The organism is Sphingomonas sp., assembly GCF_017744835.1.
Lineage (GTDB): Bacteria > Pseudomonadota > Alphaproteobacteria > Sphingomonadales > Sphingomonadaceae > Sphingomonas.
This window is the reverse complement of record NZ_JAGIAM010000005.1, coordinates 108,504-162,055: the sequence shown is the minus strand read 5'-3', so window position 1 is coordinate 162,055 and position 53,552 is coordinate 108,504. Positions and strand designations below refer to the sequence as shown.

The following is a 53,552-nucleotide window of genomic DNA, read 5'->3' as shown; positions in this document are numbered from 1 at the left end:
GCCCGCGGCGGCGTTGCGCGGATTGGCGAACTGGCGCGCTTCCTTGCCGCTCTCCTCGGCCTCGGCCAGCAACCGCGCGTTGAGCGCGGCGAAATCGCCCTTGGCCATATAGACTTCGCCGCGGACCTCGAAGATTTCGGGCGCGCCGGCGATCTCGGCGGGGATGTCCGCGATCGTGCGGACGTTCGCCGTCACGTCCTCGCCGATCTGGCCGTCGCCGCGGGTGAGCGCCTGCACCAGCCGGCCCTTCTCGTAGCGCAGCGAGCAGGAAAGGCCGTCGATCTTGGGCTCGGCGGTCAGCGCCACCGCTGCATCCTCGCCGAGCGCGAGGAAGCGCCGCACGCGGCCGAGGAAGTCGGCCACATCCTCGTCGCTGAACGCATTGTCGAGGCTGAACATCGGCCGCGCATGCGCCACCTTCGCCAGGCGGCCGGCAGGCGCAGCGCCGACCTGGCGGGAAGGCGAGTCCGCGCGCACCAGCTCGGGGAAGGCGGCTTCGATCGCGGTGTTGCGCCGCATCAGCGCGTCATAGTCCGCATCGCTGATCTCGGGCGCGTCCTCGGCGTGATAGAGCCGGTTGTGGTGCGCGATTTCGGCGGCGAGCCGCTCGAGCTCGGCGGCGGCTTCTTCCTGGGTGCGGGGCAGCTCGGCTGTCATTGCGACGGACTAGGAGAGGGCAGGGGCAGCGATCAAGCTTGATCACGCGCGTGCGGCTCCCCAACAAGGGATCATGCGCTTCGCCAAACGGGCGGCCCGGGGGGCCGCGGCCCTATTGCTCTGGACCGTGGTCGCGCTCTGCCTGGCGGCGGTGACGGTGCCTCGCTTCCTCGACCGCATCTATTATCGCGGGCCAGTGAGCGGCCATTTCGACGGCGAGCGCTTCTTCAATCCGGATGGCGAGGACACATTCGCACCGCCCGCGGGTCGGCCGCGCAGCAATTTCCTGCTGCGCCAGCTGCGGAGCGATCCCGACAAGCCGGGATGGCCGCAGCATGTCGCGGTGCGCCTCGACAATCCCCCCGCCCGCGTCGAGGGGCAGGCGATGCGCGCGACCTGGATCGGGCATGCGACGATGCTGGTGCAGACCGAGGGGCTCAACATCCTCACCGATCCGGTGTGGAGCGATCGGACCGGCCCATTCGGCTTCGGTCCGGCGCGGGTGGCGGAACCCGGCGTGCGCGTCGAGGATCTGCCGAAGATCGACCTGATTCTCGTCAGCCACAATCACTATGACCATCTCGACCTCGCGACGCTGGGGAAGCTCTGGGCGCGCGACTGGCCGGTGATCGTCACCAGCCTGGGCAATGACGCGATTTTGCGCTCGGCGGGAATCGAGGCGCATGGGCTCGATTGGGGCGGCTCGTTGGCGCTCCGGCCGGGCGTGACGGTGGCGGTGACGCGCAACCATCACTGGGGCAGCCGCTGGTTCGCCGACCGCAACCGCGCGCTCTGGTCGAGCTTCGTCGTGCGGCTTCCCCACGGCAATTTCTTCTTCGCCGGGGATACCGGACTCGGCGACGGCAAATGGCCGGAGGAGGCCGCCGCGCTCGGCCCGATCCGCCTCGCCGCCATCCCGATCGGCGCCTTCCGCTTCGAGCCCGGCCAGATGGCGAGCGGCAGCCACATCGGGCCGCGCGATGCGCTCCGCGTGTGGAGCGGGCTCGGCCGGCCGTTCGCGCTGCCGATCCACTGGGGCACCTTCCGGCTCTCGTGGGAAGGCTATCGCACCCCGCCCGACATGCTGCAGGCGATGCTGCGCTGCGCCGGCAGCGATACTGCGCGCTTCTCGGCGGTGGCGATCGGCCAGCCGGTGATGGTGCCGCCGCTCGGCCCCGCGCCGCCCGCGCCCGACATGGCGGCGGTGGAAGCCTGCGAACGCGCCGGACGGTTTGCGGGGATGCGGTAAGCCAGTCTCAAAACGGCGCGCCTTCGCCGCAGCCCGCTTGCCGCCGGCCCCCGCGCGCCGCTATCCATTCCGCCAGGGAGAGGGCCGGGGAATGGGCGATCGCGCGCGGGCACCGCAGCGCTATGACACGAGTATCGACCGCGCCGGGCTCGCGCTCGGCGTGGGCAGCATGCTCGCGGGCGGAATCATTCTGGGGTTGCTGCTGCTCGGTGGCCAGCGCGACCCGCTGGCGCTGGCCTGGGGCTGGGTGATCGGCTGCGTCGTCTCGGCCTGCGCGATCACTGCGGTCGCGGGCCCGCTGTGGCTGGTGATGCACGTGGCCGGCTTGCGCAGCGCGCGCTACGCCGCGCTGGTCGGCGCGGTCACGGTGATGGCGGTCTTCGTCGGGGCGCAGACCTATGGCTTCGGGCTGTTCGCGATGCCGGCGATGGACAATCAGACGTGGCTCTATCGTATCGCGAGCGCAGTCGGATCGAGCGCGTTGCTGGCGGCGCTTGCCGCGCTGATCGGCGTGGCGATGTGGCGGGTCGCCTACCGGCCGGTCGGCGAGGACTGAGCCGCTAGTCCTCCAGCGGAAATTCGGCGTCGATCCGCCGCTTGAGCGGCGAGAGCATCCAGAGCGTGATCACGGTCACCACCGACAGGATCAGCGCGACGTCGTAGCTGCCGAGACCGACGGCGGTGCCCATCGCGCCGGTCGCCCACAGGCTCGCGGCCGTGGCGGTGCCCTTGACCGATTCCTTCATGCGCAGGATCGCCCCGCCGCCGATGAATCCCATGCCGGTGATGATCCCCTCAACGATCCGCGCCATCGCCTCGGGATGGCCGGGGATCAGCGATTCGGCGGCCTGGACGATCCCGCAACTCGCCAGCGCGACGAGCGGGAAGGTGCGCAGCCCCGCGCTGCGCTCGGCGCGCTCGCGGTTCCAGCCGATCGGCAGCGCGAAGAAATAGGCGGTGAGCAGCGCCGCGAGGTGCGGCAGCGGGTCGAACGGGTTCGACTGGAAAATCGCGGGGAGAGTCATTGCGGCCCAGTCTGCACGATCGCGCCGGGGCTCGCCAGCCGAGGCTCAGTAGCGGCTGAGCTCGACGGGCATCTTCCGATAGCCGTGGACGAAGCAGGCGGAGACGCGCTCGGGCTCGCCGGTCACGTTCACGCGCAGGCGGCGCTTCGCCATTTCCTCGAGCAGCACGCTGATCTGCAGCTCGGCGAGCCGCGCGCCGACGCAGCGGTGGATGCCGTGGCCGAAGGCGAGGTGGCGCCGCGCGTTCTCGCGATCGACGATGATCCGGTCGGCATCGGGGAAGATGCTCTCGTCGCGGTTTGCGGAGAGATACCAGAGCACCAGCTTGTCGCCCTCGCGGATCTTCTGCCCCTCCAGCTCGGTGTCCTGCGTCGCGGTGCGGCGCATATGGGCGAGCGGCGTCTGCCAGCGGATGATCTCCTGCACGGCATTGGGGATCAGCGCCGGGTTGGCCTCGAGCCTGGCGCGCTCGTCGGGGAATTGCTCAAGGCCCCAGGCATAGGCGCTCATCGAGTTGCGCGTGGTGTCGTTGCCGCCGACGATCAGCAGGATGAGGTTCCCGAGGAACTCCATCTGGTCCATCTCCGACATGGCGTCCGAATGGATCATCATCGAGATCAGGTCGGGGGTCGGCTCCTTGCCGAGCTTGGCCTTCCACAGCTCGCCGAAATAGGCGGCGCATTCGAACAGGATCTTGCGGCGCTCATCCTTGCGCGCCGGGTCCTTGGCGACTTCGATGTCGCCCGCCCAGTCGGACCAGTAGGTGAGCAGCCGGCGGTCGGCCCAGGGGAAGTCGAACAGGATCGCGAGCATCTGGGTGGTGAGCTCGATCGAGACGCGGTCGACCCAGTCGAAGCTTTCGCCCACCGGTAGCGAGTCGAGGATCTCGGCGGTTCGCGTGCGGATGTTGTCGGTGAGGCGCACCATCTCGGACGGGGTGAAGGCAGGCGCGACGGTCCGGCGCTGGCCGGTATGCTTGGGCCGGTCCATCGCGATGAACATCGGCATCTTGATGTCACCGTCCTGCAGGTCGGCAATGGTGATGCCGCCGGCCTGGGACGAGAAGATCTCGGGCAGCGACTCGGCCTGGACGATCGGCTTGTAAGTGGAGAGCGACCAATAGGGGCCGAAGTCGCTGTGCTCGCAGCGATAGACCGGCGCCTCGGCGCGTAGCCGACGGAAGGGGGCGTGCCACAGGTCGTCCCGGTAGAGCTCGGGCCGGCTCACGTCGAGCGGATCGACGTGCTCCTGCGGGGCGGACTCGGTCGCCAGCGTAGCCATAGTGCCTCTCCTCCGATGCGGAGGAGAGCATAACTGACAATTATGTCAATAGAGGCTCAGCCCCCGAACAATGCCTTCAGCCGGAATTTGGGGCCGCCCGACTTGAGCACGCCGCGACGGAACAGTCGTGCGCCGATCGTGACGGTGATCGCCACCCACAGCACCTGCCAGCCGAGCGCGAGCAGATGGGGCCAGACCTCGGGCTGATTGGCGGCGCGGGCTCCCATCGCGAAGGGCGAGCTGAACGGGAAGATCTCGGCCGCGCGCGCGACCCAGCTTCCCGGCTGGCTCGCCGCCGCGATCGCGAAGCCGAGCATACCCATCTGGAAGATGGTGATCGGCAGCGACAGCATCTGGATCTCGCGCGGAGTCGCCGCCTGCGCGCCGACGCTGAGGAACACTGCGCCGAGCAGCATGTACGACATGGTGAAATAGGCGAAGAAGAGCAGCGGGAAGACCGCGCCGGTGGCGGGGGCCACGTCGGCGAGCTCGGTCGCGATGTTGCCGGGGAGCAGCCGGCCGATCTGGGTGAAGACGCTGCCCCAGAAGAGCAGGAACATCAGCGCCACGCCGAACATGCCGAGCAGCTTGCCGAGGAACACCGATTCGAGCGGTGTCGCGGCGGCGAGCACTTCGATCACCTTGTTCGACCGCTCCTCGGCCATCGTCCCCACCGCCTGGCTCGACAGCATCAGGCTGAGCATGAACAGGCCGAAGACCGTGAAGAAGGCCGCCTGGCCGTGGCCGCTGCTGGAAGTCACCTGGCGCGCGACGGGCTCGACGCGTGCCTGCACCAGTCGCGGCGATCCCAGCCGGGTGCTGCGCAGCGCCTGCTCCGCGAGCTGCGCGAGATAGCGCGCGTGGCGCTCGCTGGGCGGGGCAAAGAGGATCTGCGGCCGTTCGAGCGTGCCGTAGAGCGCAGCGGTCGCGTCGAAGTGCGGGTTCTGGAACAGCGCGCGCGCCTGGATGTCGGGATCGGCGCCGGGGCGCTCGAAGAACAGCGGCGGCGGCATCTCGTCGCCGCGGAACAGGCCACGCAGCTCGCGATCGGCGGCGATCAGCGCGTCGCGGTCCGCGTCGGGGACGACCGCGACGATGCGGACCTTGCCTTCCGCGGACTTGGCCATGCTCGCGGCGCCCAGGCCGCCCACCGCGCCGAAACCTAGCATGAAGACCGGGGCGAGCAGGAAGAGGAGGAAGGTCGGCGTGAACACCGTCGCGATGAAGTCGCGCCGGGCGATCGTCAGCGTCTGGCGCAGCGTGCGTGCGAAATTGCTCATGCGGCCTGCTCCTGCTCCAGCGCCTGCGCGCCGACGATCTTGACGAAGGCGTCGTGCAGGCCCGGCCGCTCGATCGACAGGCCCGAGATGCCGTGCCCCGCCTCGATCAGCCGGACGAGCAGCGCCTCGATTCCCTCGGGCGGCACAGTGAAGCGCCAGCCGCCATTCTCGCGCTCGGCGTCGGCTGGCAGCAGCGCCTTGGCGGCCTCGGGTTGATGGTGCGGCGTGTAATGCGCGCGTAGCGGCAGCGTGGCGCGCGCGTCGTCGACGCTGCCCTCGAAGCGGACCTTGCCGCCCGCGATGATCGATAGCCGATCGCACAGCCGCTCGGCATGCGCCATGACATGGGTGGAGAAGAGGATGGTGGCGCCGCGGTCGCGCTGGGCGCGGATCAGCTTTTCGAGCCGCTCCTGGTTGACCGGGTCGAGCCCCGAAAAGGGCTCGTCGAGCACGAGCAGGTCGGGCTCGTGCACCACCGAACCGAGCAGCTGGACGAGCTGCGCCATGCCCTTGGAGAGCTTGCGGATCTTGTCGTCGGCGGCGTGGCCGAGCCCGGCCTGTTCGAGCAGCGCCACGGCGCGCTTGCGGCCGGTCTTCCACGGTAGCCCGCGCAGCGCGCCCATGAAGGCGATCGCCTCCTTCGCTTTCATGCCCGGATAGAGGCCGCGTTCCTCGGGGAGATAGCCGACGCGGTCGCTCGCGTCGCGCGGACGGTCGTACCCGAGCAGCATCCGCTCGCCCTCGTCGGGCTCGATGATGCCTAGCAGCATGCGCAGCGTGGTGGTCTTGCCCGCACCATTGGGGCCGAGCACGCCGTAGATCAGCCCCTTGGGCACGGCGATGTCGACTCCGTCGACTGCGCGACGGTCGCCGAAAAGCTTGACGAGACCCTTGGCGCTGACGGCCAGTTCGCTGCTCAAATCCATCCCCTCCCTGCGCTTGTTGTGGTAGCGGGCGGCGATGATCCAAGGCAAGCCATTGGAGGCGCAAATAAAGGCGCACGCAGCGGAGATCGGTTTCGCCGCCTGCGGGATCGCGCGCGCCGACGCGGCGCCGGCTGCCGGAGCGCGGCTGCGCCAGTGGCTGGAAGAGGGTCGTCACGGCTCGATGCTGTGGATGGAGGAGCGCGCGCACCACCGCGAGAGCCCCGCCGGGCTGTGGCCCGAGGTGCGGTCCGTGATCGCGCTGGGCATGAGCTATGCCCCCGCCGCCGATCCGCTGGCGCTGGCGGACGCGGGCGAGGTCGGCCGCATCTCGGTCTATGCCCAGGGCGCCGACTATCACGACCTGATCAAGCGCAAGCTCAAGGAGCTGGCGCGCTGGCTCGTGAGCGTTGCCCCCGACGCCGGCGTGAAGGTCTTCGTCGACACCGCACCGGTGATGGAGAAGCCGCTGTCGGAGGCGGCGGGGCTCGGCTGGCAGGGCAAGCACACCAATCTCGTCAGCCGCAGCCACGGCAGCTGGCTGTTCCTCGGCGCGATCTACACCACGCTCGATCTCGAGCCCGATGCGGCGCGTCGCTCGACCTGCGGAAGCTGCGAAGCATGCCAGACCGCGTGCCCGACCCAGGCTTTCCCCGCGCCCTATCGGCTCGATGCGCGACGGTGCATCTCGTACCTGACGATCGAGCACAAGGGCGCGATCCCGTCCGAGTTCCGCGCGGCGATGGGCAACCGCATCTACGGTTGCGACGATTGCCTGGCGGTCTGCCCATGGAACAAGTTCGCCGCCGCGGCCCAGGCCAACATGGCTTTCGCGCCGCGCGCCGAGCTCGCCGCGCCCGAGCTCGCGGATCTGCTCGCGCTCGACGACGCGAGCTTCCGCCAGGTATTCTCGGGCTCGCCGATCAAGCGCATCGGCCGCGACCGCATGGCGCGCAACTGCCTGATCGCGGCGGGCAACAGCGGTAGCGCGGCGCTGGTCGAGCCGGTGGCGGCACTGCTCGACGATCCCGCGCCCGAGGTGCGGGGAAGCGCCGCCTGGGCGCTGCGGCGGCTGGACCCCGCGCGCTGGCAGGCCGAACGCGAATCGCGAGTGGCGGGGGAGAGCGATCCCGAGGTGTTGGGGGAGTGGCGCTAGAGCCTAGGGCGCCGCGGCCCGCAGCGTGAGCGCCGCCAGGCAGCTCGCCGGGTCGATCGGCCGGCCGTCACGCTGGCGCGTGTCGATGTGCGTGACCACCGCTTCACCATGCTCGGGCGGATAGAGATAGGCGTCGAGCACGCAGATCGGCCCGCCGAACTGGAGCTTGCGCGCATTGCCTTCGGTGATGTCGAGCTGCGGCTTGCCGAACTGGGCGACGAGGTGCCGCGCCGTCTGGCCCTTCACTGCAGCGATCGAGGGCGGCACCGCGGTTGTCGCCGTCGGCACCGGGACATGCGCAGCAGGGCGCACTTCCGGCACGGTGGTGCCTCCGCAGCCGCCGATCAGCAGCGCCGCGCCCATGGCTGCGATGCTCTCCCGCTTCATGCCTGCCTCCCCCGATGGAATGCGTGCGTCGCCATGGCGGCGCCGAGCACCGGGGCGACGAGGTTGAGCAGCGGCACCAGGAACAATCCGGTGCCGACCGCGCCGAGCGCGAAGCGCCGTGGGCCGGTCTGCTTCCGCCATGCCGGCAGCTCGGCGTGGGGCAGGTGGCGCGCCGCGACCATGTCGCCCAGGTCCCGCCCGAGCAGCCAGGCGTTGACGAGGAAGAAGGCAAGCGCCGTGCCCACGCCGGTGACGAGCAGCACCAGATAGAGCGGCGACAGCAGCAGGTTCACGCCGATCAGCCGGCCTGCGGAGCGGAGCCCCATCGCCACCGACTGCCCCAGCGGCACGGCGCGTGCACGAGCGTGCGCCGCGGGATAGTGGCGCGCCTCGACCGCCGCGACGACTTCGTCGGCGAACAGCCCCACCACCGCCACTGCGATGGCGCGGAACAGCAGCCACCAGGCGAGCAGGAACAGCAGCAGCGTCGCCAGGCTCGCGAAGATGTTGCCCTCATCGTGCACGCCCAGCCAGGGCTCGACGATGTCCGCCGCCCAGTCGAGCGCGAACCACAACCCCACGCCCGCCGCGGCGAACAGAAGCACGGTGACCAGCAGCGATTTTAGCAAGACGATCGCGATCGGCCGATCGGTCAACTGGCCCAGCGAGAGGAAGAAAGCTTGAATCATTGCGCTATTCCATGCCTGTCCCTAGGGGGGCGGCGCAACCCATTGGAGCCTTTGACTTGACCAGCCCCACCTATGAAGTGGTCGCGATCGGCAATGCGATCGTCGACATCCTTGCCCAGGCCGATGACGCGTTCATCGAGGAGATCGGCGTCGCCAAGGGGTCGATGCAGCTGATGTTCTCGCCCGAGGAGGCCGATGCGCTCTATGCCAAGATGGGCCCTGGGCGCGAGGTTTCGGGCGGTTCGGCGGCGAACACCGTTGCGGGCATCGCTGCGCTCGGCGGCAAATGCGCCTTCATCGGCCAGGTCGCCGACGACCAGCTCGGGCAGGTCTTCGGGCATGACATCCGTGCCGCGGGCGTGCATTTCGACACCGCCGTCCGTCCCGGCCAGCCGACCACGGCGCGCTGCCTGATCTTCGTGACGCCCGACGGGCAGCGCACGATGAACACCTTCCTCGGCGCCTCGCAGTTCCTGCCGGCCAGCGCGCTCGATCTCGATCTGATCGCCAGCGGCGCGATCCTCTATCTCGAAGGCTATCTCTGGGACCCCGAAGAGCCCCGCGCCGCGATGCGCAAGGCGATCGACGTGGCGCGCGCCAACGGGCGCAAGGTGGCGTTCACGCTCTCCGACGTCTTCTGCATCTCGCGTCACGGCGACGACTTCCGCAAGCTGATCGCCGAGGGACTGATCGACATCCTCTTCGCCAACGAGAACGAGCTGCTGGCGCTGTGCGAGCATGAGTCGTTCGAGGACGCGGTGCAGCACATCCACGGCAAGGTGCCGCTGCTCGTCGTGACTCGCAGCGAGAAGGGCGCGATCGCGCTCCAGGGCGACGAGCGCGTCGAGGTCGGCGCCGAGCCGATCGAGAAGCTGGTCGACACTACCGGCGCGGGCGACATGTTCGCCGCCGGCTTCCTCCACGCTCAGGCGCAGGGCCGCAGCCTCGAGGAATCGCTCCGCCTGGGCGCGATCTGCGCGGCCGAGATCATCCAGCACTATGGCGCGCGCGCCGAAGTGGACCTGAAGAAGCTCGCCGCCCAGAAGCTGGGGTGAGGGCTGTGAAGCCCTTCCCCTGAAGGGGCGGGGCCTGAATAGAAAAAGGGCCGGAGGATCGCTCCTCCGGCCCCTTTTTTGTGCCTGCCCCGGATCAGTGCGTTCCGGGAACTTCGGGCTTCAGCTCTTCATAAGCCTCGTGCTCGGGCACGTCGACGATGCCGCGGCCGACATGGCTGCTCCGGCGGCTGTAGAGGAAATAGACGATCAGGCCGACCACTGCCCAGGCGAGGAACAGCGTCTTGGTCTTCATGTCCAGGCTGTAGAACAGATAGACGCAGCCCAGGATCGAGAGCGGCGCGATCAGGTAGATCGCCGGGGTGCGGAACGGCCGATGGCGCGTCGCATCGGTCCGGCGCAGCACCAGCACCGCGACCGACACCGCCGCGAAGGCGAACAGCGTGCCCGAGTTCGAGACGTCCGCGAGCAGGCCGACCGGGAAGAAGGCGGCGAACAGCGTCACGAAGATGCCGGTCAGGATGGTGATGACGTGCGGCGTGTGGAAGCGCGGGTGCACCTTGGAGAAGACTTCCGGCAGCAGGCCGTCGCGGCTCATCACGAAGAAGATGCGGGTCTGGCCGAACATCATCATCAGGATGACCGACGGCAGCGCGATGATCGCAGCCGCGCCGACCAGCCAGCCGACGAACGGATAGCCGACCTGGCGCAGCGTCCAGGCCAGCGCTTCCTTCGAGCAGACCACGGCCTGTTCCTGGATCGCGGTGCAGGCTTCAGCCAGCGCGGGCGTTCCGGGCGCGAGCACTTCGTTGCCCGGGCCGAACACCGGCTGCGCGCCAACCGTGCCGATCACGCCGGCGGCGACGAGCAGGTAGAAGATGGTGCAGATCGCGAGGCTGCCGATCAGGCCGATCGGCATGTTGCGCTGCGGGTTCTTGGTCTCCTCGGCCGCAGTCGAGACCGCGTCGAAGCCGACATAGGCGAAGAAGATCGATGCCGCCGCGCCCGAGATGCCGGCGAAGCCGAGCGGCGCGAAGGGGGTGAACTTGCCCGTCTGGATCACCGGAATGGTCAGGATGATGAACATCGTCAGCGCGATGATCTTCACCCCCACCAGCACCGCGTTGACCGTGGCGCTTTCCTTGGTGCCCTTGATGAGCAGCGCAGTCACCGCGGCGGCGATCAGCATCGCCGGCACGTTGATCATGCCGCCGTCGAACGGCCCGCGCACCAGCGCATAGGGTATCGATATGTGGAAGCTCGAGTTGAGCCAGCCGATGAAATAGCCCGACCAGCCGACCGACACGGCGCCGGCGGCGATCGCATATTCGAGGATCAGCGCCCAGCCGACCATCCAGGCGACCAGCTCGCCCATCACCGCATAGCTATAGGTATAGGCCGATCCCGCGACCGGGACCATCGAAGCCATCTCCGCATAGCAGAGCGCGGCGACGCCGCAGACGAAGCCGGCGATGACGAAGCTCAGCATCATGCCGGGACCGGCTTTCTGCGCGGCCTCGGCGGTGAGAACGAAGATGCCCGTGCCGATCACCGCGCCAATGCCGAGCATGGTGAGCTGGAACGCTCCCAGAGACCGGTGGAGCGACTTCTTTTCGGCTGTGGCGAGGATGGCATCGAGTGGCTTGATGCGCCCGAATATCATTTGGTTGTCCCCTATGCGGCGCAGATGCGCGCCGCCCCGATTGAAAGCGGCGAGCCTAACCGCAAAACCGGCATGCGCAATGCTTTAGTGGGCCGGGCAGAGTGGCGAGCCCCGCGTTGCGGGTGGAAAGCCGGGCCGACGAGGTATAGTCTGGCGGGCCGGGAGGTACTGCCATGGCCACCGTCAAGGAACAGCTCGCCGCAGCCAACCAGAGCGTCCCGCGCGTGGACGTCGCCGAAGCGCAGAGGCTGATCGCCGAGGAAGATGCGTTGCTCGTGGATGTGCGCGACGCGAACGAAGTCGCGCAGACCGGCAAGCTCGCGGGCGCGCGCAACATCTCGCGCGGGATGATCGAGTTCCGCGCCGATCCCGAGCTTTCCTACCACGATCCCGACTTCCGCCCGGATCGCCCTGTGGTGCTCTATTGCGCCTCGGGCGGGCGCTCGGTGCTCGCGGCCAAGGCGCTGCAGGACATGGGCTATCGGCGCGTCCACAATCTGGGCGGGTTCGGCGACGCGGCCGCGGCGGGCATGGCGACCGAGCCCGCCTGAGGGTTCACGAATTTACCAAAATTTACGCAGCGTTTCGTCTCGCCGGGCGTAGCCTCGCAAGGCTCGCATCCCCTCTTAGCGAGTCAATGGGTGGCCGGAAGGGCTCCATGGGCTCCTGCACCTTCCGGCCACTTCCCGCTCAGCGCGCGAGCATCGGCCCCAGCGGCTTGCCTGCGAAGATGTGGACATGGAGGTGCGGCACTTCCTGGTGCGCGTCCGTGCCGGTGTTGGCGAGCAGCCGATAGCCCGGCGCCACCAGTCCTGCCTCGCGGGCGACATGGCCGACGGCGCGGACGAAGCCGGCGATCTCCGCATCGCTCCCGCGCGCCGAGAAATCGTCCCAGCTCACATAGGGCCCCTTGGGAATCACCAGCACATGGTGCGGCGCCTGCGGGTTGATGTCGTGGAAGGCGAGCGCGAATTCGTCCTCATAGACCTTCTTCGACGGAATCTCGCCGCGCAGGATCTTCGCGAAGATATTCTGGTCGTCATAGGGCTGGGTGGCGTCGATCGGCATTTCAATTCTCCCGGCGGCTCGCCTTTTCCTCCAGCCCCGACACGCCCTCGCGGCGCGCGAGCTCGGCGCGGACATCGTCGAGGCTGAGGCCGGCGTCGGCGAGCAGCACGATCAGGTGGAAGATCAGGTCGGCGGATTCGCCGACGAGCCCCGCGCGATCGTCGGCGATCGCGGCGATCACGGTCTCGACCGCTTCCTCGCCGACCTTCTGCGCGATCTTGGCGCGGCCGCGGCTGGTGAGCTTGGCGACATAGGACGTCGCCGGATCGCTGCTGCGGCGTTCGCGGATCACCTGTTCGAGCGCGTCGAGGGAGTCGGCCATGGCGCCCGGCTGCGGGAGCGCGGGGCTTCTGTCAATCCTCGCCCTCGACCTCGCGACGCGCGCGGAAGCGGGCGCGGAGGCGGCTGCGCACGAACCACACCGCCGCCGCGGCACAGGCGAAGAGCGCGATGTCGGAAAGTTCGGGCATCGTCCGCGCGCCGGCAGTGCCGCTGTGCGGTGCGGCGAGGGCGGGAGCGGCGACCAGCAGGACGAACGCGACATAGGGCATGCCAGTGAGCGTAACGCCGGGGGATTGGAGAAGCGTTAAGCCGCTGCCTCAGGAGCGGACCGGAATCCCCTCGGCCGCGAGCGCGGCGTGCGCCTCGGCGATCGTCGCCTGGCCGAAGTGGAAGATCGAGGCGGCGAGCACGGCCGAGGCATGGCCGTCGCGGATGCCCTCGACCAGATGCTGGAGATTGCCCACGCCGCCCGATGCGACCACGGGAACGGTCACCTGGTCGGCGATTGCGCGGATCAACGCGAGGTCATAGCCGTCGCGCGTGCCGTCGCGGTCCATCGAAGTTACGAGCAGCTCGCCCGCACCCAGCTCGGCAAGGCGCAGCGCGTGCTCGATTGCGTCGATGCCCGTGGCGCGGCGGCCGCCATGGGTGAAGACTTCCCAGCGCTCGCCGACGCGGCGCGCATCGACCGAGGCGACGACGCACTGGCTCCCCATCACTTCGGCGATTTCGGACACGACTTCGGGCCGGGTCACGGCGGCCGAATTGACCGCCACTTTGTCGGCGCCGGCGAGCAGCAGCGCGCGCGCATCCTCGACGCTGCGCACGCCGCCGCCGACAGTGAGCGGCATGAAGCAGACCTCGGCGGTGCGGCGCACCACGTCGATCATCGTTCCGCGCGCCTCGTGGCTGGCGGTGATGTCGAGGAAGCAGAGTTCGTCGGCCCCCGCCGCGTCATAGGCACGCGCCTGCTCCACCGGATCGCCGGCGTCGACCAGGTCGACGAAGTTCACGCCCTTAACCACCCGGCCGCTGGCCACGTCGAGACAGGGGATCACGCGCGCACGGACGGTCACCGTGCCACCTCGATCGCCTGGGCCAGGTCGAGCCGGCCGTCGTAGAGCGCGCGGCCGGTGATCACGCCTTCGATGCCGTCGGCGACGTGCCGCCGCAGCGCGTGGATGTCGCCGATGTCGGTGACGCCACCGCTGGCGATCACGGGGATCGAGACGGCACGGGCGAGCGCGACGGTGGCGTCGACGTTGCAGCCCTTGAGCAGCCCGTCGCGGCCGACGTCGGTGAACAGCAGGGCGGCGACGCCCGCATCCTCGAAGCGCTTGGCCAGCTCGACCACGGAGACGTCGGACACATCAGCCCAGCCGCGCGTCGCCACCATGCCGTCGCGCGCGTCGACTGCGACGACGACGCGCCCCGGATGTGCACGCGCCGCCTCGCGCACCAGCTCGGGGTTCTCGAGCGCCGCGGTGCCGATCACCACGCGCTCGACGCCGAGGTCGAGCCAGCGCTCGACCGACTCGCGGTTGCGGATGCCGCCGCCGAGCTGGACCTTGCCCGGGAAGGCCTGGAGGATCGACGACACCGCCGCGCCATTGACCGACTCACCCGCGAAGGCGCCGTCGAGGTCGACCACATGCAGCCATTCGGCGCCCGCCGCCGCGAAGGCCTGGGACTGGGCGGCAGGATTGTCGCCATAGACCGTCGCGCGCTCCATGTCGCCCTCGGCGAGGCGGACGACCTGGCCGCCCTTGAGGTCGATGGCCGGGAAGACGATCAGGCCGGAACTTACGGCTGCCATTCTAGGAATCTCTCCAGCAGCGCGATGCCGTAGCGCTGGCTCTTTTCGGGGTGGAACTGCACGCCGATCATATTGTCCCGGCCAATCGCGGCCGTGACCGGACCGCCGTGATCGGTGGTGGCGAGCACATGATCGCCGGTGAAGGCGAAGCTGTGCAGGAAATAGGCCTCGCCCCGCTCGAGCAGCGGGTGGGGCAGGGTGGGGACGACGTCGTTCCAGCCCATGTGCGGCACATGGACGCCGGGTGCAGGCGGCATGGCGCGGACGGTGCCGGCAATCCATCCGAGTCCGGGATGCGTCCCCATCTCCTCGCCGGCGTCGGCCATCAGCTGCATGCCGACGCAGACGCCGAGGAAGGGCGCGCCCTGACGCAGCACGCGTTCCTCGAGCGCCTCGACCATGCCGGGAACCGCACGCAACCCGCCGGCGCAGGCACCGAACGCGCCCACGCCGGGAAGCACCACTCGATCGGCCTTCAGCACGGCATCCGGATCGGCGGTGATCAGCAGGTTCGATGCGCCGGCTGCCTTGAGCGCGTTGTGGACCGAGTGGAGGTTGCCCGCGCCATAGTCGATCAGCGCGACGCTCACTGGGCCAGCGCCTCCAGCCCGGGAGCGACCACGCCGGGCGCGACTTCGATGAACTCGAAGTCGGCGGCGCCGTTGGTGGCGAACGGGTCGGTCGCGGCCCAGGCCTTCACTTCGTCCAGCGAACCGCGGACCAGGAACATGCCCCCGGTCACTGGTACCTTGCGGCCCGCCATCAGCAGCCGGCCGTCGGCCGCCGCCTGTTTGAGCCATTCGACGTGCGCGGGGCGCAGTGCGTCGATCGTCTCGATCGGCACCTTGTAGGTGAGCAGCACCAGGATCATCACAGCACTCCCTTGGTCGAGGGGATGGCGTCAGCCTTGCGCGGGTCGATCTCCACTGCCTCGCGAAGCGAGCGGGCGAGCCCCTTGAACGCGGCTTCGGCGATGTGGTGGTTGTTGGTGCCGTAGAGCGTCTCGACATGGAGCGTCAGCCCCGCGGTCTGCGCGAACGAGTGGAACCAGTGTTCGAACATCTCGGTGTCCATCTCGCCGAGGCGCTTCTGGCTGAACTCGGTCTTCCAGACGAGGAAGGGCCGGCCCGAGATGTCGACCGCGACGCGCGTCAGCGTCTCGTCCATCGGCGACAGGGCGTCCGCGTATCGCCGGATGCCCTTCTTGTCGCCCAGCGCCTTGGCTACCGCCTCGCCGATCGCAAGCCCGGTGTCCTCCACCGTGTGGTGCTGGTCGATGTGCAGGTCGCCCACCGTCTTGACGTCGAGGTCGATCAGCGAATGGCGGCTGAGCTGCTCGAGCATGTGATCGAAGAAGCCGATGCCGGTGGAGATGGCATAGGCGCCGGTGCCGTCGAGGTTGACGGTGACGTCGACCGAGGTCTCGCTCGTCTTGCGGCTGATCGTGGCGGTGCGCATGTCCGCCCCACATAGCGATGGCGGCGCGTCATGCAATCTTGACCGGCGGTCGCAACCCGCTACCTCAGGTGCATGACCGGTAGCGTACCCGATAGCCTGATTCCCTACGATGAAATCGTGCAGGAGGCCCTGCGCGCAGTCGTCGGCCGCGTCCTCAATTCGGTCGCGGAGACGCAGGGGCTGCCCGGGGCGCACCATTTCTACATCACCTTCAAGACCGAAGCGCAGGGAGTCGACATCCCGCAGCGGCTGCGCGAGCGCTTCCCGGACGAGATGACGATCGTCCTCCAGCATCGCTTCTGGGACCTGAAGGTCGACGACGAGAAATTCTCGGTCGGGCTGAGCTTCAACCAGGTCCCTGCGATCCTGACGATCCCCTTCGCGGCGATCACCGGCTTCCATGACCCCGCCGTCAATTTCGAGCTGCGCTTCCAGGCAACCGAAGTCGCCGACGAGCCCGAGCCGCACGACGAGGCCGAGAACGACGCCGCCTCCGCCGCGGTGGTCAAGCCGGCCGAGGACGGCTCGAACGTCGTCTCGGTGGACTTCAAGCGCAAGAAATAAGGCGCAGACGCCGGACGCTCAGCCCTCCGGCGCGCGGGTGAGTCGCTCCCGTAGATCGAGCATCGGTACCGAACGCGCCGCCGCGATGCGGTCCTTGGCGCCGAGCACGGTGCCAAGATGCTCGAGCACCTGGCTCGCCCGGTCGAGGTTCTGCAGCGCCTGCATGTGCTGCTGGAGCACCGACGGATCGCTCACCAGCTCCTCGCCCAGTTCGTCGAGCAGGCGGCGGACGTGCAGGATCTCGTCGACAATGCGCGAGTCGAGCTCGCCTGCGGCGGGGGCTTGCGCAGGCGCGGGCGGCTCGGCCGGCAGCGCTGCGCCGCTGCGCACTGCCGCCTGGATCGCATCGACACGCGCCTGGCCGCGGTGCCCCTCGAAGGTGGCGACTCGCGTGCCCGACACCCATTCGTCCACGGTCACCGCGCAATGATCGAAGGCGACTCCGCAGCGGCCGCCGGCCTGCCAGGCGACCGTCGCGGCCATTTCGATCTCCGCGCGGCGCAGCACCAGCCGCGTGCCGGGGCGGGGGAGTGCGGCGCCGTCGATCATCGCGCCGCCCTCGGAAAGATTGCGGATGCGGACCGGCGCCTTGAGCCCGTCGACGTCGATCGTCGCGGACAGCAGCAGGTTCTTGCGCGCTGCGCGTGGCTTGGGCTCGAGGCCCGGGCTCGAAGGCGGCGTGCAGTCGGTCATGCCTAATTCTATGGCAAGCACGCTATCCATGGGTAGGTGCTCGCGAAAATTCTCGTGCACGGGGGTGCTGGAATCGGCGTCCGCCTGGGTCTAGAGCGCGCTCGACTCCCGCGGCCGCGGATGAAGGAGGACAGCTTGACCACCCGTACCGAAACCGACTCGATCGGCGCCATCGAAGTTCCCGCCGACGCCTATTGGGGCGCGCAGACCCAGCGCTCGATCGAGAATTTCCCCTTCGGCCCGCAGGAGCGGATGCCGATCGGCATCGTCCATGCCCAGGCGATCGTGAAGCAGGCCGCGGCGCGGGTGAACGTCAAGCACGGGCTCGACCCGGAGATCGCCAAGGTGATCGACCAGGTCGCGCAGGAGATCGTCGACGGCAAGCTCGACGACCAGTTCCCGCTGGTGATCTGGCAGACCGGGTCGGGCACCCAGACCAACATGAACGTCAACGAGGTGATCGCGGGCCGCGCCAACGAGATCCTGACCGGCAAGAAGGGCGGCAAGTCGCCCGTCCATCCGAACGATCACGTCAACATGGCGCAGTCGTCGAACGACTCGTTCCCCACCGCGCTGCACATCGCCGCGGCGCGCGCGGTGACGCAGAAGCTCTATCCGGCGCTCGACCGGCTCCACGCCTCGCTGGCGCAGAAGGTCAAGGACTGGGATCACATCGTCAAGATCGGCCGCACCCACCTGCAGGACGCGACGCCGCTGACCTTGGGCCAGGAATTCTCCGGCTATGCCGCGATGCTCGAATCGGCGAAGGCCCGCTTCGCCTCGGTGCTCGAGCTCGACATCTTCAAGCTCGCGCTCGGCGGCACCGCGGTCGGCACCGGGCTCAACTCGCCGCCCAACTATGCCGAGGACGTGGCGGCCGAGATCGCCAAGATCACCGGCCTGCCGTTCGTCACCGCGCCCAACAAGTTCGAGTCGCTGGCGACCAAGGACCAGCTGGTGAACCTCTCCGGCGTTTGCAACACGCTCGCGGTATCGCTCACCAAGATCGCCAACGACATCCGCCTGCTCGGCTCGGGCCCGCGCTCGGGTCTCGGCGAGCTCGATCTGCCGGCGAACGAGCCGGGCAGCTCGATCATGCCAGGCAAGGTCAACCCGACGCAGAGCGAATCGCTGACGATGGTCGCGGCGCAGGTGATCGGCAACCACATGGCCGTCACGGTCGGCGGCATGCAGGGGCATTTCGAACTCAACGTGTTCAAGCCGCTGATCGGCTCGAACGTGCTGCGCTCGATCGAATTGATGTCGGTCGGCATGGTGAGCTTCGCCGAGCGCGCGGTCGACGGGGCCAAGGCGAACGAGAAGCAGATCACCGAGCTGGTCAACCGCTCGCTGATGCTGGTGACCGCGCTCGCGCCCGCGATCGGCTATGACAATGCCGCCAAGATCGCCAAGAACGCGCACGAGAAGGGGCTGACGCTCAAGGAATCGGGCCTGCAGCTCGGGCTCGTCGACGAGGCGACCTTCGACAAATACGTCCGTCCGGAGACGATGGTCGGGCGGTAGAACTGGCCGCCGAACATGGCTGTACCCCGGCGAAGGCAGGGGGCGGGCAGCTCGATGCTGGGCCCCGGCCTTCGCCGGGGAACCAGTATCCTTCTCAGCCGCTTAGCCCTCGAACAGCAATTCGAGGGAGCAGCTATGATCGGCGACGCAATCGCAGGCTGGATCGGCAACCGGATCGACCGCAGCGACGGGGAAGGCGGCACGCTGGGCGCGGTCGTGGGCGTGCTCGCGTGGAAAGCCACCAAGCGGATCGTGCCTGCGGCGCTGGTGCTGGGCGCGGTCGCTTACGGCGTGCACAAGCTGACGCAAAGCTCGAACCCGCCGGTCTGACTTGACGCGGGGCGGCTCGGCACGCCAAAGGCGCCCATGCCCCACCGCACCGAGAACGACCCCCATAAATTCCGCCGCCGCGGCGTCCTCTTCGTCCTGTCCTCGCCGTCGGGGGCGGGAAAATCGACGATCGCCCGCAAGTTGCTGGCCGCTGATCCGTTCCTGGAAATGTCGGTCTCCTACACCACGCGGCCTATGCGCCCCGGCGAGGTGGACGGCGTCGACTATCATTTCGTCGATCTCGAGAAGTTCCGCGAAATGGTGTCGAACCACGAGTTCCTCGAATGGGCGCACGTGTTCGATCACCGCTACGGCACCCCCAAGGCGACCGTGGACCAGATCCTCGCCTCGGGTCGCGACGTGCTGTTCGACATCGACTGGCAGGGTGCGCAGCAGCTCTTCCAGCTCGCCGGCGGCGATGTGGTGCGCGTGTTCATCCTGCCGCCCTCGTTCACGGAGCTCCACGAGCGGCTCAAGCGCCGCAACACCGATTCGGAGGCAGTGATCGATGCCCGCATGGCGCGCGCTGCCAACGAAGTGAGCCACTGGGACGGCTATGACTATGTCCTCGTCAACGACGAGGTCGAGCAATGCTATGAGTCGGTGCACACGATCCTGAAGGCCGAGCGCCTACGCCGCTCGCGCCAGACCGGGCTGATCGGCTTCATCCGCGGGCTGATGAAGTAAGAGCGACCGATCCTCCCCCTTGCGAGGGAGGATCAGGACGCGCGCGGCCTATTTCGCCGCGCTGACTCGCCACACCTTGTTGCCGGCATCGTCGGCCACCAGCAGCGCGCCGGTGGCGTCGGTGATCACGCCGACCGGGCGGCCGCGCGCGGTCTTGCCGTCGGGGGCGAGGAAGCCGGTGAGCACGTCGATCGGCTTGGCGTCGCGGCCCGGGAAGCCCTCTGCCGTGAACGGCACGAAGACGACCTTGTAGCCCGAAGGTGGCTGGCGGTTCCACGAGCCGTGGAGGCCGATGAAGGCGCCGTTCGACCAATTGGGTCCGAGCTTGGCATCGGTCGCGAAGGTCAGGCCCAGCGGGGCGGTGTGCGGCCCGAGCGCGAAGTCGGGACGGCGGGTGTATTCGCGCAGGTCCGGCCGCTCGGGCGTGACGCGCTTGTCGACGTAACCGCCCCAGTAATTCCACGGCCAGCCATAGAAGGCGCCGAGATCGACGCGCGTCAGGAAATCGGGTGGCATGTCCGATCCGAGCATGTCGCGCTCGTTGACCACGGTCCACAGCGCGCCGCTGTTGGGCTCGAACGCCATGCCGTTGGGATTGCGCAGGCCCCAGGCATAGACGCGCGCGGTGCGGGTGTCCGGGAACACCTGGATGATCATCGCGCGGCCGCCGCGCGTGCCCTGGGCGGGCGAGCCGCCGGCGTAGATCGCGCCTTCGGCCTCGAGACCGTTCTCGGCGATGTTCGACGAGGAGCCGATGCTGACGAACAGGCTCTTGCCGTCGGGCGCGGCGACGACGTTGCGCGCCCAGTGGTTGCCGCCCCCGGCGAGCGCATAGATCTTCTCGGGCTGGGCGGTGATCTGCGTCTGGCCCTCGCGATAGGGGAAGCGCACCAGCGCGTCGGTGTTGGCGACGTAGAGCCACTCGCCGACCAGCGCCATGCCATGCGGCGAGTTGAGCCCGGTGAGGAAAGCCGAGCGCTGGTCCGCCACGCCGTCGCCATTGGTGTCGCGCAGCAGCGTGATGCGGTTGGGCGAGGGCACGCCGGCGCCGGCCTGGCCGAGCAGGAAGTTCATCACCCAGCCGGTAATGCCGCCGCCCTCGCGCGGGGGCGAATTGCTCTCGGCGACCAGCACGTCGCCATTGGGCAGGCGGTAGAGCCAGCGCGGATGCTCGAGCTTGTCGGCGAAGGCCGCGACCTGGAGCCCCGCCGCGGGCGTGGGCTTCTCGCCCGCCGCCCAGCCGACCGGCTTGGCGATGCCGACGGTGGGAATGTCCTGCGTCCGCGGCTCGGTGAGCTGGGGCACGCGGCCGGCGACGGCCTGCTCGCTCACGCGCGCATGGTCGGGCCGGCTCAGCCACCAGAAGACGCCGGCGGCCACGACGAGCAGCACCACGAGGGCGATCAGGAGACGCTTCAACATCGGGTCATTCCTCGACCGGGGTTAGCTGCTTGGGCGGGTGGAGGCGCAGGCGGTTGACCTTGCGCGCATCGGCATCGATCACTTCGAGCCTCCAGCCGCTGTCGTGCTCGAGGCACTCGCCCGCGGCGGGGACATGGCCCGCGAGCACGAAGGCGAGCCCGCCGATCGTATCGACGTCCTCCTCGACTTCTCCCAACCGCGGATCGACCGTCACCGCCACGTCCTCGAGCTCCGCGCGCGCATCGGCTTCCCAGCCGCCGCCGTCGATCGGCACGAGCAGCGCGGTCGGCGCCTCGTCATGCTCGTCCTCGATGTCGCCGACGATCTCCTCGATCAGGTCCTCGATCGTGATCAGCCCTTCGGTGCCTGAATATTCGTCGAGCACGATCGCCAGGTGGGTGCGCCGCACGCGCATCTGGGCGAGCAGGTCGAGTGCGCCCATGGATTGCGGGACGTAAAGCGGCTGGCGGATCAGCCCGGCGATGCTCGGCGGGTGCGGCGCGCCCTTCGCCAGTATCTCGAACACGTCCTTGATGTGGACCATGCCGACCACGGTATCGAGCGCCTCGCGATAGACGGGCAGGCGGCTGTGGCCGGCCTCGGCGAAGAGCCGGACCAGGTCGGCGAAGCTCGTGCCTTCCTCGACCGCGATGATGTCCGCCCGCGGCACGCCCATGTCGCCCGCGTCGCGCTCGCCGAAATGGAGCAGGTTCTTGAGCATCTGGCGCTCGATCGGCGCCAGGTCGCCGGCGGGGGCGCGGCCGCCCTCTTCCTCATGCTCGTCGATCGCCTCCTCGATGCGATCGCGGAGCGTCTCTTCATGTTCCTCGCCGAACAGCAGGGTGCGGATGCTCCGCCATATGCCGCCGGATTCGTTCTGGGTCTCGGGGGTGCCGGTACTTTGTCCGGTACTACTGGGGCCCTCGGGCATGTTCGTAGTCAGTCCTCGCGAACGGGATAGGGGTCGTGCAGGCCGAGCTTGGCGAGCGCGGCGCGCTCCATATCCTCCATCGCCTCGGCCTGGGCGTCCTCCATATGGTCATAGCCTAGCAGATGGAGCGTGCCATGGACAATCAGGTGGGTGGCATGATCCGCGACGCTGACGCCGCGCTCCTCCGCCTCGGCTAGGCAGACGCCGTGCGCGAGCACGATGTCGCCCAGGATCACTTCGCCGTCGTCGCTGTTCTGCGTCACCGCCTCGAGCAGGTCGGGCTGGATCATCGGGAAGGACAGCACGTTGGTCGGCTTGTCCTTGTCGCGATAGTCGCGGTTGAGCGTGCGCACTTCCTCGTCGGAGGTCAGCCGCACTGCGACTTCGATCGCCACGTCCCAGTCGAGCCATTCGGCATAGGGCGTCTCCCGGATCGCCGCCTCGGCGGCGCGCGCGGCGAGCTCCTCCCATTCGCCCTCGGGCCAGGGGGATTCGGGGAGGGCGGCGACGTCAAGCATTGGGGCCCTCATAGGCATCGACGATCCGGCCGACGATCGGGTGGCGGACCACGTCGGCGGCGGTGAAGCGGCACAGCGAGATGCCCTCGACGCCTTCGAGCCGCGTGACGGCATCGTTGAGGCCGGAGGCGCCGGGGCCACCGGGCAGGTCGACCTGCTTGGGATCGCCGCAGATCACCATGCGGCTGTTCTGGCCGAAGCGCGTGAGGAACATCTTCATCTGCGCCGGCGTGGTGTTCTGCGCCTCGTCGAGGATCACGAAGGCGTCGGAGAGCGTGCGGCCGCGCATGAAGGCGATCGGCGCGATCTCGATCTCGCCCGAGGCGATGCGCCGCTCGACCTGTTCGGGCGGCATGCAGTCGTAGAGCGCGTCGTAGATCGGGCGGAGATAGGGATCGACCTTCTCCTTCATGTCGCCGGGCAAAAAGCCCAGCCGCTCACCGGCCTCTACCGCGGGGCGCGACAGGATCAGCCGCTGCACCGATCCGGTCATCAGCTGCGCGACCGCCTGGGCGACGGCGAGATAGGTCTTGCCGGTGCCCGCGGGCCCGAGCGCGAAGATCATGTCGTTCGACACCAGCTCGCGCATGTAATGCGTCTGCGCGGCCGAGCGCGGGACGATCGTCTTGCGCCGGGTGCGGATCATGATCGGCGGATTGCCTTCGCCGTTCGGTTCGGCGCGGATGATGCCGGTGAGCGTCGGCTCGTTCGACATGGCGATCACCGCGTCGACCAGCCCGCCGTCGATCTCCTCGCCGCGGATCACCCGGCTGTGCAGCTCCTGCAGCACTTCGCGCGCATGCGCGACGGCCTCGGCGCTGCCCTCGATCACCACGCGCTGGCCGCGGGCGTGGATGTACACGCCGAGCCGCTCCTCGAGCATCAGCAGGTTCGAATCATATTCGCCGAAGAGCTGCGGCAGGAGCTGGGGCTTGTCGAAGGTCACCTCGACCCGGGAACGTTCGCCGGACTGGGCAGGGACAGGCTTGCGGCTCATGCGGCTCCTTGCGGAAAGGGGAAGGGAGGCGCGCTCCCTTTCATGCCTAGCGGGGGATTCACGCGCCCCGTCAGGGCGAAACCGGGGCGGAGGGCGGAGGTTCCGTTACGCATGAGTCGCGAGCGAGGATGGCAGAGGATGCCGCGTTTTGACAGGGGCGCACGAGCAGCCCCTGCGAATAATTCCGCGCGTGTGACTCTCAGGCCGCCGCCGGCAAGCGCTCCACGCCGGCGAGCGAGTTCGGCCCCGCCTCGACGATCTCCACCTCGACCAGATCGCCGATCTTGGCATCGGTGGTGAGGTGGACCGACTGGAGCCAGGGCGACTTGCCGAGCATCTGGCCGGGCTTGCGCCCGGGGCGCTCGATCAGCACCGTGCAGCGCTTGCCGACGGTCGCGGCATTGAACGCCGCCTGGTCGCGGTTGAGCGCGGCCTGGAGACGCTGGAGGCGGTCGTCCATGACTTCGGGAGCGATGAAGCCGTCGACCATCTCCGCCGCGGGGGTGCCGGGGCGGGGGCTGTATTTGAAGCTGAAGCACTGGGCATAGCCCACCGCGTCGACCAGGCTCAGCGTCTCGGCGAATTCGGCCTCGGTCTCGTGCGGGAAGCCGACGATGAAGTCGCCCGAGAGCGCGATGTCGGGCCGCGCGGCGCGGACGCGGTCGAGGATGCGCAGGTAGGAATCGCGGCTGTGCGACCGGTTCATCGCCTTGAGGATGCGGTCGCTGCCGGCCTGCACGGGCAAATGGAGATAGGGCATCAGCTTCTCCACCTCGGCATGCGCGCGGATCAGCCCTTCGCGCATGTCGTTGGGGTGGCTGGTCGTGTAGCGGATGCGCTTGAGCCCCTCGATCCTGTCGAGCGCGGCGATCAGCCCGTGGAGGCCGGTGCCGGCGTCATCGTCCCACGCATTGACGTTCTGCCCGAGCAAGGTGATCTCGCGCGCGCCGGCGTCGACCAGCGCCTTTGCCTCGTCCACGATCGCATCGAACGGTCGGCTGACCTCGGCACCACGAGTATAGGGCACCACGCAATAGGTGCAGAATTTGTCGCAGCCTTCCTGCACGGTGAGGAAGGCCGAGGGGTTCACCTTGCGCCGCGAGGGCAGCGCGCCGAACTTGCTCATCGCCGGCATGTCGGTGTCGAGCGCGGCCTTGCCCGCGGCGGCGTCGGCCACGAGCTGGGGCAGGTTGTGATAGGCTTGCGGGCCGACCACCACATCGACCTTGGCGCGGCGCACGATCTCCTCGCCCTCGGCCTGGGCGACGCACCCGGCAACGGCAATCATCGGCGCGGCCCGCTCGGCCTCGGCGGCGTTCTTCCGCAGCCGGCCGATGTCCGAATAGACCTTCTCGGTCGCCTTCTCGCGGATGTGGCAGGTGTTGAGCACGACGAGGTCGGCGGATTCGGCATCGGGCGCGGCGGTGAGGCCCTGCGCGGCCATCAGCTCGCCCATGCGCTCGCCGTCATAGACGTTCATCTGGCAGCCGAACGACTTGACGTGGAAGGTCTTGGGGGTCGGTTTCATGATCGCGGCGCTATAGCGTCTTGCTCCCCTCCCTGAAAGGGAGGGGTCGGGGGTGGGTGCGCGGCATCGGCCGCGCTGGTGTCGTTCGAAACGCCACCCGGGGCATCGAGCCCCGGCTGACGCTATACCCACCCCTTGATCCCCTCCCTTTCAGGGAGGGGAGATAGGCGGCGTGGGCCGGTAGCCGATCGCTTCCTCCGCATAGCGGAACGGCTGCAGCGGGTGGCCGAGCGCCCCCACCAGCGCCTCCTCGATCCGCCGCCGGCTTTCGGCGGCGATCGCCTTGCGGCCGGGGAAGTCGCGGGGGTGGAAGGGCTCGAGGAAATGGATGCGCAGCTCGAAGCTGCCCTTGCGCCCCAGCACGCGGCGCGCGTTGTTGAGTCCGCGCTCCTGGCCGATCCACCCAATCTCCTCGCCGACGCGGCCATAATCGAGCATCACCGGCTGGACGAGCACGCCTGGCGGCGGCGGCTCGAGCACGCGCAGCATCGGCGTCTTGAACGGCAGCAGCGACTTGCCGTCGGTCGTGGTGCCCTCGGGGAAGATCGCGATCGCCCAATTGTCCGCCAGCGCGTCGCGGAGCTGGTTGATCTGCTCGGCGACCCCCAGCCGGTTCTCCCGCTTCACATAGACAGTGCGGTTGAGCCCCGCGAGCCAGCCGACCACCGGCGCCTCGCCGATCTCGGCCTTGGCGACGAACGCCGTGCCGCTCGCGCCGCCGAGCGCCAGGATGTCGATCCAGCTGATATGGTTCGAGACGTAGAAGACGTCGCGCTTCAGGTGCGTGCCGACCCGTCGCACACGCGCCCCGCAAATCCGCGCCGCCGTGCCGAGGAACTGGCGCGGCCACGGCGAGGGGAGGCGGAACAGCCGGAAGAGATAGTGGAGCGGCACGAACACCAGCACCGCGCCCAGCAGCATCGCGATCCGCAGCCAGGCCCGCGCCTGCTCGGCCAGCGTGAATTGCGTAGGGATTCCCTCGGCGGCCGCGGCGCGCCTCGAGTCAGCGACGGCGGCCATGCGCGCGCTCAGCTCTTGCGTTCGAGGGCCACTCCATAGAGCTCCATGCGATGGTCGACCAGGCGGAAGCCCAGCCGTTCGGCGATCTGCTTCTGGAGGAGCTCGAGCTCGGGATCGACGAACTCGATCACTTTGCCGGTCTCGACGTCGATCAGATGATCGTGGTGCGCCTCGGGCGAAGGCTCGTAGCGCGCGCGCCCGTCGCCGAAATCGTGGCGATCGAGGATGCCCGCCTCTTCGAACAGGCGCACGGTACGATAGACGGTGGCGATCGAAATGCCCGGATCGATTGCCGATGCGCGCTCATAGACCTTCTCGACATCGGGATGGTCCTCGGCATCCGAAAGGACGCGCGCGATCACCTTGCGCTGTTCGGTGATGCGCAGCCCCTTTTCGTGGCACAGGGCTTCCAGATCGATCTTCCGCGGCATGCGCACGATGTAACGGCAATGCGGGTCAGGGGAAAGGCCCCCCGCTGCCCGGAAAAGCAAAACGCCGGCCGGGGAGGTCCCCGACCGGCGTCTTGCGTGCCCAAAGGGCGGCGGTAGGCTCAGCGCGTCTTGCGGCGCTTGGTGCCCAGGCCGATCTTCTTCGCGAGGCTGCGGCGCTGCTCGGCGTAATTCGGGGCGACCATCGGATAGTCGGCCGGCAGGTTCCACTTGGCGCGATACTGTTCCGGCGTCATCTGATAGTGAGTCATCAGATGCCGCTTCAACATCTTGAGCTTCTTACCATCTTCGAGGCAGACGATATAGTCCGGCTTCACCGAAGAACGGATCGAAACGGCCGGCTCCTGCTTGACTTCCGGCGCCGCAGCGGGGCGGCCGAGGCCGGAGAGCGCGCCATGCACGTTTTGGATGAGGACAGGGAGATCGGAAACGGCGACGCTATTGTTGCTTACATGTGCGGCGACAATATCCGCGGTCAGCGTTACCAACGTTTCCTGAATGTCCGACTGAGATTCCATGATTATCCTTTCGACCCGATTTTGGACGACTTCTGCGGTCGTCAACTGGTCTTATCGGACTATTGACAAACGAAGGCAAGCCCTGGAGCCGGTTAATGATCGCTTTTTTCGATCAATCGGCGAGCGAAAGTATGGGCATCAAACAGTTGACCACCTTTGCCACGATAGTAATTCGGCCGCTCGCCGACTTTGTCGAAACCTTCGCGACGGTATAGCCGAACGGCATCGTTTCCGGAGCGGACCTCGAGGTGGATTTCCTCGACTCCCCGGGCTTCCGCCTCTGCAACGACTGCTCTCAGCAGCGCCCCGCCTACGCCGCGCCGGCGCGCGGCGGGACTGGTCGCGAGCAGCAGCAACTCGGCCTCGGGCCCGACCGAGCGCGCGAGCGCGAAGCCCATGTCGGTGCCGTCGAGGCTGGCGAGCACCAGCCACACGCCCGGAAGCGCGAGCATTCCCATGCATTGCGCCGGGGTCCAGGCTTCGCCGTAGCGGGGGTCGAACGCCTCGATCATGATCCGCGCGACCGAGGGAAGATCCTGCGCCCCGCCTTCGCGGAGCTCGACGAGATTGAGCGTGGTGCTCAAGCCAGGCCTCGCTCGGCCAGCGTCTTGGCATCGGGTGCGCGGCCGTAGATGGGGCGCGCGGGCAGGTCGGCGAACTCGGGCAGCAGCAGCCGTGCGTCGGCGGCGTTGGGCAGCACTTCGTGCAGATCGAGCCCGTCGGCCAGCGGCGCGAGGAAGCGCACGCCGCTGCCGAATGCGGGGCGACCGCCCAGCGCGGCAAGCGCGGTTGCGGGAGGAAGCGAGCCGAACGGCCCGTCTTCGCGAAGCGGCGAGGATGCGAACGCCTGCATGAAGACTTCACCGTGCCCACCTTCGAGCACTGCGGCAAGGCCGGGCAATTCCGGATGCGCCGCGAAGCCGGACGCGGCGAGCAGCGCGAGCGACGAATAGCCGGCGAGCTCGCATTTCCAGCCGATCGCCAGCCCGCGCGCGGCGGCAAGCCCCACGCGCACCCCGGTGAAGCTGCCCGGCCCGACGTCGACCAGGATGCGGTCGGCGCGGCCCTGTCCGGGAAGTTCGGCGATCATCGGCACCAGCCGCTCGGCATGGCCGCGGCCGACCGTCTCGTGGCGCGCCGCCACCACCTCCCGCCCGCGCAGCAGCGCGACCGAGCAGGCGGCGGTGGCGGTTTCGATGACGAGCGTGGTCAAGGAGTCAGAGGACGCGGTTGAAGCGCTCGAACTCGGGTCGGGGGCTGCGGCCGAAGATGGTGGAAGGATCGCCATGTCCCAGCGTGGAAATGAAGTTGGACTTCACATGGGGCTGGTCCGGGAAGAAGGCCGCGTCAACCTTGGCGTCGTCGAATCCCGACATCGGGCCGGTATCAAGGCCCAGCGCGCGGGCCGCGATCAGGAAATAGGCGCCCTGGAGCGAGGAGTTGCGGAACGCGTGCTCCTTGCGCTTGTCGAGGTCGTCCTCGAACCAGCTCTTCGCGTCGGTGTGCGGGAAGAGGAAGGGCAGGTGCTCGTGGAAATCCCAGTCCATCGCGATGATCACGCTGGCGGGCGCCTTGCGGATCTTGTCGGGATTGGTGCCGGTGGCGAGATCGGCGAGCTTGTCCTTGGCTTCCTGGCTCAGGAGCCAGACGAAGCGCGCGGGCTGCTGGTTGGCCGAGGTCGGGCCCATCTTGAGCAGCTCGTAGATTCGGCGGATGTCGGCTTCGGTGACCGGCTCGTCGGTGTAGCCGTTGTAAGTGCGCGCGGTACGAAAGATCGTATCCAGCCCCGCATCGTCGAGGGGACGGCCCATGGGTTTGTCCTTTCTTCTTGGGCCCGGCGTTTGCCGGGCGCGACCCGTTCGGAAAGCTTAGATCGCCCGGACTTCGGTGACTTCGGGCACGTAATATTTGAGCAGTTGCTCGATGCCGTTCTTGAGCGTCGCGGTCGACGACGGGCATCCCGAGCAGGCGCCCTGCATCTGGAGATAGACCTTCCCCTGGTCGAAGCCGCGATAGACGATGTCGCCGCCGTCGTTGGCGACCGCGGGGCGGATGCGCGTGTCGATCAGCTCGCGGATCTGCGCGACCACGTCGGCGTCCTCGGGGTTGTCGCCGAATTCGGCGCCTTCGGGCGGCACTTCGATGCCCGCCGCGCTGCCGGCGCGGAACAGCGGCATGTTGGCCGAGAAATGGTCGAGCAGGATGCTGAGCACGTCGGGCTTGAGGTCGATCCAGTCGATCCCGGGCGCAGCAGTGACCGAGATGAAGTCGCGGCCGAAGAACACGCCGGTCACGTCGCCCAGGCCGAACAGCGCGTCGGCCAGCGGCGAGGCCTCGGCCTCTTCGGGGCTCGCGAAGTCGCGAGTGCCGGCCTCCATCACGACGCGACCGGGCAGGAACTTGAGCGTCGCGGGGTTGGGCGTGGGTTCGGTCTCGATCAGCATGGCGTGCATGTGGCGCGTGGCGGGCGGCGGATCAAGCGGTCCGGGCGAAACTCTGGGTTGCCGGCCGGGTCATTCGTCGGCGTGGCGCGTGGCGTCGGTCACGTTCTGGTCGTGCCCGCTCTTGTCGCTGAAGAAGGCGGCGGCGAACAGCCCGCAGCCGAGCAAGGTCGAGAGGAACACGCCGCCGATCGTCGCGAGGATCGCCGAGGGATAGAGTGCGTCGTAGAGCGCGAGATAGCCGAGCGCGCCGGCGACCATCAGCACGCCCGCGAACGCGATCCAGAGGATCATTCGCCGGAACTCGGTCCAGGCCTTGCCGTCGACGCTGCGCATGAGGGGTCCTTCACCTGTTGCGCGCGATGTAGGGACGCGCGCGCCCGATCTCAATTGTACAAATTGTCCAACCCCTTGGCCGTTTCGGCGCGTGCGCTACGGGAATCTACGGAGTGGGGCATGCGCAGGGGCGGAGGCAAGCTCGGGGTCCTGTTGAGGGGAGAAGCGCCGTGCAATGGTATCGCTTCTACTGTGTCGTGCAGGACAAGATCGTCAGCGGCGAGGATTTGAAGGCCGAGGACGATTCCGCCGCCATCGCCGCCGTGCGCGAGCGCATCACCGGACATGACTGCGAGCTTTGGAAGGGCGCGCAACGCATCGCGGCGATTCCCGCCGACGGCGGCGAGCCGATGCGCTTCTGAGGAGCCCCTCGTACATCGGACGGAAAGCTAGAAGCTGGCATGGCCGCCGCTTCGCCACTACACGAGACGCCATGCATCGCTTCCTGCGGCTTCCGCTCCTCGCCTCGCTTGCCCTCGCCAGCCTGAGCCCTGTCCTGCCGGCCGCGGCGCAGACCGCGCGCCCGGTCCAGACCGCCGACGACCCCTGGCTCTACAAGGGCAGCGACCTCGTCCATGACGACGCCTGGAAGTTCGGGCGGCTGCCCAACGGGCTGCGCTACGCGGTGCGGAAGAACGGCGTGCCCCCGGGCCAGGTCGCGATCCGCGTCCGGATCGACGCCGGTTCGCTCAACGAGAAGGACAGCGAGCGCGGCTTCGCCCATCTGCTCGAGCATCTTTCCTTCCGCGGATCGGTGCACGTGCCCGACGGCGAATCGAAGCGCATCTGGCAGCGCCTGGGCGTGACCTTCGGCTCGGACAGCAATGCCAGCACGACCTTCACCCAGACGGTCTACAAGCTCGACCTGCCGATGGCGACGCCGCAGGGGCTCGACGAGAGCTTCAAAATCCTGTCGGGCATGATGAGCGGCCCCAACATCAGCCAGCAGTCGCTCGACGCCGAGCGGCCGGTGGTGCTGGCCGAGGCGCGCGAGCAGCCGGGCCCGCAGGAGCGGCTGCAGGATTCGATGTTCGACCTGATGTTCGCCGGCCAGCCGGCGGCGAACCGCGAGCCGATCGGCACCACCGAGACGCTGACCGCCGCCACTCCGGCGACCGTCCAGGCGTTCCACGATCGCTGGTATCGCCCCGAGCGCGCGGTGGTGATCGTCTCGGGCGACGCCGACCCGGCGCTGCTCGAAGGGCTGGTGCAGAAATATTTCTCGGACTGGAAGGGCAATGGTCCGGCCACGCCGAGCCCCGACTTCGGCAAGCCTTCGCCCGATCACCCCGTCGCCGCCAGCCTGGCCGAGCCCGCGCTCCAGCCGTTGGTGATGATGGCGGTGGTGCGTCCCTGGACGGTCTTCGCCGACACGGTGATCTTCAACCAGAAGCGCATGGTCGATCTGGTCGCGATCCGCGTGATCAACCGCCGGCTCGAGACGCGCGCGCGCTCGGGCGGCAGCTTCCTCGCCGCCGGTGCCGACCTGAGCGACGTTGCGCGCTCGGCGAACGTCACCACGGTCAACGTGCTGCCGGTTGGCGACGATTGGGAGACTGCGCTCCGCGACGTCCGGGGCGTCATCGCCGACGCCCAGGCCGCGCCGCCGACCCAGGCCGAGATCGACCGCGAGCTTGCCGAGATAGACGTGCAGATGCGCCAGCGGATCAGCACCGCGCCGGTCGAGGCCGGGATGAAGCTGGCCGACGATCTGGTCGAGGCCGTCGACATCAACGAGACCGTGACCACGCCCGAGGCGAGCTACGACATCCTCAAGTCGGCGATCGCCGCGAAGATGTTCACCCCCGAGACCGTCCAGGCCGCCTCGCGCCGCGTGTTCGAGGGCACGGCGCTGCGCGCGCTGGTCAACACCCGCACCGCCGATCCGGAGGCAGTGACCAAGCTCACCGCCGCGATCAAGGCCGAGGTCAAGTCCAGCGGCGCGCGCAAGGTGCTTGGCAACGTCAGCTTCGACCAGCTCCCCAAGCTCGGCAAGCCGGGCAAGGTGGCGAGCCGGACCCCGGCGATCCCGGGGCTGCAGATCGAGAAGGTCACCTTCGCCAACGGCGTCAACCTGCTCATGCGCCAGGACGCGTCCGAAGTCGGCAAGGTCTATGTCGTCGTCCGCTTCGGCCGCGGCCTCAGTGCGATCCCCGCGCGCGAGACGCCGGCCTGGGCAGGCGAGATGGCGCTTCTCGCGGGCGGCATCGGCAAGCTGGGGCAGGAGGAGCTCGACGCACTCGTCGGCAAGCGCCAGATGGGCTTCGACTTCGACATCGCCGAGGATGCCTTCCGCTTCAGCGGCCAGACCAACAAGGAGGATCTGGCCGACCAGCTCCGCCTGTTCGCCGCCAAGCTCGCCGCGCCCGCCTGGGATCCCAATCCCGTGCTGCGCGCCAAGGCTGCGGTGCTTTCGAGCTACGCCGGGCTCTCGGCCTCGCCCGACGCCGTGATCGGCCGCGACCTCGAGCGGCTCACCCATGCCGGCGATCCGCGCTGGGGCATCCCGCCCCGCGAAGTCGTCGAGGCGACCACGCCCGAAAGCTTCCGCAAGTTCTGGGAGCCGTTGCTCGCCACCGGCCCGATCGAAGTCGAAGTATTCGGCGACATGGACTCGGAAGCGACGGTGCAGGCGGTCGCGGCGACCTTCGGCGCGCTCAAGCCGCGTCCGGCCGGCGCCGCACCCTCGGCGGCGGTCCGCTTCCCCGATCATGTCGCTAGCCCCGTCACGCGCACCCACACCGGCAAGCCCGATCAGGCCGCGGCCGTGATCGCCTGGCCGACCGGCGGCGGCAGCGCGGGAATCAGCGAAAGCCGCAAGCTCGAGATCCTCGCCGCGGTGTTCCGCGACCGGCTGATCGACGAGCTGCGCAGCAAGGCGGGGGTCAGCTATTCGCCGCAGGTGGCGAGCCAGTGGCCGCTGGGGATCGACGGCGGCGGCAAGCTGATCGCGCTCGGCATGGTGCCGCCGGACCGCACCGGCTTCTTCTTCGAGCTCGCGCGCGGCATCGCCGCCGACCTCGTCGCCAAGCCGATCGATGCCGACGAGCTCACGCGTGCGCTCACGCCGCTCAAGCAGCAGATCATCCGCTCGTCGAGCGGCAACATGTTCTGGATGCGGCTGGTGGAGGGCGGCAGCTACGACCCCGCGCGCATCGCCGCGGTGGACACGCTCGCGTCCGATATCGGCCGCACCACGCCGGCCGAGCTCCAGGCGCTGGCGGCCAAATATCTCCAGCCGCAGAAGGACTGGACGATGGTGGTGGTGCCCGAGAAGAAGTGAGGGCGGCGTAATCGTCATCCCCGCGAAGGCGGGGACCCAGAGTCACGAAAGGCATCGCTCGCCGTTCCTGGGTCCCCGCCTTCGCGGGGATGACGGCTGGCCTCAATACAGCGCGTCGAGCCGCTCGCCGTAGACCTTCTTCAGCACGTGCCGGCGGATCTTGAGGCTGGGCGTGAGCTGCTCGTTCTCGATCGCGAACGGCTCGTCGGCGATGATGAATTTCCGCACGCGCTCGATCACCGACAAGTCGCGGTTCACCCGCTCCACCGCATGGCCCAGCGCGGCCTTGTAGTCCGGATCGTGCGCCAGGTCCTTGAAGTGGCACGGAGTCGCGGTCTTCGCGCACCATTCCGCCGTCCATTCGGGATCGGGGACGAGCACCGCGGTCATATAGGGCTTCTTGTCGCCCGCGATCATCGCCTGGACGATTTCGGGCTGCAGCGTGAGCATGCCCTCGACCTTCTGCGGCGCGACATTGTCGCCCTTGTCGTTGACGATGATGTCCTTCTTGCGGTCGGTGATCTTGATCCGGCCCTTCTCGTCGATCAGCCCGATGTCGCCGGTGTGGAGCCAGCCGTCCTTGAGCACGCGCGCGGTCTCGGCCTCGTTGCGCCAATAGCCGTGCATCACCAACTCGCCGCGCACCAGGATTTCGCCGTCCTCGGCGATCTTCACTTCGACGTCGTCGAGCGGCGGCCCGACCGTGTCGTGCTTGAGCCCGGCCTTGGGGCGGTTGCACGAGATCACCGGCGCGGCCTCGGTCTGGCCGTAGCCCTGGAGGAAAGTGAGCCCGATCGATTCGAAGAACTGGCCGACCTCGGGATTGAGCGGCGCGCCGCCCGAGACCATCGCCTTGATCCGGCCGCCGAAGCGCTTGGCCAGCTTGGGCCGCAGCGTCGCGTTGACCAGCAGGTTCATCGGCAGGTCGAGCACCGAATCGGTCCCAGCGGCCTTCTTGCCGCCCAGCCGCACGGCCTGGTCGAGCAGGAAATTGGCGAGCTTGCCCTGCTTCTCCACCTGCTTGGTGATGCGCGTGCGCAGCACCTCGAACAGGCGCGGCACCACCACCATGATCGTGGGGCGGACTTCCTCGATGTTCGAGGCGAGCTTCTCCAGCCCTTCCGAATAATAGATCTGCGCGCCGAGCCCGATCGGGAAATGCTGCCCGCCGGTGTGCTCATAGGCGTGGGAGAGGGGAAGGAAGGAGAGGAACACCTCGTCGTCCCAGCCGAAATCCTCGGCGATCACCGCGCAGCAGCCCGCGACATTGTGCAGGATCGCGCCGTGGTGCTGCATCACGCCGCGCGGGCTTCCGCCGGTGCCGCTGGTGTAGATGATGCAGGCGAGGTCTTCGCGCTTGAAATTGGCCTGTGCGGCGACGGTCTCGGGATCGGCCGGGTGGCGCGCGATCAGTTCGCGCCAGTCGTGGAAGTCCATCGAGCCCGATTGCGCGGCGCGCAGGTCTTCGATCCCGATCACCATCCGCGCCGAAGAGGCGCGGATCACCGCGGGCAGCAGCGTGCGCGCGAGCTTGGCGTTGGAGACGACGACCGCGCAGGCGCCCGAATTCTCGATGATGTGTTGGTGATCGCGCTCGGTATTGGTGGTGTAGGTGGGCACGGTCACGCAGCCCGCGGCCATGATCGCGAGGTCGGTGATGCACCATTCGGGGCGGTTCTCGGCGACCAGCATCACGCGGTCGCCCGGCTTGAGCCCCAGCGCCTGCAGCCCGGTGGCGAGGCTCGCCACCTGGCGCGCGGCCTCCGCCCAGCTGGTCGGATGCCAGCTGCCGCCAGACTTGTGCCACAGGAACGGCTTGTCGCCGAGCTCGCGGGCGCGGGTGAAGAACATCTCCACCAGATTGTTGAAACGTTCGAGCTTGCGCATTCCTCTCCCTTCGGGCGCCGTTGCCGCGTCCCTGTTATTCCGACGGCCGGTTCGGCTGCGTGCCGAAACGCGTGATCTCGGTCACACGGCCGTCCTCGTGCATCGCCACGCCTTCGCTGCGCGGATCGGCGGCGCCGGCCCAATGGCCGTTCACGCGCTCGATCGCGTTCGCCTTCAGCCCCAGCGGCGCCACCTCGACGCGCTGGCCCAGGGCCCGCAGCGCCGGGACCATCGCCTCGCGCTCGGTGCCCCTTTCGGCCGTGGCGACCGGCCCGGGCGCATAGAGCAGGCCCAGCGCGATCGCGTCCTGCGCCGAAAGCTTCCAGTCGACCACGCCGATGATCGCCTTGGCGACCTGGGCGATGATCGTCGAGCCGCCCGCCGCGCCGACCGCGAGGCGAACCTTGCCATCGGGGCCGTAAACGATCGTGGGGGCCATTGAGCTGCGTGGGCGCTTGCCGCCCTCGACTCGATTGGCCACCCAATAGCCGTCGCGCTCGGGGACGATGTCGAAATCGGTGAGCTCGTTGTTGAGCATCACGCCGTCGACCGACAGGCCCGATCCGAACGGTCCTTCGATCGTGGTGGTCACCTGCGCGATGTTGCCCGCGCCGTCGGCGACCGAGAGCGAGGTCGTGCCCGGGACTTCGCTGGCGGGGACGCGGACGCGCTTCGGCGCGCCCGGCGGCGTGCCGGGGTTAACCTCCGTCAGCGCGTGCCTCGGATCGATCAGCGCCGAGCGCGAGGCGAGATAATGCGGGTCGAGCAGGCCCTTGAGCGGCACCGAGACGAAGTCGGGGTCGCCCACGTACATGTCGCGATCGGCATAGGCGAGGCGCGAGCTGTCGGCGAACAGATGCCAGGCGACGGGCGAATCCTTGCCCAGCGCGGCCATGTCGAAGCGCTCGAGCTGCTTCAGGATCATCATCACGGTGACGCCCCCGGAGGAGGGCGGGCCCATCGAGCAGATCTTGTAGCGGCGATAGCTGCTGCACAGCACCGGCCGGTCCTTGGCCTCATAGGAAGCGAGGTCGCCCAGCGTCATGCGCGAGGGATTGCGCGCGGCGTTGTTGACCGTGTTCACCAGCTTCTGCGCCTGCGGGCCGACATAGAAGCTGTCGGGGCCCTGCCGGGCGACGCGCTCGAGCAGCGCCGCCTGGTCGGGATTGCGGACATGCGCGCCGACCGGCAGCGGCTTGCCGTCGGGGCCGTAGAAGATGGCGCGGACGCCGGCATCGACATGGCGGGCATAGGAGCGCAGCGCGTTGTTGAACCGCGGCGACACATCGAAGCCGTCGCGCGCCAGCCGGATCGCCGGCTCGAACAGGGTCGCCCAGGGGAGCTTGCCGCTGCGGTGATGGGCCAGCGCCATCGCGCGGAGCGTGCCCGGCACGCCGACGCTGCGCCCGCCGGGGACCGCGTCTTCGTGGTTCAGCGGCTTGCCGTCGGGGCCGAAGAACCAGTGCGGCGTGGCGGCCATCGGTGCCGCCTCGCGCCCGTCGACCGTGGTGGTGCGCTTGGCCTTGGCGTCATATTGGACGAAGAAGGCGCCGCCGCCGATGCCCGCGCTCTGCGGCTCGACGACGTTGAGCGCGAGCATCGTCGCGATCGCCGCGTCGGTCGCGGTGCCCCCCTTGCGGAGGATTTCGACACCCGCGGCGGCCGCGCGCGGATCCGCGGCGCTCACGATTCCCTGGGCCAGCGCTGCATGCGGAAGCAGCAGCGCAACGAGCGCGACGATCAGTCTCTTCATCGCCCTAGCCGTAGCGGGCTTTGGCGCGGCGGCAAAGCCGCTACGTCAGCGGGAGTCGAGGCCGTTCAGTATCTCGCGTACCAATCCGGGCCCGCGATAGACGAGCGCGCTGTAGATCTGGACGAGCACCGCGCCGCCTTCGAGCCGGCGTTTCGCCTCGTCGGCGCTGTCGATCCCGCCGGCCGAGATCAGCGGCAGCGTGCCGCCGCTCGCCTCACGCGCCTCGGCCAGCTTGGCGCGGGCGAGTTCGCGCAACGGTGCGCCCGAAAGCCCGCCGGTCTCGCTGGCGTTGGCGGAGCGCAACGTCTCGGGCCGCGAGATGGTGGTGTTGGAGACGATCAGCGCGTCGACGCGATTGTCGATCGCCGCGCGCACGGCGCCGTCGATCCCGGCGCGGTCGAGGTCGGGCGCGATCTTGAGGAAGAGCGGTGTCTTGCCGCGCGCCGCGTCGCAGGCGGCCAGCAGCTCGTCGAGCGCGGGGCGCGACTGGAGATCGCGCAGGCCCGGCGTGTTGGGCGAGCTGACATTGATCGTGATGTAATCGGCATGCGCCGCGGCCTTGCCGACGCCCAGCGCGTAATCGGCCACGCGATCGGTCGAATCCTTGTTCGCTCCCACGTTGATGCCGAGCACGCCGGCGCGCTTCTTCAGCCGCGCGACTCGGGCGAGCGCCGCGTCGATGCCGTGGTTGTTGAACCCCATGCGATTGATCACCGCCTCGTCCTCCGCGAGCCGGAACAGCCGCGGGCGCGGGTTGCCGGGCTGGGGGCGGGGCGTGAGCGTACCCACTTCGACGGCGCCGAACCCGAGTCCGAAAAGCCCGGCGATTGCCTCGGCATCCTTGTCGAGCCCGGCGGCGAGCCCGACCGGGTTGGGGAAGTCGATTCCCGCGAGGCGGACGCCCGCCGATCGCGGCGAGTCGCCGAACGGCGCGCCCGCCGCTCCCCAGAGCGACAGCGCCTTTATCGTGGCGCGGTGGGCAGTCTCGGCGTCGAGCGCGAACAGGGCGGAGCGGAGCGGATAGGCCATCAAAACACGCCCTTTGCATTTGCTTCGGCGCAATGTCGAATCCGTCCAATACTTGGGAACGGGGTGTGGCTAGAGAGGCTCTGCGACCCGAGGGGTTCCACTTAACGGGGGGAACCCTTTCCACTTTGGCCCGGCCGAGAAATCGGCCGGGCCATCTTTTATCCGCGCAATGAAGCGGATATAGGCGCTCCCTAAGGGGACTGCTGAGTGGGGACTCAGAGATAATGCGGGGCGCCACCCCTAAGACACCACGGGCCGAGATGCTGCGCTTTGCGGCGCCGGGCCATCCGACGACCGAAGCCAAGCGTGCTACCGGGCGGCTGTTGCCGCACGTCGCCTTCTTCTACCTGTTCCGCTGCGACGACCCCGAATATCACGGAGTCGAGCGCATCGACCTGGGCCAGATTCGCTTCATGACGCGCGGGGAGGGCGAGATGACCTACCCCGACGGCCATGTCGAGAAGCTCAAGCCGATCATGGTCGCGGGCCCCGGCACCGGCGCTGCCAGCTTCACGCTGCGCGGACCGGTCGAGGTGTTCGGCGTGGTGCTGCGCGCGATGGGCTGGAAGGCGATGATCGGCCTGCCCGCGCACAAGTTCACCGATCACATCATCGACGGCAGCAAGCTGTTCTGCGAGCGCGCGCCCGAGCTGCTTGAGCGGATGCGCGAGATGACGACGCTCGACGAGATGATCTCGGGCATCGCGCCGCTGCTGATCATGCGCCAGGAGGAAGTGAAGCCGGTCCCCGAGCCGCACTATCCCTTCCTGCTCGCGGTGCGCGAATGGGCGGCGAGCGAGGATGTGAGCATCGACGAGCTATATGCGCGCATCCACGCCACCAGCGGGCTCGGCGAGCGCCAGGTCCAGCGGCTGTGCCTCGAATATTTCGGCGGCCCGCCGACCAAGCTCAAGCGCAAGTTCCGTGCGGCCCGCGCCGCGATGAAGATCTATCGCGGCGCGCCGCTCGACGATGTGCTGATGCCCTTCGCCGACCAGTCGCACATGATCAACGAGGTCAAGCACTTCACCGGCTACACGCCGACGACGCTCAAGACGAGCAACGACCCGGCGCTCGCGATGACGCTCGACAACGAGAATTTCCACGTGCTGCCCGGCGTGATCCCCGAACCGGTTGACCTTCGGAGCAACTGACGCCATCTGCAATCGGACGGAATCAATCCGATTGTGAGTAGATGCGTCTTTCGAGCCTTGCCGACTATGCCGTGGTGATGATGGCCGCAGCCGCGCGCCATTGCGGCCAAGCCGGGCTCTGCCCGGCGTCGAGGCAAATGACGCCGGGCCGGCTCAACGCGACGTTGCTCTCGGAAGAGACCGGGCTGCCGCTGCCGACGGTGCAGAAGCTGGTGAGCAAGCTTTCCGCCGCCGGGCTGATCGAGAGCGCGCGCGGCACGGGCGGTGGCTTCCGGCTCGCGCGGCCGCCGGCGGCGATCTCGATCGCCGACATCGTCGAGGCGATCGAAGGGCCGATCGCGATGACGGCCTGCGTCGATACCGGCAAGCACGACTGCGCGGTCGAAGGTTCATGCCGCGTCAAGCCGCACTGGAATGTAGTGAATGGCGCCGTCAAGGGCGCGCTCGCGGGGGTCAGCCTCGCCAGTCTGAGTGGGAATGCCTGATGGCCACCAAGAATGCCGAGGCGCTCGCCGCCGCCAACAAGAAGTACGAGTGGGGCTTCGCCTCGGACGTCGAGCAGGAGTTCGCGCCCAAGGGCCTCACCGAGGACACGATCCGCTACATCTCGGCCAAGAAGGGCGAGCCCGAGTGGATGCTCGACTGGCGCCTCAAGGCCTTCCGCTCGTGGCAGGAGATGACGCTTCCCGAATGGGCCAAGCTGTCGATCCCGCACATCGACTATCAGGACGCCTATTACTATGCCGAGCCCAAGAAGAAGCCGACGCTGACGTCGCTCGACGAGCTCGATCCCGAGATCCGGCGCACCTATGAGAAGCTCGGCATCCCGATCGAGGAGCAGAAGGTCCTCGCCGGCGTCGAGGGTGCACGCAAGGTCGCGGTCGACGCAGTGTTCGACTCGGTTTCGGTCGCCACCACCTTCCGCAAGGAGCTGGAGGAGGCCGGGGTGATCTTCCGCTCGATCAGCGAGGCGATCCGCGAATACCCCGATCTCGTCCGCAAGTGGCTCGGCAAGGTCGTGCCCGTGCGCGACAACTTCTATTCCGCGCTCAACGCGGCGGTCTTCTCCGACGGCACCTTCGTCTATGTGCCCGAGGGCGTGCGCTGCCCGATGGAGCTCAGTACCTATTTCCGCATCAACGCCGAGAACACCGGCCAGTTCGAGCGCACGCTGATCGTCGCCGACAAGGGCGCCTACGTCTCCTATCTCGAGGGTTGCACCGCCCCGATGCGCGACGAGAACCAGCTCCACGCCGCGGTGGTCGAGCTGGTCGCGCTCGACGACGCCGAGATCAAATATTCGACCGTCCAGAACTGGTATCCCGGCGACGAGAACGGCGTGGGGGGCATCTTCAACTTCGTGACCAAGCGCGCTCTGTGCGCCGGCAAGAACTCGAAGGTGAGCTGGACCCAGGTCGAGACCGGTAGCGCGATCACCTGGAAGTACCCGAGCTGCATCCTCCAGGGCGACGGCTCGGTCGGCGAATTCTATTCGGTCGCGGTGACCAACGGCCGGCAGCAGGCCGATACCGGCACCAAGATGCTCCACCTCGGCAAGAACACCCGCTCGACGATCGTGTCGAAGGGCATTTCGGCCGGCCGCAGCGACAATACCTATCGCGGCAAGGTGCTCGTCCAGGCCGGCGCCGAGAACGTCCGCAACTTCACGCAGTGCGACAGCCTGCTGCTCGGCGACCAGTGCGGCGCGCACACCGTGCCCTATATCGAGGTCAAGAACCCCTCCGCCCAGATCGAGCATGAGGCGACCACCTCGAAGATCAGCGAGGACCAGATGTTCTACGCGATGCAGCGCGGGCTCGACCAGGAGGCCGCGGTCGCGCTGATTGTCAACGGCTTCGCCAAGGAAGTCCTCCAGCAGCTGCCGATGGAATTCGCCGTCGAGGCGCAGAAGCTGCTCGGCATCAGCCTCGAAGGCTCGGTGGGATGATCCTCGCGGCGGCGGCCCTGCTTCTCGCGCAACAGGCGACCCCAGCGCCCGCGGCCGAGCCCGAGGGCGAGGAAATCGTCGTGCGTGCGACGCTGGGCCATACCGTCATGCTGTTCGACAAGGGCGCCGACGGGCGGCTGCGCAATTGCCGCGTGATGGTGTCGAGCGGCAGCGACCGCCGCGATACCGAGGCCTGCCAGGCGACGCCGGTCTGCTACGAGAAGACCCGCGACACCGTCACCGAATGCGTCGAGCTCGCCTTTGTGGAGACGCGCGCCGACGCGCCCTCGCCTCCGGCCGCGGCCAAGACTCCGGTGTTCGACGCGCCGCAGTTCGTGAAGCCCCAGACGCCGCCTTCGCCAACGGCCATCGGCCCCACCGGCGCCGCGGAGGAGAGCCGCGAGACCGAGCGCCAGCGGGTCAAGCTTCCGCCGCTGCCCAAGCCGCCGAGCGACGGCCCGGTCATCCGGGTCACCACCGCGGGACAGGAGAATAGGGAATGAGTATCGCGTATCTGATCGCCGTCGCGCTCCAGGCCACGGCCGGCGGGGTGGTGGTGGAGAATGTCCCGCAGATCGGCATCGCCACGCGCCATGCACGCTGCATCGTGCGCCAGGTCGGCGTCGCCCCCGCCGACGAGGCGGCGCGCGCGTCGAAGGTGCAGGAGGCGGTCCGCGGCTGCCGCGCCTTTATCGAGAATGATTTCACTCAGGGCCGCGTCATGGTCGGCGACCGTCCGGTCAACCGCCGCTGGTGGGGCCGCATGCAGGCGACGCTCGACGCGGTCGAGGCTGACGTCGCCGCCGCGATCGCCACCGAGAAGCAGTACAAGATCATCTGGGAGCTGCCCGACGGCGCGCGGGTGGACGCCTATGCCGCCCCCGAGCCGCTGACGCGCATCCGCCTCCTCACCGTTCCGCTCTGAGCGCGGCCCCAAGCACAGGAATGACAATGCTGAAGATCACCGACCTCCGCGCCGAAGTGGACGGCAAGGAAATTCTCAAGGGCCTGAGCCTCGAAGTGAAGGCGGGCGAGGTCCACGCCATCATGGGCCCCAACGGCGCCGGCAAGTCGACGCTCGGCTATGTGCTGGGCGGCCGCGGCGGCTATGAGGCCACCGGCGGCACCGTCAGCTTCGAGGGCGAAGACCTGCTCGAGATGGAACCGCACGAGCGCGCCGCGGCGGGGCTGTTCCTCGGCTTCCAATATCCGGTCGAGATCCCCGGCATCTCCAACGTCCAGTTCCTCCGCGAGGCGCTCAATTCGCAGCGCCGCGCGCGCGGCGAGGCGCCGCTCTCGGGCGCCGAGTTCCTCAAGCTCGCCCGCAGCCAGGCCGATGCGCTCGGCATGGACCAGGAAATGCTCAAGCGTCCGGTCAACGTCGGCTTCTCGGGCGGCGAGAAGAAGCGCAACGAGATGGTCCAGATGGGCATTCTCGGCCCCAAGCTCGCGATCCTCGACGAGACCGATTCGGGCCTCGACATCGACGCGCTCAAGGCAGTGGGCGAGGGCATCAACCGCATCATGCGTGCGCCCGACAAGGCAGTGCTGCTGATCACTCACTATCAGCGCCTGCTCGACTATGTCCGCCCCGACTTCGTCCACGTCCTCGCCGACGGCCGCGTCGTCCGCTCGGGCGGCCCCGAGCTGGCGCTCGAGCTCGAGGCGCAGGGTTACGGAGCAGTGGCGGCATGAGCGCTCCCCGCGCCGAAGGCGCCTTCTCTCCCTTGCTCCGCGTCTCCGCGTCTCCGCGTGAACAGAAAGTCGATTTCACGCGGAGGCGCGGAGGCGCGGAGGAGGTTCGCCCGTGACCACACTCGAACTCCCCTCGCCGCGTCTGGAGGAATGGCGCTGGGCGGATATGCAGGCGCTGCGCGCTGCTGCCGACGCCGAGCCGCGTGAGACCGGCATCGATCCCGCCGACCTGTTCCTCGACATCGAAGGCCCGCGCCTGCTCTTCGTCGACGGCGTGTTCGAGCCCGCGCACAGCCGCCCGGGCCGCGTGCAGGTCACCCGGCTGGTCGCGCAGACCGATCACCCGCTCGGCCAGCTCGCCGAGGGCGAGGGGTGGAGCCTGACGCTCGGCGCCCAGGAGGCCGTTACCAACATCCAGATCGTCCATCTCGGCAGCGGCGGCGAGAGCCATGTCCCCGCGCGCATCCTGCTCCAGGAGGATGCCGTCGCCTCGGTGGTCGAGACCTATGCCGGCGCCGGCTGGGCCAACCGGCTGACGCAGATCGTCCTCGGCCGCGGCGCGCGGCTGATGCGCTCGGTGCGGCTGCTCCAGGCAGGCGGCTTCGTGTCGCTGCGCGACGAGGCCGAGATCGGCGAGGCCGCCAGCCTTGCCTCGATATTCCTCGGCGCCGGCAACATGGGCAGCCGGATCGACGGCGCGCTGACGCTCACCGGCAAGGGTGCCTTCGCCGAGATGGGCGGCGCGCTGCTCACTTCGGGCACGCAGAAGCAGGAAGCCGCGGTCGCGGTGCGGCACGAGAATGTCGAGGGCACCTCGCGCCAGCTCTGGCGCGCAGTCGCCGCCGATCGCTCGGTCGCCAGCCTCGCCGCACGTGTCGAAGTCGCGCGCGGCGCGCAGCAGACCGACGGCGAACAGTCGCTGCGTGGGCTGCTGCTCCAGCGCTCGGCTACGGTGAACTTGAAGCCCGAGCTCGAGATCTTCGCCGACGACGTGAAATGCGCGCACGGCGCCACGGTCGGCGAGCTCGACAAGCGCGCGCTCTTCTATCTCCAGAGCCGCGGCGTCACTGAAGCCCGCGCCAAGGCGCTGCTCACCCGCGCCTTCGTCGCCGACGCCATGGCGCGGATCGGCGAGGAAGCCGTCCGCGCGGCGTTCGAGGCCGACGCGGATCAATGGCTGGAGGGGGCGCTGTGAGGGTGTTTCATATATTCCCCCTCCCGCTCGCGGCAGGGGGCAGGGGGTGGGCCCCCGCTCTCCAATTGCTGGATCGCTCGTGGATGGCGGGGGCCCACCCCCCAGCCCCCTCCCGCGCGCGGGAGGGGGCGTTATGACGGTCGCCACCGACACCCGTCCTTTGGACCTCCTCGCGGACTTCCCCGCCATCCCCGCCGGCTGGCACTATCTCGACACCGCCGCGACCTCGCAGAAGCCGCAGCCGGTGCTCGACGCGATCGCCCGTGCCTATGGCGAGACCTACGCCACCGTCCACCGCGGCGTGTACCAGCGCTCGGCCGACATGACGCTGGCGTTCGAGGCGGCGCGCAAGCGGGTCGCGGAGTTCATCGGCGGCACTCCGCAAGAGACCATCTTCGTCCGCGGCGCGACCGAGGGGATCAACCTCGTCGCTGAGTGCTGGGCAGGCAGCCAGCTCGAGGCGGGCGACCGGATCCTGCTGTCGACGCTCGAGCATCATTCGAACATCGTCCCCTGGCAGATGGCCGCCGAGAAGGTCGGTGCAGCCATCGACGTGGTGCCGCTCACGCCGGACCACCGCATCGATCTCGACGCGATGGAAGCGATGCTGACCGACCGGCACAAGCTCGTTGCGCTCGCGCATGTCTCCAACGTGCTCGGCTCGGTGCTCGACGCCAGGCGCGCGGTGGCGCTGGCGCACAAGGTCGGCGCGAAGATCCTGCTCGACGGCTGCCAGGCCGTGCCGCGCATGGCGGTGGACGTCGCCGATCTCGGCTGCGACTTCTACGTCTTCTCGGGCCACAAGCTCTACGGGCCCACCGGCATCGGCGTGCTCTGGGGCCGCTACGAGCTGCTCGACGCGATGCCGCCATACCAGGGCGGCGGATCGATGATCGATCGCGTCACCTTCGCCAGGACGACCTATGCCCCGCCGCCGGGCCGGTTCGAGGCGGGGACGCCGCACATCGTCGGCGTCGTCGGGCTCCACGCCGCGATCGACTATGTCGATTCGATCGGCCTCGACCGCATCCATGCGCACGAGACTGCGCTGGTGCGCGAGGCGCGCGCGGCGCTTTCGCAAATCAACAGCGTCCGGCTGTTCGGGCCCGAGGACAGCGCCGGCATCGTCAGCTTCGCGGTCGAGGGGGTGCATCCGCACGACGTCGCCACCATCTTGGACGAGGGCCAGGTGGCGATCCGTGCGGGGCACCACTGCGCCCAGCCGCTGATGGACGCGCTCGGCGTGCCCGCCACCGCGCGGGCGAGCTTCGGGGTGTATAATGGTCCGCGCGACATCGCCGCGCTGGCCGAGGGTATTCAAAGGGTTACGAGGATCTTCGGGTGAACGAGGAACGCAAGATCACGATTCAGGAAGTCGATGCCGTCGAGGCGCCGCCCAAGGCGCGCGTCGAGGATGCGGGGGACGCGCGCGAGAGCTTCGAGCGCAAGCGCGACTATCTCGCCGGCTTCCTGTCGCAGAAGCCCGAGCCCCAGGGCGCGGGCGAGCCGGGGGGCGAGCTCTACGAAGCGGTCATCGATGCGCTCAAGGAGATCTACGATCCCGAGATCCCGGTGAACATCTATGATCTCGGGCTGATCTACGGCGTCGACGTGACTGCCGACGGCCATGCCGCGGTGACGATGACGCTCACCACGCCGCATTGCCCGGTGGCGGAATCGATGCCGGGCGAAGTCGAGCTGCGCGTCGGCTCGGTGCCCGGAATCGGCAGCGCCGAAGTCAACCTCGTCTGGGATCCGCCGTGGGACCCGCAGAAGATGAGCGACGAGGCCAAGCTGGAACTGGGGATGCTGTAATTAATGAGCCCCCTCCCGCGCGCGGGAGGGGGTTGGGGGTGGGCCCCCGCTCTCCACCGGAGACCCCGCTGCGGCCGGGCGCCCACCCCTCGGTCCCCTCCCGCAAGCGGGAGCGGAAGGAGGAATTGAAATGACCGAAGCAACCACTCGCCAACGCCCCGCCGCGCTCCACCTGACCGAGCGCGCGGAGAAGCGCATCGCCGATCTGATGGCCAAGGCGCCGGAGGGCGTCGTCGGCGTCAAGCTGTCGACCCCGCGTCGCGGCTGCTCGGGGCTGGCCTATTCGGTCGATTACGTCACCGAGGCCAAGCCCTTCGACGAGAAGATCGAGACCCCCGGGGGCACTTTCTTCGTCGACGGCGCCTCGGTGCTCTACCTGATCGGCTCGACGATGGACTGGGTCGAGGACGATTTCACTGCCGGCTTCGTCTTCCAGAACCCCAACGCCAAGGGCAGCTGCGGCTGCGGCGAGAGCTTCACGGTCTAGGTCGTCTATCGATCACCGCACCCCGGCGAAGGCGGGCCCAATTGCGGTGCGCCCGCGAAGGCGCGGCGCCGTTGCGGCCGGGCCGGGCCTTCGCCAGGGTACAGGAAACGGGTTCAGCTTTGTACCTGAAGCGGCTAGTCAGGCGGGCCGTTCGCAACCTCTGTCCTACACGCCCGAATTATGCCATGTTGCCGATATGTTCTGCGCCTCGATACACCAACGGTACCTGCTTGCGCGTAACAATATTCCACCAGTCAGTAACATAATGATTCAATTCGCGGGAAAAGTGGGAAGCTAGGCCCGGCGAATCCAACATCCAAAGGTGAGTGAGACCATGCCCTATCCCCAGCCCTGGCACGCCGATCCCGCCCGCTACGACGGGCGCATGCCCTATCGCCGCTGCGGCCGCTCGGGGCTCGACCTGCCGGCGATCAGCCTGGGGCTGTGGCAGAATTTCGGCGGGGCGGACGTGTTCGAGACCGGCCGCGCGATGCTGCGCCGCGCATTCGATCGCGGCGTCACGCACTTCGATCTCGCCAACAATTACGGCCCGCCCTACGGCTCGGCCGAGGAGAATTTCGGCCGCGTGATGGCGGCGGACTTCGCCAGCCACCGCGACGAGCTGGTGATCTCGACCAAGGCCGGCTGGGACATGTGGCCCGGGCCGTACGGTGACGTCGGCGGCAGCCGCAAATATCTGATCGCATCGTGCGACCAGAGCCTCAAGCGGATGGGGCTCGACTATGTCGACATCTTCTATTCGCACCGCGTCGACCCCAAGACCCCGCTCGAGGAGACGATGGGCGCGCTCGCGCACATCCACCAGCAGGGCAAGGCGCTCTATGTCGGCATCTCGAGCTATTCGCCCGAGCTGACGCGCCGGGCCGCGGCGATCCTTGCCGAGTACAAGGTGCCGCTGCTCATCCACCAGCCGAGCTATTCGATGCTCAACCGCTGGGTGGAGGAAGAATTGCTCGACACGCTCGGCGAGCTCGGCACCGGCTGCATCGCCTTCTCGCCGCTCGCGCAGGGCATGCTCACCTCGAAATATCTCGGCGGCGTGCCGGCGGACGCGCGCGCGGCCAAGGGCGGGTCGCTCGGCCAGCACCTGCTGAGCGAGCAGAACCTTGCGCACATCCGCGCGCTCGACGCGATCGCCCGGCGCCGCGGCCAGACGCTCGCGCAGATGGCGATCGCCTGGGTGCTGCGCGATCCGCGCGTCACTTCGGCGCTGATCGGCGCGCGCACCGTCGAGCAGCTCGACGATTCGCTCGACGCCGTGAACAATCTCGCCTTCTCGCCCGAGGAGCTGGCCGAGATCGACCGCCACGCCACCGAGGGCGGGATCGACCTGTGGAAAGTCTCCTCCACGCTGGAGGAACTGCCGGCCACGCCCGCCGGTTGACTGTCACATGAGTGTAGCATTCCGCCGCGAGAGCGATGAGGAACACAAGGAACCGAAGTTCGAGCTCCCGCTGCCGGCGGGACCGAACATCGTCACGCGCCGCGGGCTCGCGCTGATCGAGGCCAAGGTGGCGGAGCTCGAAGCCGCAGTCGCTGCCGAGACCGAGGAGGAGCCGCGCGAGGCGCTCCGCCGCGAGCTGCGCTACTGGCACACGCGCCACGCCACCGCCGAGGTCGCGCCGCCGCCCGAGGAGGGCGTGGCCGCGATCGGCACGCGCGTGCGTATCCGGCTGAACGGCGCGGAGAAGACCATCGATATCGTCGGCCATGACGAGGCCGATCCCGCGGCGGGCCGACTCGCCTTCGCTGCGCCGCTCGCCCAGGCTCTGGTGGGCGCCGAGGAAGGCGAGCGAGCCGACTTCAACGGCAAGCCGGAAGCTATCGAAATCCTCGAGGTTCGCGCTATTCCGGAGGCATGAGCTTCGAATCCGCGCACGCCTGGCTCGCCGAGCAGGCTCCCGATCTCCGCATCATCGACCAGGGCCGCAGCACCGCTACCGTCGCCGAAGCCGCCGAGGCGCTCGGCGTCGAGCCCGCCCGGATCGCCAAGACGCTGGCGCTGCGCGTCGGCGACGCAGTGATGCTGGTGGTCGCCCGCGGCGACGCCCGGCTCGACAATGCCAAGACCAAGGCGGCGTTCGGCGGCCGCCCGCGCATGCTCGACGCCGAGGAGACGCTCGCGCGCACCGGTCATGCCGTCGGCGGCGTCTGCCCCTTCGGCCTCGCCGAGCCGCTGCCGGTCTATTGCGACGTGTCGCTCCGCGCGTTCGACACGGTCTTCCCCGCGGCAGGCTCGCGCACCAGCTCGGTCGAGGTCGCCCCCGAACGGCTGGCGGACCTGGTGGCGAAGGGCTGGGTCGATATCTGCAAGCTGCCCGACTGATCAGGCCGCCAGCAGCGCGTCCTCGGCACACGCCACGATATCCGCCGCCAGTGCATCGACCCGCGCCGGATCGGCGTCCCAGGCGAACATGAACCGCGCCCCGCCGCCGATGAAGGTATAGAAGCGCCACCCGCGGCGCCGCAGCCCTTCGAGCACCGGCTCGGGTGCGGTGAGGAACACCGCGTTGGCCTCCACCGGGAACATCAGCTCGACGCCCGGCAACCCCTCGATCGCCCCGGCGAGCCGCCTCGCACAGGCATTGCCGTGCTCGGCGTTGCGCAGCCACGCCCCGCTCTCCAGCATCCCGACCCAGGGCGCCGAGAGGAAGCGCATCTTGGAGGCGAGCTGCCCCGCCTGCTTGCAGCGATAGTCGAAGTCCTCGGCCAGCGCGCGATCGAAGAAGATCACGGCCTCGCCCACCGCCATGCCGTTCTTGGTCCCGCCGAAGCACAGCACGTCGACGCCCGCCTGCCAAGTCACTTCGGCGGGCGTGCAGCCCAGATGCGCGCAGGCATGGGCGAAGCGCGCGCCGTCCATGTGGAGCTTGAGACCCAGCTCGCGGCACACCGCCGACAGCGCGCGGATCTCGTCGATCGAATAGACCTGCCCCGTCTCGGTCGGCTGGGTGATCGTCACCACGCGCGGCTTGGGGAAGTGGATGTCGCCGCGGCTGGTCGCGAGCGCGCGAACCGCCTCGGGCGTCAGCTTGCCGTCGGCACTCTGGGCGACGAGCAGCTTGGAGCCGTTGGAGAAGAACTCGGGCGCGCCGCACTCGTCGGTCTCGACGTGCGCCTGCGACGAGCAGATCACGCTGTGATAGGATTGGCAGAGTGCCGCCAGCGCCAGCGAATTGGCCGCGGTGCCGTTGAAGGCGAAGAACACCTCGCAATCGCTGTCGAACAGCTTGCGGAAGGCGTCGGCCGCGCGCTGGGTCCACGCATCCTCGCCGTACGCGGGCGTCGAGCCCGAATTCGCCGCCGCCATCGCCTCCCAGGCCTCGGGGCACACCCCGGCATAATTGTCGCTGGCGAACTGCTGGTCGTGAGTCATGTGCACGCGTCGTCCTTGTCCTGGTACCCGCACCAGAAAGACGGTTCGACGCTCGGCATGGTCCCGTTTGTTGCCGGTCCGGCCACATCCTCCCGCTGTCACGGAAGCACCACCTTGCTCGGGGGCAGGTTGGTGTCGGGCGTCGACCCGACTCTTGATGTCGCGCCTCCGATAGCCGCCGGCGCGGCGGCCATCAAGGGGGCACTCAGAACAGCGGCAGCTCGGCCTCGACCAGCGCATCGAAGTTGGAGACGGTCACGCCGACCAGCCTGATCCCCACTTCGGTCGGCAGCACGCTGCGGATCAGCGCGAGCGCCGTCGCGTGCAGCGTCTCGCGGCTGTCGACCGGCGAGGCCTGGCTGCGGCTGCGCGTGATGATGCGGAAGTCGCGATACTTGACCTTCACCGTCACCGTGCGCCCGAACATCTGCGCCTTCTCGCACCAGGCCCAGACGTCGTCGGCCATGCGCAGCACGCCGGCCTCGACGTCGGGAGACTGAATCAGGTCCTCGTTGAAGGTCGTCTCCGAACCCGAGGACTTGCGCACGCGGTCAGGCTCCACCGGCCGGTCGTCCTCGCCGCGCGCGATTGCATGATACCAGCCTGCCGAGCTGCCGAAATGCGCGCGCAGGAAGTCGAGCGACTTGGCGCGCAGGTCGGCACCCGTGACGATCCCCAGCCGTTCCATCTTGCGCGCGGTTACCGGCCCCACGCCGTGGAAACGCGCGACCGGCAGCGTCTCCACCCAGGCCGCGCCCATCTCGGGCGTCACCGCGAACTGGCCGTTGGGCTTGCGATGGTCCGAGGCGAGCTTGGCGAGGAACTTGTTGTACGAGATGCCGGCCGAGGCAGTGAGCCCGGTCTCCTCGAGGATGCGCGCCCGGATCTCCTTCGCGGTCGCCCAGGCAGTGGGCAGCCCACGCTTGTTCTCGGTCACGTCGAGATAGGCTTCGTCGAGCGAGAGCGGCTGGATGCGATCGGTATAGTCGGCGAAGATCGCATGGATCTGGCGCGAGACCGCCTTGTAGACGTCGAACCGCGCGCGGACGAACACCAGGTCGGGGCAGCGCCGCAGCGCCGTCACCGAGGGCAGCGCCGATCGCACCCCGAACTTGCGCGCCTCATAGCTCGCCGCTGCGACCACGCCGCGCGGGCTGGGCGATCCCACCGCCACGGGCTTGCCCTTCAGCGAAGGATCGTCGCGCTGCTCCACCGACGCGTAGAAGGCGTCCATGTCGACATGGATGATCTTCCGCACGGGCACGCTCATGCCGCGCTTCTAGCGAGTCGCGAACGGATGGGGAACGATGTTCTTGCCGCGGGGCGCCTAGACGCCGTGAAGCGGAGCCGTTCGCTGTGGGAGCCGGGCGGCTAGTATCGCCGCGGCCTGCCAATTAAAGAGCAGGATAAGGCCGAGCGCCAGCGCCGTCCCGGCCAGGATGTCGATGGCGTAGTGCGCACCCCAGACCGGCGTACCGGCGATCATCGTCATATTGATGGCCAGCGAGAGCACGAACAACAGCGGCTTGCCGCGCGAGCACCAGATCAGGATCACGCCCATCGCGGTGTGGAATGACGGAATCGATACCATGCCCGGAAGATGCTGGAGGTCGAGCACGTGGAACGGATCGGATCTCAGCTCTTCCAGAAGGCGCACGCATTCCGTTCCGGTTTTTCCGGCGAGGACATGATCGAACAAATAGGGTGGGGGTGCATAATGCGCCATCGCGGCGCGCGCGGGCATCAACATGCCGAGCACGATGGTGAGGATCGCCGCGGCGAGGAAGAGCAGCACGAACTCGCGCGCGCGTTCGGGGCCCTTGAATACCAGCAGCAGCAGGAATGCCGCGGACGAATATTGCGTCAGGTTCTGATACGCCATTTCGGTGGCGCGCAGCAGGAACGGATGCGCGTCCATCCACAGCACATAGGAAACCCAGTCGAACCCGATCGCCGCGTCGGCCGCGGCGAGGCTCCCGTCGGCGATCGGCATCGGAATGGTCATGGTGAGGTGATTGAGGATGCGCAGCAGCGGCCAGGCCCCCAATGTGATCGCGATGCCGCTGAGCAGCATGAAGAAGGTCGGGCGCTGCCTGAAATGATAGGCGCCGCCAAGGAGCACCCCGCACAGCAGGACCGTCCGAACAAGCGTCGGAATATCCTTCGGCGCCAGCGATAGCGGTGTGAGCGCCAGCCAGAGGACATCCACCGCGGCCACCCCCGCCAGGGCAAACCAGACCCATCGCGGCCAATCAAGGGATCGTTCGTCGCTCATGTGCCCGTATTGACCGGAGCAGGTTTAGATTTGGTGAGCAGCGGACCTCTTTGAACCAATGCTGCCTGTAAGTAATGCTGTCCAACTGGTGCGAAACGAACTTTGCAGCTGGCAGGTTTGTTAACTGCCGAGGCGTATGCTCTGTGCCATGACTAAGAAGTCAGAAGCGCTGATCGCGATCGACTTGGTGCGCTTCGGTTGCGCCGCGCTGGTGATGACGTATCATCTGATGAGCACCCACTGGCAGGGAGCGTCTATCGGCGCGGCCAGCCTGCTCGCCGGCATAAAGCCGCTGCCGTCGTGGGTCGTGGCCGGGATGCGGTTCAACTGGATCGGCGTCCAACTGTTCTTCGTCATTTCGGGCATGGTGATCGCCCGATCGGCGCTCGCCGCTCCGGGAGGCGAGTTCATGCGGCGGCGCATCCTCAGGCTCGTGCCGGCCGCCTTCATATGCGCGACGATCTCCGCCGCAGCTCTCATCATCAGCGGCGCAGACATGCCAAATCTGTTCGCGAGGTGGCTCGCCTCGGTGACGCTGTTGCCTTTTGGAGGGTGGATCGACCCCTCCTATTGGACCCTGGGTATCGAGCTGATTTTCTATCTCGCCGTGGCGTGCTTCTTCTCGCTGAATCGCAACGGCGGGACCGACCGGTTCGCCGCGATCTTCGTCTTCGCCTGCGCGGCCTTCTGGATGCTGGTGCTGGCGCAAGATCCCCACGCCCCCGCCTTCGATGAGCACGGGCTTTTCTATACGCTGCTGCCCCATGGCGCGTTCTTCGCGCTCGGCATGTTGCTCACCAGCGCCGCGCGGAGCGGATGGACCGCGCGAAAGCTCGCGCTGTTCGGCGGCGCGTTGTGCCTCGCAGCCGTGCAGATCGCGCGCCATGCACGATGGCTGGAGCTGAGAGACCATGTGCCGATGGCGCCGGCGGTTCCCCTGACCATCTTTCTGGTCGGGATGGCCGTCCTGGCGTCCACCCGGACGCTGCAACCGCGCCTCGAGCGCATCATCGCCCCCTCGACCGCGCGCACGATCGGAGTCGCGACCTACCCGCTCTACCTGATCCACTATCAGGTCGGTGCAGCGCTGACCGCCGCGTTCGTCGCACTCGGGATCGCGACGGGGGTGGCGGTGGCGCTCACCATCGCCAGCGTGCTTGGCCTCACCGCATGCATCGCCACCTGTCTGGAGCCGCCGGTCCGCAGCATCCTGCGCGGCGCGTTCCAGCGCTTCGGCGATCTTCCGGTGCGATTCCGGACCGCCACGGTTTCGAGCCGCGGGCGATAATGGAGTTGAGGGCGAAGCTCACCGCTTAACGGCGAAACGACAGCCCGGTCCGTCTATCTGCGGGAGAAAGGGTGTGGTGCCCAAGGGCGGAGTGACGCAACCGCCCAGAATCAAGGGCATGGCGGTATCCAACCCGCCCTGACGACCCACGGAATCCTGCGGCGTCCCGATGGCTCGGTTTCCAACCTTTTGCCGTCTCCCTCCCCCTCTGAGCGGGTGGGGAGGGGGTGATGGCTGGTTCTGCCGCCGAACGCGAAATCCGCGACTATGCCGCTGGCCGATTGCGCCAGATGCTGCCCGAGGCGCGCATCATCCACGAGTTGGTCGTCGGTGGTTGCCGCGCCGATCTGGCGGCGGTCGAGCCCGAGCGGGTCACGCTGGTCGAAATCAAGTCCGAGCGCGACACATTGAAGCGCCTACCCGAACAGGTTCGGCAATTCG

Annotated in this window: 62 protein-coding genes and 1 riboswitch (2 of these 63 cut by a window edge); of the genes, 26 read left to right on the top strand and 36 right to left on the bottom strand. The window is 68.3% G+C overall.

Going from position 1 to position 53,552, the window contains the following annotated elements; genetic code table 11:
• On the bottom strand, window positions 1–657 hold the beginning of the coding sequence (gene ligA, locus J7500_RS16020) for an NAD-dependent DNA ligase LigA (protein ID WP_294062937.1). It extends 1,476 nt beyond the left edge of the window; the window shows 657 of its 2,133 coding nt (coding positions 1–657); its start codon is at window positions 655–657; the stop codon falls past the left edge of the window.
• 73 nt (window positions 658–730) lie between these two features.
• Between ligA and J7500_RS16015 the strand changes: the two genes are divergently transcribed.
• Window positions 731–1,906: an MBL fold metallo-hydrolase gene (locus J7500_RS16015; protein WP_294062936.1), complete on the top strand. Its 1,176-nt coding sequence runs from the start codon at window positions 731–733 to the stop codon at window positions 1,904–1,906.
• 91 nt (window positions 1,907–1,997) lie between these two features.
• Entirely contained in the window at window positions 1,998–2,462 is a 465-nt protein-coding gene (locus tag J7500_RS16010; protein WP_294062934.1) for a hypothetical protein, read from the top strand.
• A gap of 4 nt (window positions 2,463–2,466) precedes the next feature.
• On the opposite strand, the gene J7500_RS16005 is transcribed toward J7500_RS16010, so the two are convergent.
• The 4 genes from J7500_RS16005 to J7500_RS15990 are packed head-to-tail and all read right to left on the bottom strand — an operon-like array spanning window position 2,467 to window position 6,418.
• Window positions 2,467–2,931 carry an MgtC/SapB family protein gene (locus tag J7500_RS16005; RefSeq protein ID WP_294062932.1) on the bottom strand — a complete coding sequence of 155 codons (465 nt, stop codon included), beginning with the start codon at window positions 2,929–2,931 and terminating at the stop codon, window positions 2,467–2,469.
• 45 nt (window positions 2,932–2,976) lie between these two features.
• On the bottom strand, window positions 2,977–4,212 hold the full coding sequence (locus J7500_RS16000) for a cytochrome P450 (RefSeq protein ID WP_294062931.1): 1,236 nt from the start codon (window positions 4,210–4,212) through the stop codon (window positions 2,977–2,979).
• Between the two features lie 56 nt (window positions 4,213–4,268).
• The gene (locus tag J7500_RS15995; protein WP_294062929.1) at window positions 4,269–5,492 is read right to left on the bottom strand and encodes an ABC transporter permease; all 1,224 of its coding nucleotides are present in this window, start codon (window positions 5,490–5,492) and stop codon (window positions 4,269–4,271) included.
• Window positions 5,489–6,418: an ABC transporter ATP-binding protein gene (locus J7500_RS15990; RefSeq protein ID WP_294062928.1), complete on the bottom strand. Its 930-nt coding sequence runs from the start codon at window positions 6,416–6,418 to the stop codon at window positions 5,489–5,491. Before J7500_RS15990 ends, J7500_RS15995 begins: the two co-directional genes overlap by 4 nt.
• A gap of 34 nt (window positions 6,419–6,452) precedes the next feature.
• Between J7500_RS15990 and queG the strand changes: the two genes are divergently transcribed.
• The gene (gene queG / locus J7500_RS15985) at window positions 6,453–7,571 is read left to right on the top strand and encodes a tRNA epoxyqueuosine(34) reductase QueG (protein WP_294062927.1); all 1,119 of its coding nucleotides are present in this window, start codon (window positions 6,453–6,455) and stop codon (window positions 7,569–7,571) included.
• A 3-nt stretch (window positions 7,572–7,574) separates the two neighbouring features.
• Here the strand turns inward: queG and J7500_RS15980 are convergent, their stop codons facing one another.
• Entirely contained in the window at window positions 7,575–7,958 is a 384-nt protein-coding gene (locus J7500_RS15980) for a hypothetical protein (RefSeq protein ID WP_294062926.1), read from the bottom strand.
• Complete coding sequence (locus J7500_RS15975) at window positions 7,955–8,647, bottom strand: EI24 domain-containing protein (protein ID WP_294062924.1); 693 nt, start codon at window positions 8,645–8,647, stop codon at window positions 7,955–7,957. The genes J7500_RS15980 and J7500_RS15975 overlap by 4 nt, the downstream gene beginning before the upstream one ends.
• A gap of 56 nt (window positions 8,648–8,703) precedes the next feature.
• Here J7500_RS15975 and J7500_RS15970 point away from each other — a divergent pair, with 56 nt between their 5' ends.
• On the top strand, window positions 8,704–9,702 hold the full coding sequence (locus J7500_RS15970; protein WP_294062922.1) for an adenosine kinase: 999 nt from the start codon (window positions 8,704–8,706) through the stop codon (window positions 9,700–9,702).
• A 94-nt stretch (window positions 9,703–9,796) separates the two neighbouring features.
• Here the strand turns inward: J7500_RS15970 and J7500_RS15965 are convergent, their stop codons facing one another.
• Window positions 9,797–11,323, bottom strand: a complete 1,527-nt coding sequence (locus tag J7500_RS15965) for an amino acid permease (RefSeq protein ID WP_294062921.1) — start codon at window positions 11,321–11,323, stop codon at window positions 9,797–9,799.
• Between the two features lie 173 nt (window positions 11,324–11,496).
• On the opposite strand from J7500_RS15965, the gene J7500_RS15960 reads away from it, so the two are divergent.
• Entirely contained in the window at window positions 11,497–11,874 is a 378-nt protein-coding gene (locus J7500_RS15960) for a rhodanese-like domain-containing protein (RefSeq protein ID WP_294062920.1), read from the top strand.
• Between the two features lie 139 nt (window positions 11,875–12,013).
• On the opposite strand, the gene J7500_RS15955 is transcribed toward J7500_RS15960, so the two are convergent.
• Genes J7500_RS15955 through hisB form a run of 8 tightly spaced genes read right to left on the bottom strand, consistent with a single transcriptional unit; the run spans window position 12,014 to window position 15,947 of the window.
• A complete protein-coding gene (locus J7500_RS15955) occupies window positions 12,014–12,391 on the bottom strand; it encodes a histidine triad nucleotide-binding protein (RefSeq protein WP_294062919.1) in 378 nt (125 codons plus the stop codon).
• A 1-nt stretch (window position 12,392) separates the two neighbouring features.
• Window positions 12,393–12,713, bottom strand: coding sequence for a phosphoribosyl-ATP diphosphatase (locus J7500_RS15950; RefSeq protein WP_294062918.1), 321 nt, complete (start codon window positions 12,711–12,713; stop codon window positions 12,393–12,395).
• 31 nt (window positions 12,714–12,744) lie between these two features.
• Complete coding sequence (locus tag J7500_RS15945; RefSeq protein WP_294062917.1) at window positions 12,745–12,942, bottom strand: hypothetical protein; 198 nt, start codon at window positions 12,940–12,942, stop codon at window positions 12,745–12,747.
• Between the two features lie 48 nt (window positions 12,943–12,990).
• Complete coding sequence (gene hisF / locus J7500_RS15940) at window positions 12,991–13,749, bottom strand: imidazole glycerol phosphate synthase subunit HisF (protein WP_294062916.1); 759 nt, start codon at window positions 13,747–13,749, stop codon at window positions 12,991–12,993.
• Complete coding sequence (gene hisA / locus J7500_RS15935) at window positions 13,746–14,489, bottom strand: 1-(5-phosphoribosyl)-5-[(5-phosphoribosylamino)methylideneamino]imidazole-4-carboxamide isomerase (protein ID WP_294062914.1); 744 nt, start codon at window positions 14,487–14,489, stop codon at window positions 13,746–13,748. The genes hisF and hisA overlap by 4 nt, the downstream gene beginning before the upstream one ends.
• Window positions 14,477–15,079, bottom strand: a complete 603-nt coding sequence (gene hisH / locus J7500_RS15930) for an imidazole glycerol phosphate synthase subunit HisH (protein WP_294062913.1) — start codon at window positions 15,077–15,079, stop codon at window positions 14,477–14,479. The genes hisA and hisH overlap by 13 nt, the downstream gene beginning before the upstream one ends.
• A complete protein-coding gene (locus tag J7500_RS15925; protein WP_294062911.1) occupies window positions 15,076–15,360 on the bottom strand; it encodes a YciI family protein in 285 nt (94 codons plus the stop codon). The genes hisH and J7500_RS15925 overlap by 4 nt, the downstream gene beginning before the upstream one ends.
• On the bottom strand, window positions 15,360–15,947 hold the full coding sequence (gene hisB, locus J7500_RS15920; RefSeq protein ID WP_294062910.1) for an imidazoleglycerol-phosphate dehydratase HisB: 588 nt from the start codon (window positions 15,945–15,947) through the stop codon (window positions 15,360–15,362). Before hisB ends, J7500_RS15925 begins: the two co-directional genes overlap by 1 nt.
• Before the next feature lie 72 nt (window positions 15,948–16,019).
• On the opposite strand from hisB, the gene J7500_RS15915 reads away from it, so the two are divergent.
• Window positions 16,020–16,511: an SspB family protein gene (locus J7500_RS15915; protein ID WP_294062908.1), complete on the top strand. Its 492-nt coding sequence runs from the start codon at window positions 16,020–16,022 to the stop codon at window positions 16,509–16,511.
• Window positions 16,512–16,529: 18 nt separating this feature from the next.
• On the opposite strand, the gene J7500_RS15910 is transcribed toward J7500_RS15915, so the two are convergent.
• The gene (locus J7500_RS15910) at window positions 16,530–17,204 is read right to left on the bottom strand and encodes a PilZ domain-containing protein (protein WP_294062907.1); all 675 of its coding nucleotides are present in this window, start codon (window positions 17,202–17,204) and stop codon (window positions 16,530–16,532) included.
• Window positions 17,205–17,339: 135 nt separating this feature from the next.
• Here J7500_RS15910 and fumC point away from each other — a divergent pair, with 135 nt between their 5' ends.
• The 3 genes from fumC to gmk all read left to right on the top strand — a co-directional run bounded on the left by fumC (window position 17,340) and on the right by gmk (window position 19,745).
• Complete coding sequence (gene fumC, locus J7500_RS15905) at window positions 17,340–18,728, top strand: class II fumarate hydratase (protein ID WP_294062906.1); 1,389 nt, start codon at window positions 17,340–17,342, stop codon at window positions 18,726–18,728.
• A gap of 135 nt (window positions 18,729–18,863) precedes the next feature.
• The gene (locus J7500_RS15900) at window positions 18,864–19,058 is read left to right on the top strand and encodes a hypothetical protein (RefSeq protein ID WP_294062905.1); all 195 of its coding nucleotides are present in this window, start codon (window positions 18,864–18,866) and stop codon (window positions 19,056–19,058) included.
• A gap of 36 nt (window positions 19,059–19,094) precedes the next feature.
• A complete protein-coding gene (gmk, locus tag J7500_RS15895) occupies window positions 19,095–19,745 on the top strand; it encodes a guanylate kinase (protein ID WP_294062904.1) in 651 nt (216 codons plus the stop codon).
• 48 nt (window positions 19,746–19,793) lie between these two features.
• Here the strand turns inward: gmk and J7500_RS15890 are convergent, their stop codons facing one another.
• The 13 genes from J7500_RS15890 to J7500_RS15830 form a co-directional block, all read right to left on the bottom strand.
• Window positions 19,794–21,167: a sorbosone dehydrogenase family protein gene (locus tag J7500_RS15890; RefSeq protein ID WP_294062903.1), complete on the bottom strand. Its 1,374-nt coding sequence runs from the start codon at window positions 21,165–21,167 to the stop codon at window positions 19,794–19,796.
• Window positions 21,168–21,171: 4 nt separating this feature from the next.
• Window positions 21,172–22,098 carry a hemolysin family protein gene (locus J7500_RS15885; RefSeq protein WP_294062902.1) on the bottom strand — a complete coding sequence of 309 codons (927 nt, stop codon included), beginning with the start codon at window positions 22,096–22,098 and terminating at the stop codon, window positions 21,172–21,174.
• Between the two features lie 8 nt (window positions 22,099–22,106).
• On the bottom strand, window positions 22,107–22,616 hold the full coding sequence (gene ybeY / locus J7500_RS15880; RefSeq protein ID WP_294062901.1) for an rRNA maturation RNase YbeY: 510 nt from the start codon (window positions 22,614–22,616) through the stop codon (window positions 22,107–22,109).
• The gene (locus J7500_RS15875; RefSeq protein WP_294062900.1) at window positions 22,609–23,613 is read right to left on the bottom strand and encodes a PhoH family protein; all 1,005 of its coding nucleotides are present in this window, start codon (window positions 23,611–23,613) and stop codon (window positions 22,609–22,611) included. The genes ybeY and J7500_RS15875 overlap by 8 nt, the downstream gene beginning before the upstream one ends.
• Window positions 23,614–23,812: 199 nt before the next feature.
• Window positions 23,813–25,141, bottom strand: a complete 1,329-nt coding sequence (miaB, locus tag J7500_RS15870; RefSeq protein WP_294062899.1) for a tRNA (N6-isopentenyl adenosine(37)-C2)-methylthiotransferase MiaB — start codon at window positions 25,139–25,141, stop codon at window positions 23,813–23,815.
• A gap of 150 nt (window positions 25,142–25,291) precedes the next feature.
• Window positions 25,292–26,161 carry a 1-acyl-sn-glycerol-3-phosphate acyltransferase gene (locus J7500_RS15865; RefSeq protein WP_294062898.1) on the bottom strand — a complete coding sequence of 290 codons (870 nt, stop codon included), beginning with the start codon at window positions 26,159–26,161 and terminating at the stop codon, window positions 25,292–25,294.
• Window positions 26,162–26,169: 8 nt separating this feature from the next.
• Complete coding sequence (locus tag J7500_RS15860) at window positions 26,170–26,592, bottom strand: Fur family transcriptional regulator (protein ID WP_294062897.1); 423 nt, start codon at window positions 26,590–26,592, stop codon at window positions 26,170–26,172.
• Window positions 26,593–26,711: 119 nt separating this feature from the next.
• On the bottom strand, window positions 26,712–27,128 hold the full coding sequence (locus J7500_RS15855; protein ID WP_294062896.1) for a MucR family transcriptional regulator: 417 nt from the start codon (window positions 27,126–27,128) through the stop codon (window positions 26,712–26,714).
• A gap of 92 nt (window positions 27,129–27,220) precedes the next feature.
• Complete coding sequence (locus tag J7500_RS15850) at window positions 27,221–27,712, bottom strand: GNAT family N-acetyltransferase (protein WP_294062894.1); 492 nt, start codon at window positions 27,710–27,712, stop codon at window positions 27,221–27,223.
• On the bottom strand, window positions 27,709–28,341 hold the full coding sequence (tsaB, locus tag J7500_RS15845; protein ID WP_294062892.1) for a tRNA (adenosine(37)-N6)-threonylcarbamoyltransferase complex dimerization subunit type 1 TsaB: 633 nt from the start codon (window positions 28,339–28,341) through the stop codon (window positions 27,709–27,711). Before tsaB ends, J7500_RS15850 begins: the two co-directional genes overlap by 4 nt.
• A 4-nt stretch (window positions 28,342–28,345) precedes the next feature.
• Window positions 28,346–28,939 carry a malonic semialdehyde reductase gene (locus tag J7500_RS15840; protein ID WP_294062890.1) on the bottom strand — a complete coding sequence of 198 codons (594 nt, stop codon included), beginning with the start codon at window positions 28,937–28,939 and terminating at the stop codon, window positions 28,346–28,348.
• Window positions 28,940–28,996: 57 nt separating this feature from the next.
• Window positions 28,997–29,572, bottom strand: coding sequence for a NifU family protein (locus tag J7500_RS15835; protein ID WP_294062888.1), 576 nt, complete (start codon window positions 29,570–29,572; stop codon window positions 28,997–28,999).
• A gap of 69 nt (window positions 29,573–29,641) precedes the next feature.
• A complete protein-coding gene (locus J7500_RS15830; protein WP_294062887.1) occupies window positions 29,642–29,905 on the bottom strand; it encodes a hypothetical protein in 264 nt (87 codons plus the stop codon).
• 170 nt (window positions 29,906–30,075) lie between these two features.
• Between J7500_RS15830 and J7500_RS15825 the strand changes: the two genes are divergently transcribed.
• Window positions 30,076–30,267: a hypothetical protein gene (locus J7500_RS15825; RefSeq protein WP_294062886.1), complete on the top strand. Its 192-nt coding sequence runs from the start codon at window positions 30,076–30,078 to the stop codon at window positions 30,265–30,267.
• Between the two features lie 71 nt (window positions 30,268–30,338).
• Complete coding sequence (locus J7500_RS15820; protein WP_294062885.1) at window positions 30,339–33,188, top strand: pitrilysin family protein; 2,850 nt, start codon at window positions 30,339–30,341, stop codon at window positions 33,186–33,188.
• 102 nt (window positions 33,189–33,290) lie between these two features.
• Here J7500_RS15820 and J7500_RS15815 read toward each other — a convergent pair whose 3' ends face one another.
• From J7500_RS15815 to J7500_RS15805, 3 genes are read right to left on the bottom strand one after another with little or no spacing between them, the layout of a single operon-like run.
• Window positions 33,291–35,075 (bottom strand): long-chain fatty acid--CoA ligase, encoded by a 1,785-nt coding sequence (locus J7500_RS15815; protein WP_294062884.1) that lies wholly within the window; start codon window positions 35,073–35,075, stop codon window positions 33,291–33,293.
• 34 nt (window positions 35,076–35,109) lie between these two features.
• Window positions 35,110–36,828 carry a gamma-glutamyltransferase gene (gene ggt, locus J7500_RS15810; protein ID WP_294062883.1) on the bottom strand — a complete coding sequence of 573 codons (1,719 nt, stop codon included), beginning with the start codon at window positions 36,826–36,828 and terminating at the stop codon, window positions 35,110–35,112.
• A gap of 45 nt (window positions 36,829–36,873) precedes the next feature.
• A complete protein-coding gene (locus tag J7500_RS15805; protein ID WP_294062881.1) occupies window positions 36,874–37,857 on the bottom strand; it encodes a quinone-dependent dihydroorotate dehydrogenase in 984 nt (327 codons plus the stop codon).
• A gap of 260 nt (window positions 37,858–38,117) precedes the next feature.
• Between J7500_RS15805 and J7500_RS15800 the strand changes: the two genes are divergently transcribed.
• The 13 genes from J7500_RS15800 (at window position 38,118) to J7500_RS15740 (ending at window position 48,498) form a co-directional block, all read left to right on the top strand.
• Complete coding sequence (locus tag J7500_RS15800) at window positions 38,118–39,011, top strand: DUF6597 domain-containing transcriptional factor (protein WP_294062880.1); 894 nt, start codon at window positions 38,118–38,120, stop codon at window positions 39,009–39,011.
• A 41-nt stretch (window positions 39,012–39,052) separates the two neighbouring features.
• Window positions 39,053–39,496: an Rrf2 family transcriptional regulator gene (locus J7500_RS15795; RefSeq protein ID WP_294062879.1), complete on the top strand. Its 444-nt coding sequence runs from the start codon at window positions 39,053–39,055 to the stop codon at window positions 39,494–39,496.
• Window positions 39,496–40,959 carry a Fe-S cluster assembly protein SufB gene (gene sufB / locus J7500_RS15790; RefSeq protein ID WP_294062878.1) on the top strand — a complete coding sequence of 488 codons (1,464 nt, stop codon included), beginning with the start codon at window positions 39,496–39,498 and terminating at the stop codon, window positions 40,957–40,959. Before J7500_RS15795 ends, sufB begins: the two co-directional genes overlap by 1 nt.
• Window positions 40,956–41,462: a hypothetical protein gene (locus tag J7500_RS15785; protein WP_294062877.1), complete on the top strand. Its 507-nt coding sequence runs from the start codon at window positions 40,956–40,958 to the stop codon at window positions 41,460–41,462. The genes sufB and J7500_RS15785 overlap by 4 nt, the downstream gene beginning before the upstream one ends.
• Window positions 41,459–41,884 carry a hypothetical protein gene (locus tag J7500_RS15780; protein ID WP_294062876.1) on the top strand — a complete coding sequence of 142 codons (426 nt, stop codon included), beginning with the start codon at window positions 41,459–41,461 and terminating at the stop codon, window positions 41,882–41,884. Before J7500_RS15785 ends, J7500_RS15780 begins: the two co-directional genes overlap by 4 nt.
• Before the next feature lie 26 nt (window positions 41,885–41,910).
• A complete protein-coding gene (gene sufC, locus J7500_RS15775) occupies window positions 41,911–42,654 on the top strand; it encodes a Fe-S cluster assembly ATPase SufC (RefSeq protein WP_294062874.1) in 744 nt (247 codons plus the stop codon).
• A 112-nt stretch (window positions 42,655–42,766) separates the two neighbouring features.
• Window positions 42,767–43,849, top strand: coding sequence for a SufD family Fe-S cluster assembly protein (locus J7500_RS15770; protein ID WP_294062872.1), 1,083 nt, complete (start codon window positions 42,767–42,769; stop codon window positions 43,847–43,849).
• 133 nt (window positions 43,850–43,982) lie between these two features.
• Window positions 43,983–45,194 carry a cysteine desulfurase gene (locus J7500_RS15765; protein WP_294062871.1) on the top strand — a complete coding sequence of 404 codons (1,212 nt, stop codon included), beginning with the start codon at window positions 43,983–43,985 and terminating at the stop codon, window positions 45,192–45,194.
• Window positions 45,191–45,664, top strand: a complete 474-nt coding sequence (locus J7500_RS15760) for an SUF system Fe-S cluster assembly protein (RefSeq protein WP_294062870.1) — start codon at window positions 45,191–45,193, stop codon at window positions 45,662–45,664. Before J7500_RS15765 ends, J7500_RS15760 begins: the two co-directional genes overlap by 4 nt.
• Window positions 45,665–45,794: 130 nt before the next feature.
• The gene (locus tag J7500_RS15755; RefSeq protein ID WP_294062869.1) at window positions 45,795–46,151 is read left to right on the top strand and encodes an iron-sulfur cluster assembly accessory protein; all 357 of its coding nucleotides are present in this window, start codon (window positions 45,795–45,797) and stop codon (window positions 46,149–46,151) included.
• 334 nt (window positions 46,152–46,485) lie between these two features.
• Window positions 46,486–47,556 carry an L-glyceraldehyde 3-phosphate reductase gene (mgrA, locus tag J7500_RS15750; protein WP_294062868.1) on the top strand — a complete coding sequence of 357 codons (1,071 nt, stop codon included), beginning with the start codon at window positions 46,486–46,488 and terminating at the stop codon, window positions 47,554–47,556.
• A 7-nt stretch (window positions 47,557–47,563) separates the two neighbouring features.
• A complete protein-coding gene (locus J7500_RS15745; RefSeq protein WP_294062867.1) occupies window positions 47,564–48,034 on the top strand; it encodes a GreA/GreB family elongation factor in 471 nt (156 codons plus the stop codon).
• On the top strand, window positions 48,031–48,498 hold the full coding sequence (locus J7500_RS15740; protein WP_294062866.1) for a YbaK/EbsC family protein: 468 nt from the start codon (window positions 48,031–48,033) through the stop codon (window positions 48,496–48,498). Before J7500_RS15745 ends, J7500_RS15740 begins: the two co-directional genes overlap by 4 nt.
• Here J7500_RS15740 and J7500_RS15735 read toward each other — a convergent pair whose 3' ends face one another.
• The 3 genes from J7500_RS15735 to J7500_RS15725 form a co-directional block, all read right to left on the bottom strand.
• Window positions 48,499–49,548, bottom strand: a complete 1,050-nt coding sequence (locus tag J7500_RS15735) for a low specificity L-threonine aldolase (RefSeq protein WP_294062865.1) — start codon at window positions 49,546–49,548, stop codon at window positions 48,499–48,501.
• A gap of 56 nt (window positions 49,549–49,604) precedes the next feature.
• Window positions 49,605–49,714: riboswitch (SAM-I-IV-variant riboswitch) on the bottom strand.
• Window positions 49,715–49,753: 39 nt separating this feature from the next.
• Complete coding sequence (gene dinB / locus J7500_RS15730) at window positions 49,754–50,818, bottom strand: DNA polymerase IV (protein ID WP_294062864.1); 1,065 nt, start codon at window positions 50,816–50,818, stop codon at window positions 49,754–49,756.
• A gap of 57 nt (window positions 50,819–50,875) precedes the next feature.
• On the bottom strand, window positions 50,876–51,823 hold the full coding sequence (locus J7500_RS15725) for a phosphatase PAP2 family protein (protein WP_294062863.1): 948 nt from the start codon (window positions 51,821–51,823) through the stop codon (window positions 50,876–50,878).
• A 148-nt stretch (window positions 51,824–51,971) separates the two neighbouring features.
• Between J7500_RS15725 and J7500_RS15720 the strand changes: the two genes are divergently transcribed.
• Window positions 51,972–53,111, top strand: coding sequence for an acyltransferase (locus J7500_RS15720; protein ID WP_294062862.1), 1,140 nt, complete (start codon window positions 51,972–51,974; stop codon window positions 53,109–53,111).
• A 230-nt stretch (window positions 53,112–53,341) separates the two neighbouring features.
• Window positions 53,342–53,552: the 5' portion of a hypothetical protein gene (locus J7500_RS15715; protein ID WP_294062861.1), read on the top strand. It continues 437 nt past the right edge of the window; the window shows 211 of its 648 coding nt (coding positions 1–211); its start codon is at window positions 53,342–53,344; its stop codon lies off the right edge, out of view.

What these genes read in the sequence shown, in the direction of transcription:
- J7500_RS16005 (WP_294062932.1), bottom strand. Translation starts at nt 2,931, where the DNA reads ATGACTCTCCCCGCGATTTTCCAGTCGAACCCGTTCGACCCGCTGCCG.
- J7500_RS15995 (WP_294062929.1), bottom strand. Translation starts at nt 5,492, where the DNA reads ATGAGCAATTTCGCACGCACGCTGCGCCAGACGCTGACGATCGCCCGG.
- J7500_RS15965 (WP_294062921.1), bottom strand. Translation starts at nt 11,323, where the DNA reads ATGATATTCGGGCGCATCAAGCCACTCGATGCCATCCTCGCCACAGCC.
- J7500_RS15865 (WP_294062898.1), bottom strand. Translation starts at nt 26,161, where the DNA reads ATGGCCGCCGTCGCTGACTCGAGGCGCGCCGCGGCCGCCGAGGGAATC.
- ybeY (WP_294062901.1), bottom strand. Translation starts at nt 22,616, where the DNA reads ATGCTTGACGTCGCCGCCCTCCCCGAATCCCCCTGGCCCGAGGGCGAA.
- hisA (WP_294062914.1), bottom strand. Translation starts at nt 14,489, where the DNA reads ATGGCAGCCGTAAGTTCCGGCCTGATCGTCTTCCCGGCCATCGACCTC.
- miaB (WP_294062899.1), bottom strand. Translation starts at nt 25,141, where the DNA reads ATGAAACCGACCCCCAAGACCTTCCACGTCAAGTCGTTCGGCTGCCAG.
- J7500_RS16000 (WP_294062931.1), bottom strand. Translation starts at nt 4,212, where the DNA reads ATGGCTACGCTGGCGACCGAGTCCGCCCCGCAGGAGCACGTCGATCCG.
- J7500_RS15975 (WP_294062924.1), bottom strand. Translation starts at nt 8,647, where the DNA reads ATGATTCAAGCTTTCTTCCTCTCGCTGGGCCAGTTGACCGATCGGCCG.
- J7500_RS15800 (WP_294062880.1), top strand. Translation starts at nt 38,118, where the DNA reads ATGCTGCGCTTTGCGGCGCCGGGCCATCCGACGACCGAAGCCAAGCGT.
- J7500_RS15990 (WP_294062928.1), bottom strand. Translation starts at nt 6,418, where the DNA reads ATGGATTTGAGCAGCGAACTGGCCGTCAGCGCCAAGGGTCTCGTCAAG.
- gmk (WP_294062904.1), top strand. Translation starts at nt 19,095, where the DNA reads ATGCCCCACCGCACCGAGAACGACCCCCATAAATTCCGCCGCCGCGGC.
- J7500_RS15855 (WP_294062896.1), bottom strand. Translation starts at nt 27,128, where the DNA reads ATGGAATCTCAGTCGGACATTCAGGAAACGTTGGTAACGCTGACCGCG.
- J7500_RS15735 (WP_294062865.1), bottom strand. Translation starts at nt 49,548, where the DNA reads ATGACTCACGACCAGCAGTTCGCCAGCGACAATTATGCCGGGGTGTGC.
- J7500_RS15980 (WP_294062926.1), bottom strand. Translation starts at nt 7,958, where the DNA reads ATGAAGCGGGAGAGCATCGCAGCCATGGGCGCGGCGCTGCTGATCGGC.
- J7500_RS15725 (WP_294062863.1), bottom strand. Translation starts at nt 51,823, where the DNA reads ATGAGCGACGAACGATCCCTTGATTGGCCGCGATGGGTCTGGTTTGCC.
- J7500_RS15795 (WP_294062879.1), top strand. Translation starts at nt 39,053, where the DNA reads ATGCGTCTTTCGAGCCTTGCCGACTATGCCGTGGTGATGATGGCCGCA.
- J7500_RS15950 (WP_294062918.1), bottom strand. Translation starts at nt 12,713, where the DNA reads ATGGCCGACTCCCTCGACGCGCTCGAACAGGTGATCCGCGAACGCCGC.
- J7500_RS15805 (WP_294062881.1), bottom strand. Translation starts at nt 37,857, where the DNA reads ATGGCCTATCCGCTCCGCTCCGCCCTGTTCGCGCTCGACGCCGAGACT.
- J7500_RS15830 (WP_294062887.1), bottom strand. Translation starts at nt 29,905, where the DNA reads ATGCGCAGCGTCGACGGCAAGGCCTGGACCGAGTTCCGGCGAATGATC.
- J7500_RS15875 (WP_294062900.1), bottom strand. Translation starts at nt 23,613, where the DNA reads ATGAGCCGCAAGCCTGTCCCTGCCCAGTCCGGCGAACGTTCCCGGGTC.
- hisB (WP_294062910.1), bottom strand. Translation starts at nt 15,947, where the DNA reads ATGCGCACCGCCACGATCAGCCGCAAGACGAGCGAGACCTCGGTCGAC.
- J7500_RS15815 (WP_294062884.1), bottom strand. Translation starts at nt 35,075, where the DNA reads ATGCGCAAGCTCGAACGTTTCAACAATCTGGTGGAGATGTTCTTCACC.
- J7500_RS15745 (WP_294062867.1), top strand. Translation starts at nt 47,564, where the DNA reads ATGAGTGTAGCATTCCGCCGCGAGAGCGATGAGGAACACAAGGAACCG.
- J7500_RS15890 (WP_294062903.1), bottom strand. Translation starts at nt 21,167, where the DNA reads ATGTTGAAGCGTCTCCTGATCGCCCTCGTGGTGCTGCTCGTCGTGGCC.
- J7500_RS15860 (WP_294062897.1), bottom strand. Translation starts at nt 26,592, where the DNA reads ATGCCGCGGAAGATCGATCTGGAAGCCCTGTGCCACGAAAAGGGGCTG.
- J7500_RS15840 (WP_294062890.1), bottom strand. Translation starts at nt 28,939, where the DNA reads ATGGGCCGTCCCCTCGACGATGCGGGGCTGGATACGATCTTTCGTACC.
- J7500_RS15780 (WP_294062876.1), top strand. Translation starts at nt 41,459, where the DNA reads ATGAGTATCGCGTATCTGATCGCCGTCGCGCTCCAGGCCACGGCCGGC.
- sufB (WP_294062878.1), top strand. Translation starts at nt 39,496, where the DNA reads ATGGCCACCAAGAATGCCGAGGCGCTCGCCGCCGCCAACAAGAAGTAC.
- J7500_RS15885 (WP_294062902.1), bottom strand. Translation starts at nt 22,098, where the DNA reads ATGCCCGAGGGCCCCAGTAGTACCGGACAAAGTACCGGCACCCCCGAG.
- mgrA (WP_294062868.1), top strand. Translation starts at nt 46,486, where the DNA reads ATGCCCTATCCCCAGCCCTGGCACGCCGATCCCGCCCGCTACGACGGG.
- J7500_RS15945 (WP_294062917.1), bottom strand. Translation starts at nt 12,942, where the DNA reads ATGCCCTATGTCGCGTTCGTCCTGCTGGTCGCCGCTCCCGCCCTCGCC.
- sufC (WP_294062874.1), top strand. Translation starts at nt 41,911, where the DNA reads ATGCTGAAGATCACCGACCTCCGCGCCGAAGTGGACGGCAAGGAAATT.
- J7500_RS15765 (WP_294062871.1), top strand. Translation starts at nt 43,983, where the DNA reads ATGACGGTCGCCACCGACACCCGTCCTTTGGACCTCCTCGCGGACTTC.
- dinB (WP_294062864.1), bottom strand. Translation starts at nt 50,818, where the DNA reads ATGAGCGTGCCCGTGCGGAAGATCATCCATGTCGACATGGACGCCTTC.
- J7500_RS15910 (WP_294062907.1), bottom strand. Translation starts at nt 17,204, where the DNA reads ATGACCGACTGCACGCCGCCTTCGAGCCCGGGCCTCGAGCCCAAGCCA.
- J7500_RS15835 (WP_294062888.1), bottom strand. Translation starts at nt 29,572, where the DNA reads ATGCTGATCGAGACCGAACCCACGCCCAACCCCGCGACGCTCAAGTTC.
- J7500_RS15925 (WP_294062911.1), bottom strand. Translation starts at nt 15,360, where the DNA reads ATGATCCTGGTGCTGCTCACCTACAAGGTGCCGATCGAGACGATCGAC.
- queG (WP_294062927.1), top strand. Translation starts at nt 6,453, where the DNA reads ATGATCCAAGGCAAGCCATTGGAGGCGCAAATAAAGGCGCACGCAGCG.
- J7500_RS16010 (WP_294062934.1), top strand. Translation starts at nt 1,998, where the DNA reads ATGGGCGATCGCGCGCGGGCACCGCAGCGCTATGACACGAGTATCGAC.
- J7500_RS15785 (WP_294062877.1), top strand. Translation starts at nt 40,956, where the DNA reads ATGATCCTCGCGGCGGCGGCCCTGCTTCTCGCGCAACAGGCGACCCCA.
- J7500_RS15955 (WP_294062919.1), bottom strand. Translation starts at nt 12,391, where the DNA reads ATGCCGATCGACGCCACCCAGCCCTATGACGACCAGAATATCTTCGCG.
- J7500_RS15915 (WP_294062908.1), top strand. Translation starts at nt 16,020, where the DNA reads ATGACCGGTAGCGTACCCGATAGCCTGATTCCCTACGATGAAATCGTG.
- J7500_RS15820 (WP_294062885.1), top strand. Translation starts at nt 30,339, where the DNA reads ATGCATCGCTTCCTGCGGCTTCCGCTCCTCGCCTCGCTTGCCCTCGCC.
- J7500_RS15720 (WP_294062862.1), top strand. Translation starts at nt 51,972, where the DNA reads ATGACTAAGAAGTCAGAAGCGCTGATCGCGATCGACTTGGTGCGCTTC.
- J7500_RS15900 (WP_294062905.1), top strand. Translation starts at nt 18,864, where the DNA reads ATGATCGGCGACGCAATCGCAGGCTGGATCGGCAACCGGATCGACCGC.
- ggt (WP_294062883.1), bottom strand. Translation starts at nt 36,828, where the DNA reads ATGAAGAGACTGATCGTCGCGCTCGTTGCGCTGCTGCTTCCGCATGCA.
- J7500_RS15740 (WP_294062866.1), top strand. Translation starts at nt 48,031, where the DNA reads ATGAGCTTCGAATCCGCGCACGCCTGGCTCGCCGAGCAGGCTCCCGAT.
- J7500_RS16015 (WP_294062936.1), top strand. Translation starts at nt 731, where the DNA reads ATGCGCTTCGCCAAACGGGCGGCCCGGGGGGCCGCGGCCCTATTGCTC.
- J7500_RS15960 (WP_294062920.1), top strand. Translation starts at nt 11,497, where the DNA reads ATGGCCACCGTCAAGGAACAGCTCGCCGCAGCCAACCAGAGCGTCCCG.
- J7500_RS15755 (WP_294062869.1), top strand. Translation starts at nt 45,795, where the DNA reads ATGACCGAAGCAACCACTCGCCAACGCCCCGCCGCGCTCCACCTGACC.